The sequence below is a fragment of the Flavobacterium nitrogenifigens genome (genome assembly GCF_003254565.1).
GTDB classification, from domain to species: domain Bacteria; phylum Bacteroidota; class Bacteroidia; order Flavobacteriales; family Flavobacteriaceae; genus Flavobacterium; species Flavobacterium nitrogenifigens.
Genome location: NZ_QJRI01000166.1, coordinates 57,672 through 113,637, shown reverse-complemented (window position 1 = coordinate 113,637; position 55,966 = coordinate 57,672). Strand labels below are relative to the sequence as shown.

Annotated in this window: 51 protein-coding genes (1 of these 51 running past the window's edge); 31 read left to right on the top strand and 20 right to left on the bottom strand. The window is 33.9% G+C overall.

All coding sequences use genetic code 11. The features are described from left to right. From DM397_RS05780 to DM397_RS05770, 3 genes are all read left to right on the top strand, one after another. A partial coding sequence (locus tag DM397_RS05780) for an MBG domain-containing protein (RefSeq protein ID WP_162615466.1) occupies positions 1-1,847 on the top strand: 1,847 nt, incomplete at its 5' end. A 29-nt stretch (positions 1,848-1,876) separates the two neighbouring features. Then, complete coding sequence (locus DM397_RS05775) at positions 1,877-3,199, top strand: OmpA family protein (protein WP_162615465.1); 1,323 nt, start codon at positions 1,877-1,879, stop codon at positions 3,197-3,199. 252 nt (positions 3,200-3,451) lie between these two features. Then, the gene (locus DM397_RS05770) at positions 3,452-4,048 is read left to right on the top strand and encodes a Crp/Fnr family transcriptional regulator (RefSeq protein ID WP_111376617.1); all 597 of its coding nucleotides are present in this window, start codon (positions 3,452-3,454) and stop codon (positions 4,046-4,048) included. A gap of 138 nt (positions 4,049-4,186) precedes the next feature. Here DM397_RS05770 and DM397_RS05765 read toward each other — a convergent pair whose 3' ends face one another. The 7 genes from DM397_RS05765 to DM397_RS05735 all read right to left on the bottom strand — a co-directional run bounded on the left by DM397_RS05765 (position 4,187) and on the right by DM397_RS05735 (position 11,018). Next, positions 4,187-4,558, bottom strand: a complete 372-nt coding sequence (locus DM397_RS05765; protein ID WP_111376616.1) for a group III truncated hemoglobin — start codon at positions 4,556-4,558, stop codon at positions 4,187-4,189. Between the two features lie 30 nt (positions 4,559-4,588). Continuing rightward, a complete protein-coding gene (locus tag DM397_RS05760) occupies positions 4,589-5,356 on the bottom strand; it encodes an ABC transporter permease subunit (RefSeq protein WP_111376615.1) in 768 nt (255 codons plus the stop codon). Continuing rightward, a complete protein-coding gene (locus DM397_RS05755) occupies positions 5,340-6,062 on the bottom strand; it encodes an ABC transporter ATP-binding protein (protein ID WP_111376614.1) in 723 nt (240 codons plus the stop codon). Before DM397_RS05755 ends, DM397_RS05760 begins: the two co-directional genes overlap by 17 nt. Continuing rightward, positions 6,059-7,291 (bottom strand): nitrous oxide reductase family maturation protein NosD, encoded by a 1,233-nt coding sequence (locus tag DM397_RS05750; RefSeq protein WP_111376613.1) that lies wholly within the window; start codon positions 7,289-7,291, stop codon positions 6,059-6,061. Before DM397_RS05750 ends, DM397_RS05755 begins: the two co-directional genes overlap by 4 nt. Before the next feature lie 188 nt (positions 7,292-7,479). Next, positions 7,480-8,445 (bottom strand): nitrous oxide reductase accessory protein NosL, encoded by a 966-nt coding sequence (locus DM397_RS05745; protein ID WP_111376612.1) that lies wholly within the window; start codon positions 8,443-8,445, stop codon positions 7,480-7,482. Positions 8,446-8,535: 90 nt separating this feature from the next. Next, a complete protein-coding gene (gene nosZ / locus DM397_RS05740; protein WP_111376611.1) occupies positions 8,536-10,509 on the bottom strand; it encodes a Sec-dependent nitrous-oxide reductase in 1,974 nt (657 codons plus the stop codon). A 32-nt stretch (positions 10,510-10,541) separates the two neighbouring features. Next, the gene (locus DM397_RS05735) at positions 10,542-11,018 is read right to left on the bottom strand and encodes a c-type cytochrome (protein WP_111376610.1); all 477 of its coding nucleotides are present in this window, start codon (positions 11,016-11,018) and stop codon (positions 10,542-10,544) included. A 124-nt stretch (positions 11,019-11,142) separates the two neighbouring features. Here DM397_RS05735 and DM397_RS05730 point away from each other — a divergent pair, with 124 nt between their 5' ends. From DM397_RS05730 to DM397_RS05685, 10 genes are all read left to right on the top strand, one after another. Beyond that, on the top strand, positions 11,143-11,511 hold the full coding sequence (locus DM397_RS05730) for a hypothetical protein (RefSeq protein ID WP_111376609.1): 369 nt from the start codon (positions 11,143-11,145) through the stop codon (positions 11,509-11,511). 75 nt (positions 11,512-11,586) lie between these two features. Then, complete coding sequence (locus tag DM397_RS05725) at positions 11,587-12,435, top strand: hypothetical protein (protein ID WP_111376608.1); 849 nt, start codon at positions 11,587-11,589, stop codon at positions 12,433-12,435. A 60-nt stretch (positions 12,436-12,495) separates the two neighbouring features. Continuing rightward, positions 12,496-14,493, top strand: coding sequence for a TonB-dependent receptor (locus DM397_RS05720; protein ID WP_239457804.1), 1,998 nt, complete (start codon positions 12,496-12,498; stop codon positions 14,491-14,493). Positions 14,494-14,685: 192 nt separating this feature from the next. After that, positions 14,686-15,618 carry a quinolinate synthase NadA gene (gene nadA, locus DM397_RS05715; RefSeq protein WP_111376606.1) on the top strand — a complete coding sequence of 311 codons (933 nt, stop codon included), beginning with the start codon at positions 14,686-14,688 and terminating at the stop codon, positions 15,616-15,618. A gap of 28 nt (positions 15,619-15,646) precedes the next feature. Then, complete coding sequence (gene nadB, locus DM397_RS05710) at positions 15,647-17,161, top strand: L-aspartate oxidase (RefSeq protein ID WP_111376628.1); 1,515 nt, start codon at positions 15,647-15,649, stop codon at positions 17,159-17,161. A 32-nt stretch (positions 17,162-17,193) separates the two neighbouring features. Next, positions 17,194-17,925 carry an iron-sulfur cluster repair di-iron protein gene (ric, locus tag DM397_RS05705; RefSeq protein WP_111376627.1) on the top strand — a complete coding sequence of 244 codons (732 nt, stop codon included), beginning with the start codon at positions 17,194-17,196 and terminating at the stop codon, positions 17,923-17,925. Positions 17,926-17,939: 14 nt separating this feature from the next. Beyond that, a complete protein-coding gene (locus DM397_RS05700; RefSeq protein WP_111376605.1) occupies positions 17,940-20,063 on the top strand; it encodes a ribonucleoside triphosphate reductase in 2,124 nt (707 codons plus the stop codon). Then, positions 20,044-20,211 (top strand): anaerobic ribonucleoside-triphosphate reductase, encoded by a 168-nt coding sequence (nrdD, locus tag DM397_RS24090; RefSeq protein ID WP_185957096.1) that lies wholly within the window; start codon positions 20,044-20,046, stop codon positions 20,209-20,211. Before DM397_RS05700 ends, nrdD begins: the two co-directional genes overlap by 20 nt. After that, positions 20,165-20,881: an anaerobic ribonucleoside-triphosphate reductase activating protein gene (locus DM397_RS05690; protein WP_239457803.1), complete on the top strand. Its 717-nt coding sequence runs from the start codon at positions 20,165-20,167 to the stop codon at positions 20,879-20,881. Before nrdD ends, DM397_RS05690 begins: the two co-directional genes overlap by 47 nt. A 20-nt stretch (positions 20,882-20,901) precedes the next feature. Continuing rightward, positions 20,902-21,348: a copper resistance protein CopD gene (locus tag DM397_RS05685; RefSeq protein ID WP_111376604.1), complete on the top strand. Its 447-nt coding sequence runs from the start codon at positions 20,902-20,904 to the stop codon at positions 21,346-21,348. 80 nt (positions 21,349-21,428) lie between these two features. Here DM397_RS05685 and aspT read toward each other — a convergent pair whose 3' ends face one another. The 4 genes from aspT to DM397_RS05665 all read right to left on the bottom strand — a co-directional run bounded on the left by aspT (position 21,429) and on the right by DM397_RS05665 (position 25,452). Continuing rightward, the gene (gene aspT / locus DM397_RS05680; protein ID WP_111376603.1) at positions 21,429-23,105 is read right to left on the bottom strand and encodes an aspartate-alanine antiporter; all 1,677 of its coding nucleotides are present in this window, start codon (positions 23,103-23,105) and stop codon (positions 21,429-21,431) included. A gap of 191 nt (positions 23,106-23,296) precedes the next feature. After that, positions 23,297-23,707: a hypothetical protein gene (locus tag DM397_RS05675; protein WP_111376602.1), complete on the bottom strand. Its 411-nt coding sequence runs from the start codon at positions 23,705-23,707 to the stop codon at positions 23,297-23,299. Positions 23,708-23,734: 27 nt separating this feature from the next. Beyond that, a complete protein-coding gene (locus DM397_RS05670) occupies positions 23,735-24,433 on the bottom strand; it encodes a LytR/AlgR family response regulator transcription factor (protein WP_111376601.1) in 699 nt (232 codons plus the stop codon). Next, positions 24,430-25,452: a sensor histidine kinase gene (locus DM397_RS05665; RefSeq protein ID WP_111376624.1), complete on the bottom strand. Its 1,023-nt coding sequence runs from the start codon at positions 25,450-25,452 to the stop codon at positions 24,430-24,432. Before DM397_RS05665 ends, DM397_RS05670 begins: the two co-directional genes overlap by 4 nt. A 141-nt stretch (positions 25,453-25,593) precedes the next feature. Between DM397_RS05665 and DM397_RS05660 the strand changes: the two genes are divergently transcribed. Beyond that, complete coding sequence (locus DM397_RS05660) at positions 25,594-27,981, top strand: TonB-dependent receptor (RefSeq protein WP_111376600.1); 2,388 nt, start codon at positions 25,594-25,596, stop codon at positions 27,979-27,981. A 36-nt stretch (positions 27,982-28,017) separates the two neighbouring features. On the opposite strand, the gene DM397_RS05655 is transcribed toward DM397_RS05660, so the two are convergent. Further along, the gene (locus DM397_RS05655; RefSeq protein ID WP_111376599.1) at positions 28,018-28,257 is read right to left on the bottom strand and encodes a hypothetical protein; all 240 of its coding nucleotides are present in this window, start codon (positions 28,255-28,257) and stop codon (positions 28,018-28,020) included. Between the two features lie 441 nt (positions 28,258-28,698). On the opposite strand from DM397_RS05655, the gene DM397_RS05650 reads away from it, so the two are divergent. Then, on the top strand, positions 28,699-29,286 hold the full coding sequence (locus DM397_RS05650; RefSeq protein WP_111376598.1) for a TetR/AcrR family transcriptional regulator: 588 nt from the start codon (positions 28,699-28,701) through the stop codon (positions 29,284-29,286). 71 nt (positions 29,287-29,357) lie between these two features. Beyond that, the gene (locus DM397_RS05645) at positions 29,358-30,167 is read left to right on the top strand and encodes an SDR family NAD(P)-dependent oxidoreductase (protein ID WP_111376597.1); all 810 of its coding nucleotides are present in this window, start codon (positions 29,358-29,360) and stop codon (positions 30,165-30,167) included. A gap of 290 nt (positions 30,168-30,457) precedes the next feature. Here DM397_RS05645 and DM397_RS05640 read toward each other — a convergent pair whose 3' ends face one another. Both DM397_RS05640 and DM397_RS05635 read right to left on the bottom strand, forming a co-directional pair. Then, a complete protein-coding gene (locus DM397_RS05640; protein ID WP_239457802.1) occupies positions 30,458-31,555 on the bottom strand; it encodes a PepSY-associated TM helix domain-containing protein in 1,098 nt (365 codons plus the stop codon). A 57-nt stretch (positions 31,556-31,612) separates the two neighbouring features. Continuing rightward, a complete protein-coding gene (locus DM397_RS05635; RefSeq protein WP_111376596.1) occupies positions 31,613-33,994 on the bottom strand; it encodes a TonB-dependent receptor in 2,382 nt (793 codons plus the stop codon). A gap of 357 nt (positions 33,995-34,351) precedes the next feature. On the opposite strand from DM397_RS05635, the gene DM397_RS05630 reads away from it, so the two are divergent. The 5 genes from DM397_RS05630 to DM397_RS05610 all read left to right on the top strand — a co-directional run bounded on the left by DM397_RS05630 (position 34,352) and on the right by DM397_RS05610 (position 41,071). Further along, positions 34,352-35,251: a carbohydrate kinase family protein gene (locus DM397_RS05630; RefSeq protein WP_111376595.1), complete on the top strand. Its 900-nt coding sequence runs from the start codon at positions 34,352-34,354 to the stop codon at positions 35,249-35,251. 266 nt (positions 35,252-35,517) lie between these two features. Continuing rightward, entirely contained in the window at positions 35,518-37,695 is a 2,178-nt protein-coding gene (locus DM397_RS05625; protein WP_111376594.1) for an HAD-IIB family hydrolase, read from the top strand. Between the two features lie 260 nt (positions 37,696-37,955). Beyond that, positions 37,956-39,467, top strand: coding sequence for a glycoside hydrolase family protein (locus DM397_RS05620; RefSeq protein ID WP_111376593.1), 1,512 nt, complete (start codon positions 37,956-37,958; stop codon positions 39,465-39,467). A 247-nt stretch (positions 39,468-39,714) separates the two neighbouring features. After that, positions 39,715-40,305: a Crp/Fnr family transcriptional regulator gene (locus tag DM397_RS05615; RefSeq protein ID WP_111376592.1), complete on the top strand. Its 591-nt coding sequence runs from the start codon at positions 39,715-39,717 to the stop codon at positions 40,303-40,305. 76 nt (positions 40,306-40,381) lie between these two features. Further along, positions 40,382-41,071: a CPBP family intramembrane glutamic endopeptidase gene (locus DM397_RS05610; protein ID WP_111376591.1), complete on the top strand. Its 690-nt coding sequence runs from the start codon at positions 40,382-40,384 to the stop codon at positions 41,069-41,071. Between the two features lie 239 nt (positions 41,072-41,310). Here DM397_RS05610 and DM397_RS05605 read toward each other — a convergent pair whose 3' ends face one another. Further along, on the bottom strand, positions 41,311-41,667 hold the full coding sequence (locus DM397_RS05605) for a hypothetical protein (RefSeq protein ID WP_111376590.1): 357 nt from the start codon (positions 41,665-41,667) through the stop codon (positions 41,311-41,313). Positions 41,668-41,837: 170 nt separating this feature from the next. On the opposite strand from DM397_RS05605, the gene DM397_RS05600 reads away from it, so the two are divergent. From DM397_RS05600 to DM397_RS05555, 10 genes are all read left to right on the top strand, one after another. Continuing rightward, positions 41,838-42,965, top strand: coding sequence for an NAD(P)/FAD-dependent oxidoreductase (locus DM397_RS05600; RefSeq protein ID WP_111376589.1), 1,128 nt, complete (start codon positions 41,838-41,840; stop codon positions 42,963-42,965). Next, the gene (locus DM397_RS05595; RefSeq protein WP_111376588.1) at positions 42,966-43,679 is read left to right on the top strand and encodes a methyltransferase domain-containing protein; all 714 of its coding nucleotides are present in this window, start codon (positions 42,966-42,968) and stop codon (positions 43,677-43,679) included. Then, on the top strand, positions 43,676-44,728 hold the full coding sequence (locus tag DM397_RS05590; RefSeq protein ID WP_111376622.1) for a type III polyketide synthase: 1,053 nt from the start codon (positions 43,676-43,678) through the stop codon (positions 44,726-44,728). The genes DM397_RS05595 and DM397_RS05590 overlap by 4 nt, the downstream gene beginning before the upstream one ends. 11 nt (positions 44,729-44,739) lie before the next feature. Beyond that, positions 44,740-45,177: a 3-hydroxyacyl-ACP dehydratase FabZ family protein gene (locus tag DM397_RS05585; protein WP_111376587.1), complete on the top strand. Its 438-nt coding sequence runs from the start codon at positions 44,740-44,742 to the stop codon at positions 45,175-45,177. Then, positions 45,174-46,442 carry a beta-ketoacyl-[acyl-carrier-protein] synthase family protein gene (locus DM397_RS05580; RefSeq protein ID WP_111376586.1) on the top strand — a complete coding sequence of 423 codons (1,269 nt, stop codon included), beginning with the start codon at positions 45,174-45,176 and terminating at the stop codon, positions 46,440-46,442. The genes DM397_RS05585 and DM397_RS05580 overlap by 4 nt, the downstream gene beginning before the upstream one ends. Before the next feature lies 1 nt (position 46,443). After that, complete coding sequence (locus DM397_RS05575; RefSeq protein WP_111376621.1) at positions 46,444-46,698, top strand: acyl carrier protein; 255 nt, start codon at positions 46,444-46,446, stop codon at positions 46,696-46,698. Next, positions 46,695-47,192: a 4'-phosphopantetheinyl transferase family protein gene (locus DM397_RS05570; RefSeq protein ID WP_111376585.1), complete on the top strand. Its 498-nt coding sequence runs from the start codon at positions 46,695-46,697 to the stop codon at positions 47,190-47,192. The genes DM397_RS05575 and DM397_RS05570 overlap by 4 nt, the downstream gene beginning before the upstream one ends. Positions 47,193-47,329: 137 nt before the next feature. Then, positions 47,330-48,115, top strand: a complete 786-nt coding sequence (locus tag DM397_RS05565; protein WP_111376584.1) for a polysaccharide deacetylase family protein — start codon at positions 47,330-47,332, stop codon at positions 48,113-48,115. A 79-nt stretch (positions 48,116-48,194) separates the two neighbouring features. Further along, the gene (locus tag DM397_RS24085; RefSeq protein ID WP_276508817.1) at positions 48,195-49,268 is read left to right on the top strand and encodes a response regulator transcription factor; all 1,074 of its coding nucleotides are present in this window, start codon (positions 48,195-48,197) and stop codon (positions 49,266-49,268) included. Between the two features lie 80 nt (positions 49,269-49,348). Beyond that, entirely contained in the window at positions 49,349-50,704 is a 1,356-nt protein-coding gene (locus tag DM397_RS05555; protein WP_111376583.1) for a hypothetical protein, read from the top strand. Positions 50,705-50,983: 279 nt separating this feature from the next. On the opposite strand, the gene DM397_RS05550 is transcribed toward DM397_RS05555, so the two are convergent. The 5 genes from DM397_RS05550 to DM397_RS05530 all read right to left on the bottom strand — a co-directional run. Beyond that, positions 50,984-52,765, bottom strand: a complete 1,782-nt coding sequence (locus DM397_RS05550) for a mechanosensitive ion channel family protein (protein ID WP_111376582.1) — start codon at positions 52,763-52,765, stop codon at positions 50,984-50,986. A gap of 93 nt (positions 52,766-52,858) precedes the next feature. Continuing rightward, the gene (locus tag DM397_RS05545; RefSeq protein WP_111376581.1) at positions 52,859-53,365 is read right to left on the bottom strand and encodes an acetolactate synthase small subunit; all 507 of its coding nucleotides are present in this window, start codon (positions 53,363-53,365) and stop codon (positions 52,859-52,861) included. A gap of 368 nt (positions 53,366-53,733) precedes the next feature. Beyond that, positions 53,734-54,759, bottom strand: coding sequence for an NAD(P)-dependent alcohol dehydrogenase (locus tag DM397_RS05540; protein ID WP_111376580.1), 1,026 nt, complete (start codon positions 54,757-54,759; stop codon positions 53,734-53,736). Between the two features lie 217 nt (positions 54,760-54,976). Beyond that, a complete protein-coding gene (locus DM397_RS05535; RefSeq protein WP_239457801.1) occupies positions 54,977-55,579 on the bottom strand; it encodes a murein L,D-transpeptidase catalytic domain-containing protein in 603 nt (200 codons plus the stop codon). A gap of 337 nt (positions 55,580-55,916) precedes the next feature. Then, positions 55,917-55,966, bottom strand: the final stretch of a protein-coding gene (locus tag DM397_RS05530) for a S28 family serine protease (RefSeq protein WP_111376578.1). It continues 1,231 nt past the right edge of the window; 50 of the gene's 1,281 nt are visible here — the last part of the coding sequence; its start codon lies off the right edge, out of view; its stop codon occupies positions 55,917-55,919.

Here is a 55,966-nt window from a genome sequence, read left to right as displayed (position 1 = left end):
CTGGAGGAAATGCAGCAACAGCTACAGGATTAAGTCCAAACACTTACACGGTAACTGTAACCGATGAAAATGGCTGCTTTATAACAGAGTCTGTGCAAATTACAGAACCTACAGCACTTTCTGCAACTGATTCGCATACCAATGTTTCTTGCAACGGAGGCAATAACGGTACTGCAACTGTAATTGCAACTGGAGGAACTGGAGCATATACTTACTCTTGGTCTCCGTCTGGCGGAAATGCAGCAACAGCAACTGGCCTTACTGCAGGAATATATACTGTAACGGTTACAGATGAAAACTTGTGTTCTACTTCAAATACCATAACTGTTACAGAACCTGATGTTTTAACTTTAACTGCAACTCCTACAGCTGTATCTTGCTATAATGGAAATAACGGATCTGCCACAGTAAGCGCAACAGGTGGTACAGGAACTTACTCTTACTCTTGGGCTCCATCTGGTGGAAATGCTGCAACTGCAACGGGTCTAACAGCTGGAACTTACACTGTAACTGTTACAGATAGTAATTCTTGTACAGCTTCTGTAACTGTTGAAGTAATTCAGCCTACTAATCCAGTTAACTTAAATACTGCCACTATATCAGGAATAACCACAACTGGCGCATCTTTATCAGGTACAGCATCTTCTGACGGAATAAATACCGATAGCGGATCTTGCTTAACAGAAGTTGGTTTTGTATATGCACAACATGCTAACCCTACAACAGCCGATACTAAAATCAATGTTACTGCTGCATTAGGAACATTTACAAATTCTTTATCTGGTCTTAGAGGAAATAGAACTTACTACGTTAGAACTTATGCTGTAAATAGCAATGGTTTTATTAATTATGGAAACGAAGTAAGTTTTACAACTCAAAAATATACTCTTACTGTAACTGCAGCAACAGGACATACAAAAGTATATGGCACGACAGATCCTGTATTCAATTACACGGCTCTAGGTTTTGCTAATGGAGATACAAACTCAATACTTACTGGTCTGCTTACAAGAGATGCCGGAGAAAATGTTGGAAAATACAACATTAAACTAGGAACAATTAATGCAGGTGCAGATTACATAATCAACTTTACTGGTGCAGAATTTGAAATTACTAAAGCTAACCAAACCATTACTTGGAATCAGACTTTAGAATTTGGCTGCGCAGATTCAAACAATGTAGCTTTAACTGCAACAACAGACAGTGGGCTGCCAGTTTCATATACAATTGCAAATGCAGCATTGGGTACAATTTCTGGATCAACTTTAAATATTACAAGTTCAGGAAACTCAACCATTACTGCTACGCAAATTGGAGATCAGAATCATAACGCAGCGACAGCAATTGTCAAACCAATTGAAATAAGCCAATCTGGACTTGTTATTCAGCAATGGGCTAATGTTCTGTTCTTTGATAATAAATCGAACAATTTTGTGGCATGGCAATGGTATAAAAACGGAGCTGCTATTTCTGGAGCAACTAAGCAATATTATAGTGAAATTCAGCCTTTAAATGGTACTTATCATGTAATTGCAAAAGACAAAAATGGAAATTCAATTAAATCTTGTCCAATTGAAACTACTGGAACAGTTTTTAGTAAAAAAATCAAAATCTATCCAAACCCAGTTAAACCAGGAGGTGAATTTACTTTAGAATGTGATTTTAGTGATTCTCAACTAAGCGGATCTGAGGTGGTTATTTATGACATTACAGGAAAATTAGTGCAGACTATTTCAAATGTAAAAGCTAAAAATCAAATTATCGCTCCATCACAGACAGCCTTATACATTGTTGTTCTTAAACTGGCTGACGGTCAATTAAAAACAATCAACTTATTGGTTAAATAAAAATGAGATTTAATTTAAAATTACACGCAATGAAAATTAAAGCCACCATAGCTATACTAACACTGTTTAGCGTCACGATAAAAGCACAGGAAATTAATTTTAAAATTAACGGCGGTCCGTCTGGAATTCTATACGATAGCAATATCGGAGACGGTAAGTTAAAATTTGGCGGAGGAATAGGTGTAGGATACACCTATTTCTTCAGCGACCACTGGGGAATCTCAACTGGAGTTGATGTTACTTACAATCAAAATAGTTTTGAATTGGATAACGGAACCACAATCACAACTTACGAAGTCGATGACCAGACTTCTGCGTTTGAGTATCAGGTCACTCCTACTAACTACAAAGAAGAGCAGCATTTTATTGGTTTTGCTATTCCATTAATGATGCAATACAGAACTTCAATTGCCTCTCAAACGCAATTGTACTTTGGATTTGGAGGAAAAATTATGTTTCCTGGAAAACAAACTGTAAAAGCTTCAGCTTCAGAACTACAGTTAAGTGGTTATTATCCAGATATGAATCTTTTGGTTGATGATCTCCCATCTCACGGATTTGGAAAAGTAACCAACTGGCAGGATAAAACAACAGTAAGCTTAGATCCTGCTTTTATGTTAAGTTTTGAAACTGGACTTACATTCAAACTTGCAGAAAAAACAAAGCTTTACACAGGTTTGTACGTTGATTACGGTTTAACTGATTTGGCAAAAGAAACTGCAAATACCAATATCGTGGCTTACAACCCGAACGGACTTGACAATATTCAGGCAAACGGTACAATTGGAAACGGCAAAATAGTTCAGGAAAGCCGTTATTTATCTGCTGGAATTCAACTGAAATTAGGTTTTTCATTAGCTAAAGACAAGCCAGAACCTGTTCAGCAAACAGCAGAACCTGTACAACCGCAAGCAGAAACAGCTCCAGTTCAGAAAGAGGCTCCTGTACAGCAAAAAGTTGTAGAAACTCCTCCTGCTAAAAAAGAACTGACTACAGAGGAACGCAATTATATCGAAAAACAGCCTCTTGCATTTCAAGAAATTGGAAATACAAGCGTAACTCCAGAGCTTGCTTCAAGATTGGATGAAATTGCTAAAATTCTAAAATCGAATAAAGATACAGACTTGAATATCACAGGATATACTTGTGATATAGGAACGGAAAAGCGCAATCTTGAAATTGGAATGAAAAGAGCACAAGCCGTTTCAGATTATTTACAGAATAAAGGAATAGAATCTAGCCGTATGCATTTATTCTCAAAAGGAGAAAGCGAACCTTTAGTTCCAAATACTCCTGCAGAAAATAAACCACTAAACAGAAGAGTTACTCTTGTATTAGTTGACGGAAAATAGTTTTTTTAATCTACAATCGTAAAAAGCATGATAAAAGAGTTTACTTCTCTTTTTCATGCTTTTTCTTTTTTATTTCTTATCGTAAATCATATCATTCGTTTCTAAATTGCATTAGAGTATATTTTAATTAAAAAAACAATTCAAAAGCTAACAAATATCATGTTTTCTTTTTTGTCTAATACCTTTCTTTGCTCTAATTAAAACTATTCCAAACACTTAACCAATTCTTTACAACGTATTAATTGTTTTACCATGCATATTGATACTGACTTACTTTACACTTGGGGAGCTGTAGCTAAAAAGATTCCCAAAAACTCTATTATTTTCTTTGAAAATGACGCAGCTGTTTCTTATTATCAAATTTTAGAAGGAACAGTAAAAATGAGTTATACCAACGAAGATGGTAAAGATTTGACAGTAGGTATTTTTAATGAAGGAAATAGTTTTGGCGAACCACCACTTTTTATCGGACAACCCTACCCTGCTTCTGCAATTGCTCAAACAGATTGTATTATTTTAAAATTATCCAAAAACAGTTTTTTTTCTTTTCTTGAAGAAAATCCAGAAATGCAATTTAAAATACTCAAACTATTTGCATGGAAAATCTATAACAAAATTGTTTTTTCTAAAAACATAGTCAATCATAAGCCCGAATATCGTATTCAGTATTTTTTAGATAATCTAAAAAAACAAAATAACGTAGCCACATCAATAAAAATGAAAATTCCATATACGAGACAAGAAATTGCCGATTTTACAGGACTACGGGTAGAAACCGTAATACGCACATTATCAATTATGAGCAAAAACAAAAAAATTGAAATTATAGATCACAAATTGTTTTACTAATTTTATGTCTTATGATTTGAATCATACCAAAACAGCACGATTTTTTCTTCTTTTGTACAAGGTTAAAAGAAATTATTAATTCAGTTCTAATATCTTTAAAAACTAAAAACGGGAACTTTTTGAGTTCCCGTTTTTATATTAAGAAATGACTTTATTCATCATCCATTTAGAAATATTTTCTGCCCTTACTTTTATTTCATCGGCTTTTTCACCTTCAAACAAATCATCTACTGTTTTTTTCCAAAGTTTGGTCCAATGCTTAAAATGAGCTTCTGTAAGTGTACTTTTCTGATCCAACATTCGATGTTTCAACATAGGATTTCCGTCAAAATTTCCGGTATGAAAAATAATATTATCCCAAAAATCATACATAATCGGAAGGTGTTTCTGCCAATTGACCATAGCAACCTCAGTAAACAAATACCCTATCGTGGAGTCTGTTTTTACTTTTAAATAAAAAGCATCGACCAATACGGTTATATCATCTTTATTTCTAATATCTGTTTTCATATTTTTTGATTCTGAGTGAATAATAAAATATTAAAGATCCTTGCGGTCAAATTTTCTAATCGAAATTAAAAACGGAACCGCAATCCACAAAACAAGTAACACAAAAGAAACTAACAAACCAATAGCTGTTCCAAAAAAGTCTTTAAAAATAGCTCCTGTATATCCCATCATGGCAGACTGATCTAAATGCAACAATATCTGTATTCTGGCCAAATCAATCGGACTCGAAGCTGTAATACCAACCATGGCTTCTTCTATTGGATATTCTGCAAATTGAAACAAAAGAAACAACACCAATGCATCAAACAATATAGCAAAATACATCCAAAATAAAATGGCCAAACCTATTCCTTTTGCTTTATCTCGAGTTAGAATACAGCTCAAAAAAGCCAATGAAACAAAAACAATCGAAATTAAACTTCCCGACAAAAGCATCATTAATCCTGCCATGCCTGGAGCATTTAGCAAAAGCGGAATTCCTGCACCAAGAAAAAAAGCCAAAAACATTGCTATGGAAAGACCAGCAAACAAACTAATCCAGATTTTTTTTCTTTTAATGGGCTGGCTTAGCAAAAGCTCTATAAATTCTGAACTATTGTAAATATAAATAGTCGAAAAAAGAATAGATACCAACGGAACTGTAAATAAAATTACATTCAAAATCGTCAATAAACCTTTTGCCGTATTGTCTTCAAGCATAAAAGATCCCCATGAAAGCAACGCTAGAATTAGCGCATAACTCACAACAATCTTATTTTTAAGAATATCCAGTAAGACAATTTTAATTATTCTGTTCATGCTGTTTTTCTTTTAATATTGTGGCAATAGATTTTGAAATTTTAGTTTCTCCTGTTGATTCCAAAAGATCTTTAATCGTTTTATGAAAATGTACTTTTCCGTCCTGCATAAAAATGATTTGAGTAATCATTTCGTCTAGTTCACTAAGCAGATGCGAAGTAATCAAGATTAGTTTTCCTTTGTTTTTTTCCTTAATGATTTTCTCTTTCAGAATTTCAGCTGCCAACGGATCAAGTCCTGCAGTCGGTTCGTCTAGAATTAAAACATCAGGATTAAAAAGGAAAGCCAATGTTGCACTTACTTTCTGTGTTGTTCCTCCAGAAAGTGTCCTCATTTGTTTGTCACTCATTTTATCCAATTTGAAAGCTTTTATCAAATCTTCATCCAATTCTTTTTTCGAATTCCGAATCTGCTTGATCATTTCTATAATCTGAGAAATGGTCATATTATCTGGATAACGGCCAATTTGCGGCATATAACCAATAGTATTTCGATATTCAAATTTCTTTAAAACAGATTCATCATGCAGTAAAATATCACCGCTATCAGGCAATACCATTCCTAAAATCGATTTTATCAAAGTAGTTTTTCCGCAACCGTTTGGACCAATAAGTGCAATGCATTCTCCTGCTTTAAACTCAAGGTTTACATCTTGTAAAACCTGCAGTCTTCCAAATTTTTTATTTATATTTTTTAAAGTAATCATAATACAAGAGATTTCATTTCGGGAGATTCATCTACAAAATTGTCGGGTGTTATGCTCGGAAGGATTTTCTCTGATTTATCTAAAAGCGTAATCATAAAACTTCTGAACAATAGCATCGCCGACGGATTGTTTTCGGTAATAACAGCAAAAAGACTCAGCGGATGAAAAGGCACATCGCCAATTCCGTCCCGATTTAAATCGTAGCCTTCATATTTGTCCCAATAGTTATTATTGAAATGATTTAGAACCAGACTTCCGTTAGTACTGATATCGAAAGTATTGGAAAGAAAATTATTAGACGAAATCACATTCTCCATACAACTTGCCTGCACTTTCATTCCCCAGCCATTGTCTTTAAAAATGTTCCTTTCCAATTTTACACGGCTTGTTCCTTCCATGTAAATTCCAGAAGTATTGCGGATAAATTTATTCCCAACAATATAGCTATCCGAAATTTCTTTGAGCAGTAAACCATAAGCAGCGTCGCCCCAGTTCTCTTCAAAATAATTGTTGAACATTTTTACGTTTCGAGTAAACATAACGGCTACTCCTGCTCCATTATTCTTAAAAACATTACCGATATAGGCATCGTCATTAGAAAACATAAAATGAAGTCCATAACGGATATTGGCTTTAGATACATTTCGCCAAATGACAGAATTAGAAACAAACTCAAAATAAATTCCGTCCCGATGTCCCGAAATTCTATTTCCTACAATCTGCATACTATCGCTTTTCCAGCAATGAATACCATTCCCGATACGCTGTTCTTCTTTCTGATAGGCTTTTATTGTATTGTTTTTTACGATACAGTTTGATCCTTTCTGAACATAAATTCCAAAAAAGTTATTCTCCAAAAAATTGTCTTTTACGACCACTCCAATTCTATCGTATATTTTAATTCCACAGGGATCATTCAGAGAAGCATATCCCGAATTGATCACTTTAAATCCAGAAAAAATTACGCTGTCGGCTTTTATGGAAACTACTTCATATTTTTGCTGTCCATCCAGAACTGGCAAATCTTTTCCCTGTAGAATTATTCTTTTATCTATAATAATATTACCTTCTCGATAAACACCTTTATTGACAATAATAGTATCACCAGATTTGGCAAGTTCTATTGCCTTTTTAATTGTTTTAACTGACTTATCTGAACCTACTTCAATCTTTTGAGACCAGAGACAATTAAAAAACAATAGGAATGAAAGGCAAATATGAAATTTCATGATTTAAGATTTTAATTAAGACATCACTTTAGGAATCATTATTTTCAACACATAGAAACATAGTTGTTTGACACTTAAAAAAGGCGTTTCACTAATTTTAACGAACATAGTCCAACTATGTGGAGAAACTTGTTCCTTCTACTCTCTTTTTTAGGAATAAAAAACTATGTTTCTATGTGTTGATTTTTTTATTCATTCAAAATTGCTGTCCATTCAGTTTCAAGTCCTTTTGTTTGTGCCTCAAAAGCTTTTGCCTCACTTTTATTTGGAAAAGCTGCAATATTTCCGTTCATCGGACTTTTTATTGTTCCTCCTGAAACGAAAAAGGCATTTTCAACTGGAATCAATTCATTATTTTTAGTGTAGTCGTGTACATAATATTTCTTGATTTTAGTGTCATTGTGATCTTTGCAATAATGTGCCATGCAGGCAATATCATCAAATTTATATACTCGGCCTTTCTCCGTAATGATTTCAGCTCCATGTCTGCCATCGCTAATTCCCATCATACAAAAATCGCAATTGTCTACATTTAGTTTAATAGGAACAGCTTTGTCACTGGAACATGAAAAAAGAAAAGCAGGAACCAGCAGAATGCCCAAGAGCCGACCAGATGGTTTTGCAAATTTTTCTTTAGCAATAGCTGCAAAAAGTAAAACTCCAACTGCGATCAGCATCCAACCTCCAATATCAGGAATGGAATAGGCTCCAAAATTTAATAATTGTTTGTATCCAAGCATTGGTGGCTGATACGCCATTCCAGGAACTCTAATAGCAGCATTCGGATCTAGATTATGTCCATATTCGTAATTCCATCTGTAGAAATCGCAAGCAGATAATATTCCAAACAATACAAAAGAAAAAAAGAATACAAAGAGTCCTTTTCTATTTGATTTCCACGCACAAGCAATTGAAATAATACCTAATGTTGCAAGAATAAACGGTAAGACTTTAAACTCGATAAAATCATTGGTATGCAGTGTTTTCATTCCAATATAATGATTCAATCCGTTGATGATATCTACATCACCAGCAATCTTAGAGGCATGAAGTTTTAGAACCAAACCTTCGGGATATTGTGGCGCTGTAAGCTCAATTTTCCAGATTGGAAAAAAAACAGCACCAATCAATAAAAGTCCTGATAAAAAGAGCATTATTTTGGAAAAGGGGGATAGTTTTTTATTTCTCATAATAATTCAAAATAAAAGGGAACAAAGAATACTTTGTTCCCTTAAGGTTACTGGCTATTCTTTTGGTAAATTAGTACCTACGCTGTACGTAATCGGAACATTGCTTCCTGCTGGCGAAACTCGCACATATCCTTGCATTTCTTGGTGCAATGCGCTACAGAAATCTGTACAATAGAATGGGAAAATTCCTTTTTTCTCAGGAACCCATTTTAAGGTTAAGGTTTCTCCTGGCATAATTAGCAATTCGGCATTGTTTGCTCCTTTTATAGCAAATCCGTGAGGAACATCCCAGTCTTGTTCAAGGTTGGTAACATGGAAATACACTTCGTCTCCCACGCGAATTCCTTCGATATTATCTGGTGCAAAGTGCGAACGGATACAAGTCATATAAATATGTACTTTATTGCCTTCTCGAACCACTTTAGATTCTTTTTCCCCTTTAGTTGCAAAAGGATGTTTATTGGCCGCAATATCATAATATTTCAGCTGTCCATTATTTCTAACTTTTTCTGCTGGAATACCTTGCGCGTAGTGTGGTTCTCCAATAGTTGGAAAATCCAGAAGCAATTTCATTTTATCTCCGCTGATGTCAAACAACTGAGCACTTTGAGCTAATTCTGGACCAGTTGGCAAGTAACGGTCTTTGGTAATTTTGTTGTAAACCACCATGTATTTTCCAAATGGTTTTTCTGTATTTCCACCAGGAACCATTAAGTGTCCAGGAGAATAATAAGTTGCTTTTCTGTCTAAAACTTTTAAGTCCTTGATGTTCCATTTCACTACTTCAGACGAAACAAACATCGTGGTATAAGCATTTCCTTTTCCATCAAATTCTGTATGAAGAGGCCCTAAACCTGGTTTTTGAACTTCTCCATGAAGAGCCGCTTCATATTTCACCACTGGAATTCCAGCATAATTGCCGTCAAACTGTTTTTTAGCAATAGCATCTTTCAATTTTGTAAAACTGAATACAGGAATTAAAGCTGCCAATTTTCCACTACCTACAATATATTCTCCCGTTGGATCAATATCACAGCCATGAGGCGATTTCGGACATGGAATCATATAGCAGATATCTTTCAATTCAGAAGCATCAAGAGTAAGAACTTCGTTTTTAATTTCAGATTTAGCGCTTTGAGTTTTTTCATCCCAAGTATTATGGGCGTATTTTGCAGGGATTCGTTTTCCTTTTCCAGCTTTAATATATTCTTCTGCTTTTTTCCAGTTTACCGCCATGATAAAATCTTTATCATTTTTAGAAGCATTAACTTCCAACAAAGTATTGGCTTGTTCTGTATTATAGCATGAGAAGAAAAACCATCCGTGAGATTCTTTTTTACCAGGGTGGCTAAGGTCAAAATTCACTCCAGGAGCTACAATTTGAAAAGCAAGATCCAATTCTCCTTCTTTTCCAACTTTCACAAAACTTAAATATCCTTTAAAGTTTTTCTTGTATGTATTAATTGGAACATCTCCATTATCATTATCCGGAGGAACACTAAAACGGCTTGCTCCTACCACATATTCTGTATTTTGGGTAATGAATGGCGAAGAGTGATTTCCTCCACAATTTGGAAGCTCGATAATTTCTGCTGTTTTGAACGTTTTCAGGTCAATACGCGCAATACGTGGCGTATTATTCGCATTAGCAAAAATCCATCGTCCGTCTACTTCTCCATTGGTTTGTGATAAATCTAAGTGATGCTGGTCGTCCCAAGGCACATAACCGTGCGAAGTATTCAGCATTGGTTTTGTTTCTTCACTGTAACCATAACCGCTTTGCGGGTCTTCTGAAAATACTGGCATTACTCTTAACAGTCTTCCACTTGGAAGCCCATAAACACTGACCTGACCGCTAAAACCGCCCGATACAAAGTTGTAGAATTCATCATATTTTCCGGGTGCCACATACACTTTTTGGGCCGCATCGCCTTCAACAGCATCTGTAGAGTCTTTCGGTTTGCACGAAACAAACAAAGCACACCCTAACGTAACAACGAAAATCGATTTTAAAAATTTATTTTTCATAAGGCTATTATTTTGATTTTGATTCCTTTCAATTATTTCACCCCATCATTCTGGCGCATATACTCCAGAATAGATCTTGCTTCATCTTCCGTTAAACCTTGATTAGGCATACGAATCATGCAAAGCTCTAATTGCGCCTGCAATTCTGGATCTTTATCAATCATTGGGTCTGGATTGGTAATAAAATTCATGATCCATTGAGGGGTTCTTCTTTCTGTTACCCCTTTCCATCCTGGGCCAACTAATTTTTCATCTGTTGGCTTATGGCATGAGGTACATTTTACCTCGGCAGTTTTAAGCCCTTTTTCAGCTAATGCTTTGTCTAAAGAAGCTCCCAATTCAACGGTTTCATATTTCCCGATACCTCGTTTAGGATCATAAGATTCTGCATCAGCTGTTTTCTCAGCTGGGGCTGGAGTAGAAAAATCCTGATCAGTATTTGACTTTTCTTTCCCGCATGATGTGAGCAGGATAAAGCCAAACATTGTTAATAAGAATAGTTTGTTCATTACTTTGTTTTTTACGTGTTAAACTTTTGATCAAAATTCTAAAACTTGTTTTTCGTAAAGTATGATTACAATCATATCCTCAAAAAAAAGTTCATAATACCTTCGTATTCTCAAAAAACAAGTAATGAAGCTTTGTGTTTACATATTTTTATTTGCAGTCGTGTTTAGACCCGCTTTTCCATTTCTGGATTATGTGGTCAACTTCCATTACATTGCAACTGAATTATGCGAAAACAAAAATGCTCCTGAACTTCATTGTAACGGAAAATGTCATTTGAAAAAAGAATTAGCAAAAAGCTATAAAAATGACACGCCAGCTTCTAACGAAAAGAAAAGTGAAACAACAGAAACTGTGGTTTTGTTTATGGTAAAAATCCCAGTATTCTCTTTTGAAAAAAATAGAACTACTACTTTTATAGTAAATGCCTTTTACAACAACTTATATTCTCATTTAGAGGCCGTCAATATCTTCCGCCCTCCAATTTTCATTTGATTTTTATCTCATTTTTTTTCTTCTATCGAATTCATTCGACAGACCTTTTATTATCATCATTTAAATTAAAATCTCATGAAAATTTTAAAATACACAGCCATTTTATTTTTAGCAATCACCTTTTTCTCTTGCTCTTCTAACGACGATTCTTCTTCAATTCCAGTTGACGAAACAAGCGGACTTCATAAAATACAGGAAATCTCAAATGACACTCATACAATAGAATTATTCTCGTCAACAGGTTCTCTGGTGCAGGGATACAATCATATTTCACTTCGAATAAAAGACAAGAAAACTAACAATTATATTACCGATGCTAAACTTGAATGGACACCGCTTATGCACATGAGCATGATGCAGCATTCTTGCCCAAAATCAGTTATCACTAAAGTATCAGACAAAAAGACTTTGTACGAAGGCGATATCATTTTTCAAATGGCGCAAAACGAAACGGAATATTGGGAACTGAGCATTTCATATATAATTGATGGTGCAAGCTACACCGCAACTGACAAAATAAATGTTCCTGCATCTTCAAAACGAACTGTAAGCTCTTTTAAAGGAAGCGACGGAAGCAATTATGTAATTGCCTATATCGCACCATCTTCTCCAAAAGTGGCACTGAATGATATGACAGTAGGTATTTATAAAATGAAGGATATGATGACTTTTCCACTTGCTACTAATTTAAAAATCAAAATCGATCCAAGAATGCCAAGTATGGGAAATCATGGTTCTCCTAATAACACTGATTTGCTTCAATCTGAAACCAACGGCTTTTATAAAGGGAAACTCTCTCTAACCATGACAGGATACTGGAAAATAAACCTTCAGGTATATAATGAAAAAGATGAAGTTCTAAAAGGTGAAGCTGTTACAACAGATAATACATCAAGCAGTCTTTATTTTGAGATTGAATTTTAAATCTAAACAACAATCAGAAAGAGACATAACACAATTTGTCTCTTTCTATTAAAGTAAGAAATGATGAAAAATCTAGCAGCAACCTTCTTGGCTGTATTTTCAACAATATGCTGGGCGCAGGAAAAACCAAATGATAGTCTTGAAACCGTAAAACTTAACGAAATAATTGTCATTGGAAGTAAACCTTCTTTACATCTAAAACAATCAAAATCATTAACCTCTGTAGAAGAATATCTCTCAAAATCATCAAAAGTTAATATGATTAAAAGAGGAGCCTATGCTTGGGAACCAGTTATAAACAACATGGCGACAGAACGTACCGTGATTACTATTGACGGAATGCGCATATTTGGCGCGTGTACCGACAAAATGGATCCGATTACGTCTTATGTTGAGGTTTCAAATTTGGCTGAAGCCAGCGTAGCATCTGGACAGCAAGCAAGCTGTCACGGTGCTGGAATTGGCGGATCTGTCGATTTAAAACGCAATCAGTTTAGTGAGAAAAATACAGGCTGGAACGGCAGTTTAAATTCTGGTTTTGAAAGTAATAATCTTCAAAAAATTATTGGTGCGTCTTTAGGGTATAATGATTCTCGATTTTATACTCATATCGATTTTATGCATCGTGATGCCGATAATTATAAAGCAGGCAATAATAAAGAAGTCAGCTTTTCTCAATTTACCAAATACAATATTTCTGCCAGTGCAGGATATTTTATAAACAAACAAAACCTCTTGGAAGCTTCTGCAATTTATGACAAAGCGACAAATGTGGGCTACCCTGCCCTTCCTATGGATGTTTCTTTAGCCGAAGCTAAAATTGTATCTCTAAGTTATAAATATGTGCCAAAATCTAACCTTATAACAAACTGGGAAACAAAAGGCTATTTTAATTCCATCACCCACCAAATGGACGATACCAAAAGACCAAATGTACCGATACACATGGATATGCCGGGATGGTCTGATACGTATGGTTATTATTCGAGAATTAAGGGAAATATGAAAAACCATAATTTTCTAGCTGACTTGAACGGTTTTTACAATAAGTCAATTGCCGAGATGACAATGTATCCTTCTGATCCAAATGAAAATTTGATGTTTATGTATACTTGGCCAGATGTTAGAACTTTGTACAACGGATTGTCTTTAGAAGATAATATCAAAATTTCTGAAATTGAAAATATTCGAATTGGCGTTAATCTCGGATTTCAAAATAATACCGTAGCAAATGATTTTGGATTAGCAAGTCTTCGTATTTTTTATCCTGATATGGATGCTTCAAAAAACCGCTTCCTGAAAAGTTTTGCAGCAAATTATGCCCAAAATAGGAAGCAATTTGAGTTCGGATTTGGTTTGGCTTACGCCGAAAGAGCCCCGTCGGTTTCTGAAGGCTATGGTTTTTACTTGTATAACAGCAGTGATTTTTACGATTATATTGGAAACCCCAATCTAAAAAATGAAAATGCCATTGAAGGAAACTTTTCTGTTGGATATAAAACATCACAATTAACCGCAAAAATTACAGGCTCTTACTTCTACTTTTCAAATTATATAATAGGTAAAACTGATCCAAATACACTTCCGATGACTATTGGCGCTTCTGGAGTAAAAAGATATGAGGCTATAGACAATGCCAAAATTTTCAATACTGATTTTAATCTGACTTATGATTTTCTTGAAAATTGGCAATTCAAATCTCAGCTTACTTATAGTTCGGGAAAAGATAATGAAGGAAATAATTTGCCATTTATAAGTCCGATAAAATACAGCGCTGGAATCGATTTTAAGAAAGAAAAATTTAACGCAGGAATTAACGCTTTAGGAAATCTAACTCAAAATGAATTTGCAAAAACGTACGGACAAACCAAAACTTCAGATTATCTCATTTTTGGACTTAATGCAGGCTATGCTTTCAATTGGAATCAAAACATTTTAAAATTTCAAACCGGTGTTGAGAATATTTTTGATAAATATTACACCACTTATGCCGACTGGAACAAAATTCCGCGAATGGGCCGAAATGTCTTTGTAAATCTCACTTTCACTTTAGATTAAGATGCTATTATTAAGGTTAACATATACAAACAAATATAAAACAGTATGATTAGAATCATGTTTTGAAAAAAATGATGATAATATATTTACCCTATTAAAATTATGTATTAAAATATATTTTGATATAAGCTTAAAACATAAATACCCAACAGTTTTATAGGTTAACGAAGCCGAAAATTCAAAGAAGAAAAAATGAACAAGAACTTTTTAGTACAAGAAATACTCCGATTGAAAAAGGAAAAAAATGCTGTTATCCTGGCTCATTATTATCAAGATGAGGATATACAGGAAATAGCAGATTTTATAGGAGATAGTCTTGAACTGGCAAAAAAAGCTCAAAATACAAATGCTGATATTATCGTTTTTGCGGGAGTTCACTTTATGGCAGAAACAGCAAAAATTCTAAATCCAAACAAAAAAGTAGTACTACCCGATTGGAACGCTGGCTGTTCGCTTGCTGATGGCTGTCCTCCAGAAGATTTTAGATTATTCAAAGAACAGCATCCCGATCATATTGTGGTTACTTACATCAATTGTTCTGCCCAAATAAAAGCTATGAGCGATTTAGTCTGCACATCGGCAAATGCCAAAAAGATAATCGAATCTATACCAGCAGAACAAAAAATCATATTTGCTCCAGATGAAAATTTAGGCAAATATCTAGAGAAAGAAACCAAACGTGAACTGGTCTTATGGAAAGGCTCTTGTGTAGTGCATGAAGCCTTTTCATTAGACAAACTAATTGAAATATACAGCAACAACCCAACTGCAAAAATTGCAGCACACCCTGAATCTGAAGACCATATTTTAAAAGCAGCACATTACATCGGCTCAACTTCAGGAATTATTAATTTCATTAAAACGGATCCTGCTGCCGTTTTCATTGTGGCCACAGAAGCCGGTATCCTGCATGAGCTTACAAAAGCTGTACCTGATAAAACGCTGATTCCGGCTCCTACCACAGAAGACAACAGCTGTGCCTGCAGTGAATGTGCCTATATGAAAATGAATACACTAGAAAAATTGTATTTGTGTCTTAAAAATGAAAGGCCAGAAATGCTGATTACAGAAGAATTGAGAACAGAAGCGCTAAAGCCTATTAGAAGAATGCTTGAATTATCATAAAAACGCAATAAACTTAAATCAAAATAACATGCTTAAAACAGATATATTGATCATCGGTTCTGGTATTTCAGGATTATTTTTTGCTATGAAAACGGCAAAAAAACGTCCAGACTTATCTATTGTTATAATGACGAAAGAAACAGCCAAAAATACCAATACGCAGCTTGCTCAAGGTGGTATTGCTGTAGTGACAGACCTTATAAAAGACAGTTTTAACAAACACATACATGATACCCTTCGTTCTGGAGGTGGCCTGTGCGATAAAGAAGTCGTTAATATGGTCATTAAACAAGCTCCCGAAAGACTTCAGGAATTAATCGAAATTGGAGCTTCTTTTGATAAAAATGAAAAAGGCCAATGGGACTTAGGATTAGAAGGCGGGCATTCTCAACATAGAATATTACATCATAAAGATAGCTCCGGACAGGAAATCGAGCAGAAACTGCTCAAAATAATCAAGAAAATGCCCAATATTGAGCTTTTAGAAAATCATATGGTCATTGACTTAAATACCGAAACAAAAAAAGCTAAAACTACTTGTACCGGAGCATTTTTCTTTGAAAAAAAACATAACCGAATTAAATACATTAGAGCAAGAACAATTGTTTTATGCACAGGCGGATGCGGTCAGCTTTTTGAAAACACAACAAATCCGAAAATAGCAACAGGAGACGGATTGGCGATTGCAGCACGCGCAGGTGCAGAAATTGTCGATATGCAATACATTCAATTTCATCCAACAGCATTATTTACAGGAAAAGAGAATCCGTTGTTTTTAATTTCTGAAGCTGTTAGGGGTTTTGGTGCTCATATTGTAAATGATGAAGGAAAAAGATTTTTATTTAAATATGATATTCGAGGCGAATTGGCGACAAGAGATATGGTTTCAAGTGCCATTAGTAAAGAACTTCAATTGAGCGGAAAAAATCATGTTTATTTAGACTGTAGACATCTAGACCAGAAAGCTTTTGCAAATCAATTTCCAGTCATCACAGCACATTGCAACGAATTAGGAATCTACCCTGAAAAAGATTTAATTCCTGTTGTACCTGCAGCACATTATCAATGTGGCGGAATTAAAGTGGATCAAAACGGTGTCACTACTATTAAAAATCTCTACGCTATTGGCGAATGTGCTAGAACAGGTCTACATGGAAAAAACCGTTTGGCATCTAACTCGCTTCTTGAAGGTCTGGTCTTTGCACATCAGGCTTCAGAGAATGTAGACAAAACCATTGCCGAATTTATTTTTTCATCACAAATACTAATTCCGAAGTTTCCAAAAGCTCATAATGCTGATGATTACCTTGCTTTTGAAGTACTTAAAAAAGAATTGCAAAAACTGGTTACCACATTCTACACAAGTGAAGAACGTGATGCTGAGTTAGCTTTTCAAAAAATAAAAGACCTTCATAATTATGCTGTTTCGCTTACAGAAGCACACGAAATTACGATTCCGTTTATCGAATTTTCGAACATGATTGCGGCTTCTTTGTTGATCATTAAACAATGTAAAGCTGCAGCAGATCAAAAAATATGCTGAAACCAAAATTAATCTATACCCCAAAAACCATTATGAAACTAACAAGCAAAACAACCATTGGTGAAATCGTCACAGATGATTTCAAAACAGCGGCCATTTTTACAAAATTCAATATTGACTTTTGCTGCAAAGGATATCGAACTATCGAAGAAGTCTGCAAAAAAAGAGATATAGAAGAAAGTGTTCTTATTGAACATATTGAAAAAGCAAGAAGCAGTTCTGCCAATCAGTCTTTTGATTATAAAAGCTGGTCTGCAGATATGATTGCAGATTATATAACTAAAACCCACCATCGATATGTTACAGAAAAGTCTCCTGTTATTTTGGAGTATTTAAATAAATTATGCGGTGTTCACGGTGCGATTCATCCTGAGCTTCATGAAATTCATACTATTTTTTCAAAAACGTATTTGGATCTCACGGCTCATATGAAAAGAGAAGAGTTGGTTGTTTTTCCTTTTATTAAAAAAATGAAAGCCGCACACAGTAAAGGTACAGAGCTGGAAACACCGCCTTTTTTATCTATTGAAGCGCCAATTGCAACCTTAAAAGATGATCATATTACAGAAGGACAACGCTTTAAGAGAATTGCAGCATTAACCAATAATTATACACCGCCTGCTGACTCATGCAACACTTATAAAGTGGCATTTCTGATGCTAGAAGAATTTGACAAAGATTTAAAAAAGCATATGCACTTGGAAAACAACATTCTGTTTCCAAAAGCAATTGAACTTGAAAAAACATTTGAAAAAGTGTCCTAAATAAAAACGAAACCATGGAGAAATATGTAATCAAACGCAACGGAGATTATAAGCCATTTGAAGCTTATAAAATTCAGGATGCCATTCAAAAAGCCTTTCAGAGCGTCAGTCAACCTGTAGACAAGAGAATATTTAAAACTGTTCTTTCTGGTCTTGAGGCAAAATATTCGTGGCCTGTAGAAGAAATTCAAGACATCATAGAAAGAGTGCTTTTTGAAAACGGGTATTTCCAGACGATGCGTTCGTTTATAATTTATCGCCATACGAGAAAATTACAGCGAGAACATATTAATGGTTTAAACGATGACACCACTTACATAGACAGTACGCAAACTGTCGAAGAATACATTAACCAATCAGATTGGCGAATTAATGCTAATGCGAATATTTCGTATTCAAATGCGGGACTAGTCAGTAATACCGCTGGAAAAGTAATTGCCAATTATTGGCTTGACAAAATATATAATAAAGAAGAAGGTTCTGCTCATAGGAATGGCGACATACACATCCATGATTTGGATTGTCTTACCGGATACTGCGCTGGTTGGAGCTTGCGTGTGCTGTTAAATGAAGGTTTTAACGGCGTGCGTGGCCGTGTCGAGAGCAGACCTCCTTCTCATTTTAGAGAAGCATTGGGCCAAATGGCTAATTTCTTAGGAATTTTGCAAAGCGAATGGGCAGGCGCTCAAGCTTTCAGTTCTTTTGATACTTATTTGGCACCTTATGTTTTTAAAGATCAACTTTCTTATGATGAAGTTCTAAAAGGTATCAGAAGTTTTGTTTACAATCTAAATGTACCGGCACGCTGGGGACAATCGCCTTTTACAAATATTACTCTGGATTGGAATGTGCCAGAAGATCTAAAAGAACAGATTCCGACTAGAAATGACGAACATTTATTTTTAAAGGTCACTGATGAAAATCTGATTTTGGAAGCTAAAAACAGAGGCGTTTCAAAACTGATAGATCTGAAATATGCTGATTTTCAAAAAGAAATGAATCTTATTAATAAAGCCTATTACACCATTATGACCGAAGGCGATGCAAACGGACAGCCGTTTACATTCCCTATTCCAACGGTAAACATCACTGAGGATTTTGATTGGAATGGCGAAAATGTCGATTTGCTTTTTGAAAACACAGCCAAAATTGGTTCGTCCTATTTCCAGAATTTTATTGGAAGCCAATATCTATTGGATGATAACGGGAATCGAATCGAAAATCCAGATGCTTATAAACCAAATGCGGTACGCAGTATGTGCTGCCGTTTACAGCTCGATTTAAGAGAATTGCTAAAACGTGGAAATGGTCTTTTTGGAAGTGCCGAAATGACGGGTAGCATTGGCGTAGTAACTATCAATATGGCGCGTTTAGGCTATCTTCATAAAGGAAACATAATTAGTTTGTTCGAACATTTGGACGAATTGCTTCAAATCGCAAAATCAACTTTAGAAAAGAAAAGAATCTTTATCCAGCAAATGTACGACCGCGGACTTTATCCGTATACACAGCGTTATTTGAAGCATTTTAGAAATCACTTTTCTACCATTGGCGTAAACGGAATGAATGAAATGGTTGTGAATTTTTCTGAAGGAAAACAAAATATAACCGACACTTCAGGAATTCATTTTGCAACAGAAATTCTCGATCATATTAGACTGCGAATGAAAGAATTTCAGGAAGAAACTGGAAATCTTTACAATCTAGAAGCAACTCCAGCAGAAGGAACAACGTATCGTTTTGCAAAAGAAGATAAAAAACGCTTTCCAGAGATTTTACAAGCAGGACAAAACGAGAATATTTACTATACCAATAGTTCACAAATCCCGGTCGATCATACCGATGATCCTTTTGAAGCTTTATTGCTTCAAGATGAATTGCAATGCAAATATACTGGCGGTACAGTTTTGCATCTTTATATGAGAGAAAAAATCAGCAGTCCAGAAGCCTGTAAAAACTTCGTGAAAAAAGTTTTAACCAATTTTAAACTGCCTTATATAACCGTAACACCAATTTTCAGCATTTGCCCTATTCATGGCTACTTAAACGGTGAACATGAATATTGCCCAAAATGCGACGAAATTTTACTCAATAAAAACAATCAAAAACACTTGGCTTATGAAAACGAAAACGCATAAAATTCTAGAAGAGAACAAATCCCAAAGAAGCAAATGTTTGGTTTACACACGTGTAATGGGATATCACAGACCTGTAGAAAGTTTTAATATTGGAAAAAAAGGTGAACACCAACAGCGTACACATTTCGAAGAAACCATTATCTATTAAAGGAATATTTAGCCTCACGCCTTTTACTTTATTAGATTATCCGCATAAAACGGCCTGCATTGTGTGGTTTGCAGGCTGTAACATGCGGTGTTTATACTGCTACAATCCTGATATTGTTTTAGGAAAAGGAAAAATAGATTTTGATTCTGTTCTTTCGTTCCTTAGAACCCGAAAAGGATTATTAGATGGGGTAGTATTAAGCGGTGGCGAATGTACTCTACACAAAAAAATAATTGATTTTATAAAAGAAATCAAAACAATGGGATTTGCGGTTAAAATAGATACCAACGGTTCCAACCCTAAAATATTGAATAGCCTGATTCATGATCAATTAATTGATTATGTCGCGTTAGATTATAAAAGTCTTCCTCATACCTTTACAAAACTAACGCAATCAGGCTTATTTTCTGAATTTGAAGAAAGCCTTTCTCTTTTAATTCAATCTAATATTCCGTTTGAAGTTCGCACTACTTTTCATTCTTCTTTAATTACAGAGAATGAATTTGTGAGTATGATAAAATATCTTGAATCTAAGCATTTTGAAGGAAATTATTATGTGCAACACTTTATGAATAATGTGCCAACACTTTCAAAACTAGACAATTCGAACAAAGAAATACAACTTAAAAACTTCTCTACTCCAAAAATAAAAGTTATTTTTAGAGATTGATAACTCAAAATGAACACGTTATGACTTTGCATCATTTTGTACTAATACTTCATCTTTTGGCAGCCACAATCTGGGTTGGGGGTCATTTGCTTTTAGCTATTTGTTACCTTCCGACAGCGTTGAAGAAAAAAGATCCGCAGATCATTCTAAACTTTGAAAAGAAGTATGAAAAACTTGGCATGTCTTCTCTCGCTTTACTCATTATAACCGGAATCTGGATGGCTTATGATTTTGGCGTAACAGCAGAAACCTGGTTTCATTTTTCGAGCGGATTTGAAAAAGTAGTTTCCATAAAACTGATTTTACTTTTCTGTACATTCTTTTGTGCAGTTTGTGCACAATTTTTTATTATTCCAAATCTTAAACCTAATAATATCAATAAAATGGCTGTCATTATATTAACGGTTACTTCAATTGGTGTTACAATGCTAATTTTGGGATCAACGTTGCGTTATGGCGGAATTTAATTAACTCAAACTAACTGATTTTTAATGCAAACGCAATCTCGATTTTTTTGAGATTGCGTTTTAACTTTACAGCTTATTAATTAAGACATCATACCTACAAGAATTGGCCCAAAAGCAGTCAATAATATATTAGCCAATGCGTACGGAATAGTGTAGCCTAAAACAGGAAACTTGCTCCCTGATGCATCTTGAACAGCTTTTAATCCGATTGTTGAGGTACCTGCACCTGTTTGCGCGCCAAGTAATATTAGGGGGTTTATTTTTAATATATATCTTCCAAAATACATTCCGATGATATGAGGAATTAAGGCAACAGCTACACCAGCAAGCAAAATACCAAAACCGGTTTCTTTAAGACCTGAGATAAAACTTGGGCCAGCAGCTAGACCGACAAGTCCGATAAAAGCTGCAAGACCTACATTGTCAAATATCCACAAGGCGGGTTCTGGAATTCTTCCAAAAACTGGAGTTCTAGAATGCAACCACCCAAAGATTAGTCCCATTACCAACGCGCCCCCGCTTGTTGTTAATGTTACTGAAACTCCAAATAAAGTTACCGAAAGCAAACCTAAAAGTCCGCCAAGAACAATACCTAAACCGACAAAAATGATATCTGTCTCCGGAGTTAAACGATCCAAGTAACCTATCTCTTTTGCTGCTTCTTCCAATTTCGCAGGTCGGCCTGAAAGATTCAAAATATCACCCCTATTTAAAACCGTTCTCGACTCTAGCGGTATCTCGTGATTCTCTCTCGTTATTTTGTTTAGCATTAGTCCATGGTAAAAACTGCTTTTTCGAAGTGATTTTACTGTTATTCCTTCAATTGCTTTATTAGTGATTGTAACATCTAAATGTGCTAAGGGGAAATTTAACAATTCTTCATCTAAGATTTCGGGTCCAATAGAAAAGAGACTGTCTAAAATGATTCCATGCTGTCCCATAATAACTAGAACATCATCTTTATAGATAATAGTATCAGGTTTTGGGTCTAACAATTGATGCTTATGGCGTATCCTTTGGATAACAATATTCTTGTTGGAAATTAATCTCTCAAACTCGCTTATGCTGATCCCAATCCATTTCTCATTGGTTATTCTATACGCCCGAATAATCCATCTCTGATAGGCACTTTTCATTCCTGGTCCATATTCAGTTTCACCCGAAATGGTTTCTGCCAGTTTATTACTTTCTTCAACTAAATCAATGCCAAGCAATTTTGGAGCAATTCCAGTCAGAAAAAAAACAAAAGATGCTGCTCCTACGAGATATGTTACAGAATAGGCTACGGGAATATTATTGATTAATCTGGTTTTTTCTGCATCAGCAAGATTTAAGTGGCTGATAGCATCTGAAGCGGTACCAATCACAGTTGATTCAGAAAACGCACCGGCTAACAATCCTGCCGCCGTTCCTATGTCATAACCTAAAAAAGTAGAGACCGAATATGCTACTAAAAGGCATGATAAGCAAATCACCAAAGTAAGCAGTAATTGCGGAAAGGCATTCTTTTTAAAACCTTGAAAAAACTGGGGGCCAACTTTATATCCTGTAGAAAACAGAAAAAAATCAAAAAAAATAGTTTTTACAATACCAGGAATTTTAATATCCAATTGGCCAATTAGCACTCCAGCAAATAAAGTCCCTAATACTACCCCAATTTTAAATGTCCCAATTTTAATGCGCCCGATTAAGAATCCAAGAGACAAGCATAAAAAAAGTGCCAGTTCAGGATGTTCTCTAAGTATAGCTGTAACCATATTACATTCTCTTTTTTAGATAAATTTAATCAAAAAAAGAATACATTATACTTAAAACATTTATAAACAACAAATTACAAGTGTCATGCTAGAAATAAAAAGATAGTCGCGGATATTATATCAGATTTAGATATCCTTGTTTGAGTGTTACGCCCGTACTTAAATTTATGTTCACGAATTAAATTGGGAGATCAGCGCTTCGTTATAGTTGGATTTAAATTATGCTGTTTACTTTTTAGCAAATATTCATCTGCCATTCTTCTTGTTTCTTTATCTAAATATTTCTCATTAGTAGTTAAAATATCATAAACATCAAAAGAAGCCACTTTATAATTATACTTGTTTGACATTATTAAGGCGTAATACAAGAAACCTGTAAATTTGTGTTCTCCAATATAATGGATAGCTTTTAATTCATTGTAAGCCAAAGTATCTCCCTTACTCATAACAAGATAATCCAAACTATCCATAAGTTTTTTATTCTCGAGTTTTCTTCGAAAATAACTAGCTGAATTATCGTCTGAAATTACAACTTTATTATTGCTGTTCTTCTTATCACAAGAAAATAGCAAGAAAATTAAAATAATAATATGCCATTTCATAATTAATCTATCTAAGCATTACTATATTTAAACCAACCACTCACTAACCAATTTCCTATACGTTTCCCCTATTGGCAAAGCATTTCCGCTTTTCATTACAATCTGATTTCCATCAATTACTTTAATTTTATCTTTTGGAATAATATACGAACGATGAATTCTAATAAATTGATTTGATGGAAGTTTCTCCAGAATATCTTTCATATTTTCTAAAGCCATAATTTTTTCATCATTGGTATGAATGCGAATATAATCTCGTAATCCTTCAATATATAAAATATCATTTAGAGCAATTTTATAATGCTTACGGTCCGCTTTTACGAATAGATAATCATCTCCTGTTTTTTCTGGAACTTGAAAAGTTTCTTGCCAACGAATAAATTTCTCGACACTTTGATAGAATCGATTAAACGTAATGGGTTTCAACAAATAATCAATCACATGAAACTGAAAAGCTTCCAAAGCATACTGCGGATAAGCCGAAGTAATGATAAAATTATATTTCTGATTGAACATCTGCATCAATTCAATTCCTGTTAATTGCGGCATTTGAATATCAATAAAAATCAAATCGACCGATTCTGAATTTAAAACTTCAATTGCTTTAAAAACATCACTATCAGCATATAAAACATTCAATCTCGAAATTTTAGAAGCATAATCGGCAATTAGTTTTACGGCAAAAGGTTCGTCATCCAGAATAATGCAGTTTATTTTTTTATTCATTTTAAATCTATTTCAAGTTCGGCTGTAAAATGGTTTTCTTCTTTAGTAATTTTAATTTGGTGTTTTTCGGGATAATGAATCTGTAAACGCTTTTGCAAATTATCTAAACCAATTCCGCCCAAACTATCTTTTTTCTGCGTTCCGATTTTATTCTTCACTTTAAAAATCAATTTTTCAGAAGAAACTTTTAGCTGAATTTCTATTGGTTCTGAGTCTGAAACTTCTCCATGTTTTAAAGCATTTTCTACCAAAGGAGACAAAATGTATGGCGGAATTTCTTCGAACTGATTTTCAATTTCCACATTAAAATCAATTCGAACATTGTCTTGATGACGCAATTGCTCGAGTTCAATATACGCTTTTATATAATCAACTTCATCTGAAAGTTTGATCTTTTCTTTCTGCGATTCGTAAGTCGTAAAACGCATAATCTGACTCAATTTATCAATTGCAATCAATGACTTATCTGATTGAAAATAAACCATTGAGTAAATATTATTTAAAGTATTAAATACAAAATGTGGATTAATCTGCGCTTTCAAAAATTTGATTTCGGTATTCTTATTTTCTTCTAGAATAAGCTTGTTGTATTCCAAAAGGCGAATCGAATAAATCACAAACCAAAGAAAAGAACTCAAAATAATAGACATACTGCTATAATGCAAATTATCGAGCATATAACTGAAAAAATTAACGTTGGTATAATTTACTCTATCAAACAGAAATTTGGTAATAATTTGCTCAAAAAAGAATCTTAGAAAAGTAAAAACGAGATACGAAACAAAAGCTCCAACAAAAAGTCTTTTCCAGTTAAAAGCTTTGAAAACGGCTTTCATTACGATCAAATAATGGAAATAAAATGTAATAATGAAAACAATAAAATAAGTACAAAGAAATAGATCGGGTACAGAAAATCGTGCTCCAATCGGATTTTTCACGAAAGTGAAATATGAAATTAAAAGCCAATAAATAATATGAATTAGACATTCGAGCCTTTTGGTTATAGTTCCTTTATACATTCGATATATTTTTAAAACAAAGATATACATTCAGTAAAAAGCATTTTAACGGGTTTGCAGATTAATCGAAGGGGTTTGTCGATAAAAGTGGCTTTTGGGTTTTAATTCTAACAGTTTTGTCCTGTAATTAAAATCAAAACCATGAACAGAATCATTTTAGTATCTATCCTATTTCTATTTCAAATCAACATATTCGGACAACAATTCTCAATAAAAGGAAAAATCATCAATCAGAATAAAACACCGCTAGAATTTGCAACAGCAACTTTATTAAAAACCGACAAAACATTATATCAACAAGCTTCAACTGATAGTTTAGGTAATTTTACTTTAAATCCTGAAAAAGGGAACTATAAGTTAATTATAGAACAATTTGGAACTGAATTCTGTGCCAAAGAAATAATCGTACATCAAGATCTTGATTTAGGAATAATTGAGGTGAAAGAATTCCTGCAATTAGACGGCGTAACCATTAATTCAAGAAAAAAACTGGTAGAGCAAAAAGTCGATCGACTGGTTTTTAATGTCGAAAATTCTGTTGTTGCAACTGGCGGAACTGCTTTGGATGCTTTAAAATCTACACCAACGGTTAGAGTTCAAAACGAAACAATCTCTATTGTTGGAAAAGGAGAAGTTTTGGTTATGATTGATGATCGTTTGAACAAAATGACTCAGGAAGATCTCGTTGCATTTCTTAGATCAATTCCTGCTGATAACATAAAAAGCATCGAAGTAATTACAACGCCTCCAGCAAAATACGAAGCGGAAGGAAACAGCGGTTTAATTAACATTAAATTGAAAACAGCTAAGGCGAATTCTTGGAATGCAAATCTCGGAACTACGTATGTGCAAAGAAGTTATGCAAGCGGAAACATAAACGGATTATTTATCTACAATTACAATAAATTATCACTTCAAGCTTCTATTAATAAAGGAATAGATCAGTTTCGTACCACTTCTGATGCTAGAATTTATTATCCAAATGAACTTTGGAAACAAGATATTGCAACTAAGTCAAAAACAAATTTATTGAGCATTGGTTTTGGTGCCGACTATAAATTAACGGAGAAATGGACTTCTGGAATAAAATATTTAGGGAGCTTTAATGACAGAACTTCAGCAAATAATCCGTTGACTACTCGTTATAATACTTCTGGCGAAATTAATTCTTATATTTTGTCTCATGTAAATGCACAGAACAGCCCTCAAATGAATTCTATAAATTGGAATAATGTTTTTACATTAAATAATGAAGGCAAAAACATTACTGTAGATTTAGATTATTTCAACTATCAAAAAGACGATTCTCGTGTGTTTTCGGGCAATGAAATGGATAATGAAAAAGAGAATATTCCAGAAACTAATTTCGCAGCAATCAATTCTAACTTAAACCAATTGAAAAATTATTCAGCAAAAATTGATGTTTCTATTCCTTATTCTTGGGCGAATATCAGCTTTGGCGGAAAAGGATTTTACACCAATACCAAAAACAATCTGACCGTTTTTGATAACGAAACTGGAACTCCAATCTTGAACACTGAGTCTTCAAATATTTTCAATTACAAAGAATACAATGAAGCAATCTATTTTTCTGCAAACAAAAAATTGAACGAGAAATGGGAAACGCAAATTGGCTTAAGAGCCGAAGCCACACAAACTGAAGGTTATTCTGAAAATCTGAATCAAACTAATAAAAACAATTATATTAAATTGTTTCCAACAGCTTATTTGACTTACAATGCAAATGACAATAATACCTATTCGCTAAACTACAGCCGAAGAATCCGCAGACCCGATTTTGATTATTTGAATCCGTTTGTCATTAGAACCAGTCCATTTTATTATTCTGAAGGAAATCCGTTTTTGAAACCTTCAATTATAGACAATTTTGAGTTTTCTTATATCAGAAATCAAAAATGGGTAAATACAATCTATTTTTCTCAGGTTTCAAATTTCGGGCAACAATTAGCCATTATTGATCCTGAAACGAATATTACGAAAAGTACGCCAATCAACTATGCTGACACTTACCAAATAGGTCTTTCAACATACTACAATTTCAATAAATATGCTTGGTGGAACAGCTTTATGGGATTTAATCTAAATTATCAAAATGTAAAATCTAGAACCAATTTAATTGCTTCTGTAGATGGTTACAACGGTTATATTTACAGCAATAACGATTTTACCGTAAATCAATCTAAAACTCTTTTTCTTGGTTTAAATTATGGTTTGCAATTGCCAGGACGCTATCAGGTTTTTAATATTTCTACTTTGAATATTTTAGATATATCTGTCAAATTTCTAGCCTTAAAAAAGAATCTTTCGATTACTTTAACTGGAGAGGATTTATTGAATGCGCAAAAACCTTTAATTTCTTATTATTCAAACGGCATTAAAAACACGATGAAAAACTACAATGATTCTAGAGCTTTTAGAATTGCTCTGAGTTATAAATTCGGGAATCAAAATGTAAAATCTAAAGAAAGAAATTTTGGAAATGAAGAGGAAAGAAATAGAGCGAATTAATATACAATTTATCTATCATAAATGAAAAAGCTATTTCTATTTCCAACCAGGAAAAGACGTTTCTAAAGTATCTATTGGATTAGAACATGGGAAATATTTAGCATAGCTTACTTGAATAAATTCGTTTTTTTCAAAATTCAAAGCAATATCTTCAGTTACCTTCGTAACGTTTCCTCTTTTCCTAATTATAACCAAAATAACTAAATTTTCATCATTGCATGTAATCTTACTTAATTTGTTACTATAGATTTTGTAACCTTCGTCTGAACTATTCATATCTAATTCTGAAGATCCTTTTGACTTATTTATTAACGCAGTCGAAAAGTAGGTATCCTCAAATTTTCTTATGCAGATAGAATCAATTACGAAAGTTGAATCCCGTAGTGAAATAATCTTCTTTTCATTATTATTAATAATTTATTGCTCTTTAAAGTTTGAGCAAGAACAAATAACGAATAAAATTAAGATTACAATATATTTATTTATCATGTCTAATTTTCATATCATTATTTTCCTTTGATTTTTAAACCAAATATAATTTAAAATCAAAAAGTTTAAAAAAAAACTTGAGTCTTTAAATAGTTGCAATCCGTTAAATTTAAAACGTTCAAAGATGTTTTATCTCTTTCAAAAACAATCAAATACATAAAAAAATCATTATTTATTTGTTTTTATGACCAATCGGTCATATATTTGCATCGTTAAATACAATCTATCATGACAAAAGGTGAAGAAACCAGACAATTTATTATAGAAAAAGCCGCTCCTATTTTTAACACAAAAGGAATTGCAGCCACTTCTATGAGCGATATTATGGAGGCAACCAAATTGTCAAAAGGAAGTATGTACGTTCATTTTGAAAACAAAGATGTTTTGGCCTGCGCTGCTGTAGATCATAACATGAAAATACTAAGCTCTAAACTTGAAAATGCACTTAGAGAAGGTAAAAGTGCCAAAGAACAGCTTTTTGCTTATATAGAATTTTTTAGTAATCCGATAAATCCACCAGTAATTGGCGGATGTCCTCTGCTAAATTTTGGAACCGAAGCAGACGATACAAATCCGATTGTGAAAGAAAAAGTAAACGCTGCCATCAAACGAGGACAGGTACTTTTAAATTCGATTATAGAAAAAGGAATTGCTAATAAAGAATTTACTCCTGACTGGAATGCTTCGGAATTTGCCATTACACTTTTTGCTATGCTTGAAGGCGGACATTTAATGTCTCGAGTGTCCGGCAATAACGAAAACATGAAAACAATAGAAAAAACGCTTAAAAAAATTATATCTGAAAAATTGATATAATTTTTTTTATCCTAAAAATGACCGATTGGTCATTTTAAAAAATTAATTAATTAATTATAAAAACAATTACCATGTCAAAAACAATTTTAATTACAGGAGCTTCAAAAGGATTTGGAAGAGCTTGGACAGAAGCCTTTTTAGCTAAAGGATACAATGTAGCTGCAACAGCTAGAAATCTAGAAACATTAAACGATTTAAAAGAGAAATATGGAAGTACAATCTTACCATTAAAACTTGATGTTAATGATCGTGAGGAATCTTTACAAGTGGTTCAAACAGTAAAAGAACATTTTGGAACAATTGATGTTTTGATCAACAATGCCGGTTATGCTCTTACAGGTGCAGTTGAGGAAGCTAGCGAAAAAGAAGCGAGAGAACAGTTTGAAACCAATTTCTTCGGGACATTATGGTTAACACAAGCTGTTCTACCAATTATGAGAGAACAAAAAAGTGGTCATATTATTCAAGTTTCTTCCATTTTAGGATTGGCAACTTTACCAACAGAAATGGGACTTTACAGCGCTTCTAAATTTGCTGTTGAGGGTTTAAGCGAAACATTGGCATCTGAGGTAAAACAATTTGGAATCAACGTTACTTTATTGGAACCAAACGGATATGAATCTAACATCTGGCATACCGGAATTAGTAGTGAAAGTATTCCTGCCTATGATAACATCAAAAAAGCTCTGGCTGAAAGGGAAAACATTTTTGGAAAAGTTGAAGCAACTGCTCCAATAGTGGTAAAATTGGTTGAAAATGAAAATCCGCCTTTACGTTTATTACTTGGAAAAGTGGCATTTCCGTTTGTAAAACAAAGCTATGATCAAAGATTAGAAAGCTGGGAAAAATGGAACGATGTTTCTGTTGAAGCACATGGTTAATTAATTGGTGATTTAACAAAAAAGATAATTTCAAAACAAAGTTATCATTCCGTAGGAATGTTTGGTTGGTAGAAAAAAAATCAACAGCCATATTGACGTTCCGTAGGAACGTTTGATATGCGTCACCATAAAAAATGATAAAAACCAAACGTTCCTACGGAACGTAAAACTAATGACAAAATCATCGGTTTCTACCAACGAAATGTTCCTACGGAACACGGCAATATATATCCAAAAACAAAAAGCGCAAATATAATTTTGCGCTTTTTACATTTTACATAAAATGTTTTTTATGCTTTAACTTTTTTCTTCTTAGACTTCTTCCCTTTCTTCCACCAAATAATAAATCCAGTTATAGGCAAAGAAGCGCCAATCAAACTGACCAAGCTCCAGATTATTTTTCCTGTAAGTCCAAAGAAAACTCCTGTATGCAGATCGTGATTACTTGCTTCATAAACATCTGCCGCGTTATTGTCTTTGTATAATTTAGTTCGTAGTATCTGCCCTGTTTTTCCGTCAAAGAAAAGCGTGTTTTGATTTCTAGCCCAATCATTCGGATAGGTCATTCTTAAACGAAGTTCGCCTGTTTTTCTAATTGAAAATGAAACCGAAGTTGCACCTGGATATTTTGCATTTGCATTTTCGTAGATATTATTATAACGAACAGGAATTGTAGTCGAATCTATTTTAGCGTTAGAAACCACTTCGTCACCTTTTCTAAGTTTGCTTCCCGTTACTAAACTAACTCCTTTTTTAACCGCATCATATTTAAAATACGTTCCCGAAAAAGCAATTAAAAGCAGAAAAATTGAAGCATAAAATCCTAAAACCTGATGCAGATCAAAATTGATTCTTTTAGACGAACCGCTCCATTTTATCTTTAAGGATTGCTTAAGCTGACGTCTCTGTTTTGGAAACCATAAAATTAATCCTGTTATCAGCATAACAATAAAAATCACAACCGACCAGCCTTGAATAAATTCGCCAACTTCTCCTAACAACAAAGTGCGATGTATTTCTAGTACAGTATTTAGCCAGTCTGCTCCTTGCTGATTGATTAAAGTTCCGTCGTACGGATTAAAATAATAAACCTTTTTCTTTTTGGTAGAAATTTGAACTGTCGCATTGGGTTCTTCTTTTTCTATTTTTAAAGCCGTTATTTTCTGTTTAGGCTCAAGACGTTCATAGTTTTCAATTATAGTTTTTAACCCTATAAATGGCTTTTCCTGAACGGGAACATGCAGATATTCTTTGTTGCTAAAATCACGAATTTCTTCTTCAAAAACATAAAGAAAACCCGTAATACTCACTATAAAAACAATGAGGCCCGATGCTAAACCGAGCCACAAATGTATTTGTCTGATAGTCTTTTTAAAACCTTTGCTCATAATTTGCAGTAAAATCCAAATGTAGATAATATCATCGTAATTGACGAATCGTAACTGTTAGAATTTAAAGGTAATATTTCCTGTAACTCTCGTTGGGTTTTGAGCCGCTAAACGATATGACCAATATTTTTCGTTGGTAAGATTATCTACTTTTAAACCTAACCTAAATTTTGGCCTGTCATAAAAAACAGAAGCGTCTAAAACCGTGTAAGAAGGAATCGTAAATTTAAACGTTGAAGTATTCGTTTGATAATACTCACTTCCATAAATTCCTCCAAAACCAAATCCAAGACCAGAAGCCGCTCCTTCGGTTAATCTGTAACTTGCCCAAAGATTGGCAGTTGTTGGCGAACCTGCAGTTGTAGGTCTTAAACCATTAATACTCGGATTTGCTTTTGTGTATTCACTATCATTATACGTATAACCCGCCACAATATTCAAACCTTTAATTGGATTTGCAATCAATTCTGCTTCAAAACCTTTACTCAATTGCGTTCCGTCTTGAATCTGGAAGTTTACGTGGTCTGGATCGTCACGCGTTACATTGGTTACTTTTATATCATAATAACTGAAAGTCGCACTGATTTTATTAAAGTCAAATTTAACTCCACCTTCTAACTGATTCGCCTGATTGGGTTTGAAAGTATTTCCGTAAAAATCAGATCCTCCCACATTGTTGAATCCGTTCATGTAGTTTCCGAAAACTGAAACTTTATCTTTAACCACTTGATAAACTGCTCCAAATCTAGGAGAAAATGCCGTTTGATTGTAATTTCCAGCAATAGAATCTCGGCTCGGGTAATATACTCCTTTATTGATATAACGATCGGCTCTAACACCTCCCATTACCAATAATCTATCGGTAACATTTAACACATCAGAAACATAAGCGCTATATGTTCTTTCGTTATTTGATACCATATTAGTGTATGTAGCATTTGCAAATAAAGGTTCAATTTTATTTAGAGTAAAATTGTTGTAAGCATCTCCAGGCTTTCTAAAATTAAGTGCCGGCATGTTTACTATTGCATCATTACGTGTGGCACGAAGGCTGTAAAAATCTAATCCTGCTACTACTCTATTGCGTAATTTTCCAATTTTAAAATCTCCGTTAAAGTTTTGCTGAATATCAGTTCCATAATAAGGATAATCCTGATTGGTAACTTGCTGTCTCAATGTTTCATTACTTAACATTGTCAAAGCCACAACATATCCTTCAGATGAAGATCTTGTACGTGAAACGATAGTTTGTGAAGTCCATTGGTCTGAAATTTTATATTTCAATTGCGCAAAAATATTATATTGCTGACCTGTGTAGTTTACAGTATTATTAGCAAATGAAAGATTATAAGGAATTCCTAATTCTTCAATACTATGTGCTGTAGCGTCTGCTTTTGTGTAAGGCGTCAATCGTGTTGGCGAAGTTGCTTTTGAAGCGCTAAATTCAGCATCAATCAATAACGTCAATCTTTCGTTTACTTCATAAGAGAAACTTGGCGCAATAAAAAAGCTTTTGTTGAATCCCGCATCCTGAAAACTTCTTTCGCTATGCAAAGCCGTGTTGATTCTGAAAAGAGCTGTTTTATCTTCGTTAAGTGGCGTGTTAATATCAGCCGTTAAACGATTCAAATCCCAATCGCCTGCCGAAAAAGAAACTTCGCCTTTAAAGAAATTAAATGGCTTTTTGGTTACTCTGTTAAACAACCCTCCGAAAGAAGAAATCGTGCTTCCAAACAAAGTTGCCGATGGTCCTTTAATTACCTCAATACGCTCTAAATTTGACGGATCAATTGAGTTATAAGTAAAACTTCCAACACCGTTTCTAACCAATTGTGGCGTAGCAAAACCTCTAGAAATATTGGTTGTTCTTCCTTGATTTCTCACTTCAGCAATACCAGCTCCTGGAACGTTTTTAAAAGCGCTGTTATAATCTGTAATAACTTGCTCTTTCATTAATTCCTTGCTCACAATAGTATAAACTTGCGGATTTTCCATGTTTTTCAGTTTCATTTTAGAAACCTCTTCACTTTCTTTTCTCGCAAATCTATTTCCTCCAGAACTTACAATTACCTCTTCTAATTTTTGCGAAGTATAAGTCAGTTCAAAATCAAGTTTAACTTCAGTATTATTCTGATCGATAATAACTGAAGCTGGAGAAGACTCATAACCGTTTGATTTTATTTCAACCAAATAAGTTCCAAAAGGAATATTTTTTAATTGATACGTACCATCAGAATCGGTTACGGTAGTTTTATTTAATTCTGAAATTTTAACGGTTGCCCCTTGTAAATAATTTCCGTCTTTAACAACAGCCTTACCTGAAATTGTACCAACAGTTGATTGAGAAAAAGCCGTTTCTGAACATAAAAAAAGAATCAAAAAGGCAGTAAACACTCGACATAAAATATTGTTTTTAAGTGTTTTGAAAATTGTTTTCATATAAAATCTGTAATTTATCCTTATTTAGACTGGTTACAAATATATAAACGAGAACTGACTTCTTAGCAAAAGATTAAAACTTTCTTAAAAAATAATTAAAAACCTTAAACCTAAACTTCCATTAAATGCTCAAGGCAGAAAATAGAAGAGAATTCCTTTTATAATTTTCCATAAAGTGATAGTTAAAAATGAGTTTGGGTTTGCTTTTTTAAACGTTAATTTTCAGTTATTTATAAGTTAATCAATACATTTCAAATAAAAAACAGGTTGCACAAGCCGTTATTGTTTTTTATTTTTATAGAATCTGATGAAACACTAATCATCTAATATAATGTTTCAAAAACAAGAAAAATTAAAATGAGCAACGACAAAAAACTAAAAGCGGTCGCTTTCGGAGAAGTACTTTGGGATATTTTTGGCAACGACAAAAAAATTGGAGGAGCACCTTTGAATGTTGCGCTTCGCATGAAAGCCCTTGGCGTTGATTCAAATATGATTAGCTGTGTAGGAAATGATGCAGATGGAGAAGCTATTATAAATGAAGTCAACAAATTAGGCTTAAATACCAATACTATTCTAAAATCTGATTATTTCCCTACTGGTTTAGTACATGTTACGCTAGACAAAAGCAAATCGGCTAGCTATGAAATTCTTTATCCTTCGGCTTGGGACAAGATTATTCTTAATGAAGAAGCGAGAGAATTAGTAGTAAATTCAGATGTTTTGATTTATGGAAGCTTGGTTTGTAGAGACCAAGTTTCTCGAGAAGCTTTAGACGAATTGCTTCATACCCATACTTATAAAGTTTTTGATGTTAATCTTCGAAAACCGCATTATGATTATGAAACTCTGCAACACTTGATGCAGTCTGCAAATTTCATCAAATTTAATGATGAAGAGATTATGGAAATCAGTGCTGCTTTAGATTCCCCATACCACACTTTAGAGGAAAACATGAACTTCATTTGCTCTTTAACCAATGCCACAGCAATTTGTGTTACAAGAGGAAAAGATGGCGCTTTATTATTGTGGGATAAACATCTTTATGAAAATGAAGGCTATACCATAAAAGTTGAAGATACTGTTGGAGCTGGAGATTCTTTCTTAGGTGCGTTGGTCACTTCGCTTTTAAACGGAAAAGAACCACAAGCTGCTCTAAATTTTGCCTGTGCAACTGGAGCTCTGGTCGCAGGATCGGCTGGTGGAAATCCTAAAATTTCAATATTTGATATTGAGAATTTAATTAATAAAAATTAATATTCCTTTAAATAGGATAGTCAAACCCGACAGGTTTTTAAAACCTGTCGGGTTTTGTTATAAAATATAGAAAGTTAGTGTTTATGAATTGCCTTCCGCTAAAGCTGGAGGCAATTCATAAACACTTTGCTTAAAAACAATCTTTTTATAGTTAAAACATCAAAATCACTCCTCAAACATGGGAACTATGTAAATTTAAAATGTAATTATTTCTTCCTAATCAATATAGGCGCAGTAACTTGTGAATTCAAATAATTTAAGGAAGAATGATGAAAAAACTACGAATTTCTCTTATCAATATTCACGGACTTTTGAAAGGTTCAGGTTTAGAAATAGGACGAGATGCCGACAACGGAGGCCAGACCAAATACATATACGAATTAGCCGAATTTTTATCGCAGCATGAAGATGTAGAACACGTTCATCTTTTTACCAGATTAATAGACGATCCTGCCCTTTCGCCCGAATACGCAGTGCCTGTGGAAATTATTAATGATAAATTGGATATAAGACGAATTCCGTTTCTGGGAAAAAAGTACAAAGCCAAAGAACAGCTTTGGGAAGGTCTTGATCTTTTTGTAAATGGTACGATGCAGCACATCAAACAACATAATATTTTTCCCGATTGGATTCATTCCCATTATGCAGATGCCGGTTATGCCGCAGCCGAATTATCTGCCGTATTAAATATTCCTTTTGCTCATACTGGACATTCATTAGGATTTTATAAAAAGAAAAAACTAATTGAAAGCGGAGAAACCGAAGAAGAACTTGAGAAAAAATTCAAGTTTAAAACCAGAATTTCTGCTGAAGAGCGAACCTTAGAACTCGCTGAATTTATTGTCACCTCGACCGAACAGGAAATTGAAACCTACAAAGCCTACAAAAACTTCGAACTAGGTAAATACCACGCCATCTCTCCCGGAATTGACACTCGAAAATTTGTTCCTTATTATTATCAAGAAAACGATTCTGAGAAGAACATGGAAGAAATACAACGAAAATATTGGGTTCAAGAAAGTATTTCTAAATTTCTTACCAATCCCCACAAGCCTATTATTCTGGCGCTTTCGAGACCTGATCGCCATAAAAACTTGAACACTTTAATTGACGTTTACGGAAAAGACAAAGAACTCCAAAGCATTGCTAATCTGGTCATTTTTGCTGGAATTCGAAAAGACATTGCCAAAATGCCCGAATCTGAAAAGAACGTTTTAACCGATTTGCTTCTTTTAATGGACAAATATGATTTGTACGGAAAAATGGCCATTCCGAAAAAGCATGATGTAGAAAATGAAGTTTCGATCATTTATCGTTATGCAGCAGAAAAAAGAGGCGTTTTTGTGAATCTAGCATTGCATGAAAATTTCGGCTTGACCGTTATCGAATCGGCTAGTTCTGGGCTTCCTGTTGTAGTGACGAAAAACGGCGGACCTTCAGAGATTATTCCTGTTTGCCAAAACGGAGAATTGGTAAATCCGCAAGAAGAAAGTCAGATCAAAAAAGCACTTCGAAATATTTTAACCGATGAAAATCAATGGAAATATTACTCAAATAATGGTGCCATTAATATCCAGAAATATTATAGTTGGGTCAGTCACGTCAATCAATACGTCGATTTAATCAATGAAAATTTATCAGTTTCCTCAACTGGAATCAAAAAACAGCATTATCCCAATATCAATATCAGCCGATTGAAACGAAAAATTGATCACTTATTGGTTTCTGATATTGACGGAACATTAATTGAACCCAAATTGGCCAATCCAGGTCTGAAAGAATTAAAAGCGCATTTGACCAACCGAACCGAAAAAATGGCTTTTGCAATGGCTTCTGGGCGAAATTTGGATTTAGTAAAAAAAGTAATTGACGAAGAAGAATTTCCCCTACCCGACTTTATTATTTGTTCTGTTGGAACCGAAATTTATTACACCAACGGAAAGGATTATATTTTGGACAAAGGCTGGGCAAAATTCCTTGCTGGACGATGGAAAAGAGAGGATATCGTAAACAGATTAAAAGCCATTAAATGGATAAAAATTCAGGAAGAAGAAGCTCAAAACCCTTTTAAAATCTCATATTATTATGATAAAGAACACTACAATCATGATGAACTAATTACCGCTTTAGAAACAGGCTGGTATAAAGTCAATATTATTCCGAGTCATGGGCAGTTTTTAGACTTTATTCCGAAAAGAGCTTCTAAAGGAAATGCAATAAAGTTTTTATGCCGAAAATGGTCAATTCCGTTAAGCAATGTAATTGCTGCAGGAGATTCAGGAAATGACGTAGATATGTTTAGAGGTCCTATAAAAGGAATTATCGTTGGAAACCGAAGCGCAGAACTGGCAGATTACGAAACAACGAAAAGTATTTATGTAGCCAAAGCTTCGGCTTCAGAAGGAATTTTGGAAGGTTTGAAATATTATAAAGTCATTAAATAAAAAGCTTTGAGCATAAAAAAAAATTAAACACATAGAAACATAGTTTTTTATTTCTTGGAAAAGATAATTGAAAGAAACTAATTTCTAACACATAGCTCATGTCTGCTTTGTCAAAGTTCAAAACACTTTGACAAAGTTTGACACTCATAAAACTATGTTTGTTAATGCAAGTGAAACGCTTTTTTTTCTCAAACAAAAGCTATGTTTCTATGTGTTTAAAAAAATAAAAAATATACTAACAGTTTAAAATAAATAATAAAATGTATTCAGGTTCAGGATTTAGCAATTGGGAAATTGGAGATGTTGATGTATTTATAGATGAAAAAGGAATTCATCATTTATTTCATTTAATTATTCCCAATCACGATTATATTGCGCATGCAGTATCAAAAGACGGTCTTTCGTGGAAACGAGTAAAAAACGCCTTATTTGTTGGCGATCCAGGAGAATGGGACGATGATATGTTATGGACAATGCACATTAGCAAAAAATCGGATGGCGAAGGTTATGAAATGTATTACACAGGACTTAAACGTCAGGATAAAGGAATTGAACAAAAAGTAGGACGAGCAGTTTCTGCCGATTTACTCAATTGGAAAAAAGAGAATCTATATGGACTTCCTTTTAAAAGTGAAGCGCCACATTATGAAGGTCCAAACAACAATCCGCGACAATGGATTAGTTTTCGCGACCCTTTTAAATACCAATACAAAGGAGAAGATTATCTTTTAATCTGCGCCCGAAGCGCCTCTGGACCAACATACCGCAGAGGCTGTATTGGTGTTGCTAAAAGAGAAAAAGAAGGTTATGTGCTGCAAAAACCGCTTCACATTCCGTATGTCTACGACGATGTAGAATGCCCGTGCGTATTTGAAATTAAAGGAACACATTATCTTTTAGGATCGATAAGAGAAGATATTAAAATCCGTTATTGGTCTTCGCCAGAATTTAGAGGAGAATATTCTGCATTTCATAATAATGTACTGATGCCCCAAGGAAACTATGCTGCAAGAGTGGTTAAAGATGGAAAACATTTCTTGGTTTACAATTTCTATTTCGCAGACGGAAACGTTAATACGCATCGTGTGATTCCACCACCAAAAGAACTCGATGTCGATAAAAGCGGACGGCTTTTATTAAAAAGTTATTATTATTGGCAGAAACTCTATCAGAAAACAATTCTTCAAAAAGATTTGCCTCTACCCTTGCCGATTCTAGGAAATCCAACAGCAGAATTTGTTTTAGAAAACGAAAATAAATGGCGATTTGGATGCCGAAGCGGTTATGAAATATACGGTTTCGAAAAACCTTCTAACGATTTTGTCTGGGAAGGAACATTGTCTGTTGAAGGAATGGGAAAAACAGGTTTTGTAATTGAATGTGACAAAGAAGGAACGGGATATTACATTTCGATTGATTTTATGAATGGTTTTGTGCAGTTTAGAGCTTGGGGATTTAATGAAAAGGATGTCAAGAATAATTTTATTTTTGAAAACATTCAGACCAATCAATTTGAAATCAGCGAAGAAAAACAGATTTCTTTTAAGATTATCCGTTATGGAAATTACTACGAGCTTTCGATTAACGACATTGTCAAACTGACTTTATTGGATTTTAAATACAACGAAGGAAAAATCGGGATTTATGTCTGTTCGGCTGTAATTTCAATTAGTGATTCGAAAATTCACGTTATTCCAGAACCTGAAAATGAATATGCAGCTTCAGATCCTGAAAAATATGATAATGAATTACAGCCAAATTCTTTAATTTAATAATCTATTCAATTAAAACTAAACACATAGAAATATAGAATTTCTTACGCTAAAAAAGGCGTTTCACTTGTTTCAATTCGCATAGCGACTATGTGTGGAGAAACGAGTTTCTCTTTTACTTTCTTTATTAATAATTTAAAATCTACGTTTCTATGTGTTAAAAAAATATATACGGCGAGTTAACACAGCTGTTTTTATTTTGAAAGATTAAACTTAAATTGGCATTCCAAACTCATAATTTTAAAAAATGCCACAAAATCCGTCGCCAGAAGATGTAAAAAGAATTTTCGAAAAGTATTTTTCTGCCGATATGAATATCTGGAAAGGGTTTTCGGAGAAAATTAAAGTACGTGAATTTGAGAAATCAGAAATTATAAAAGATTATCATGGTGTCGAAAAATATCTCAATATCATCATTAAAGGATCGGCAGGATTGTTTGTTTGGGACGGCAAAAGAGATATCTGCATTAATTTATTGTATGAAAATAGTTTTATAAGCGATTATATGTCTTTTTTAAATCAGCAGCCATCGGTTATTAAAACTGAAGCTTTAGAAGATATAACGCTTTGGTCTATTTCACATCAAGATTTGAATGAATTATACCAAAGATCAGAAACAGGTTTGCGAATCGGAAAAGCTATTTCTGAAATGCTTTATGTGCGTAAACAGCAGGAACAGATTAATCTTTTAACACTTTCGCCACAAGAACGTTATTTAAAACTAATCGAAGGCCGTCCAGAAATTTTCCAGAGAACGCCTTTAAAAATCATCGCTTCTTATCTGGGATTAACAGCAGAAAGTCTAAGCCGAATTCGAAAAAGAGTTATGGAAAAATGATTTCTTACCCAAAGTCAATTTTATTCTCGTTTATGCGTCATAAGTTTGCTTCACTAAACCAAACAAATTTAAAACGATGAAAAATAAAATCAACTTTGGATCCATTATAGTTTTTTACGTAGTCGCAGTAATCTGCAGATATGCAGCAGTAAAAACCAATTTATTATCTGGAATAGAAAATCCGTATTTAGTGATTTTACTGCGCGGCGCTGGTCCTGCTTTAGGAGCTTTCGCAGCAATAAAAATATTCTCACTTCATAATCCAATGTCTTTAAAAGGAATATACAAAAATGCAATTGTTCCATTTGCGGTTTATTGGATTCTTCCAGCAGTTTTAATCGCTGGAGTTTATTACCTTACAATTGGCAAATTCCCAATTTTATTAATGTTTACCGTTCTAGCTTACGGACTTTTGGAAGAAATTGGATGGCGCGGATTTTTACAAGAACAATTAAAATCGCTTCCTAAATTTACTTCTATCTTGATTATTACAGTTCTTTGGTTTGCTTGGCATTTAAATTTAGAAATAACGCCAAACAATATGATTTTCCTTGGAATCATTTTCTTCGGAACTTGGGGAATCGGAAAAGTATATTCTTCTACTGGATCATTGTTGGCTGTTGCAGGAGTACATTCACTAAACAACTTCTTCAGAGATGGATTACACTCGACAGAATTAACTTTAATTGCAATTTTACTATTAATATGGGTTGGTTTTATTATTCTTTACAACAAAAAATTTAAAACTGTTGCAAATCCAGCTTAACCAATAAGTTTTAAATAGTTTATATAAAAAACTGCGTAAGTCTTAAGTGATTTACGCAGTTTTATTTTTTTTAACACATAGAAACATAGTTTTAGATTGTGTATAAAGGCGTTCACTTGCATTAATACACATAGCTGAACGACTTGAATCTATGTGTTAGAAACTAGTTTCTTTTTGTATTCTTTATTTTAGAAATTAATTACTAAGTTTCTATATGTTAAAATTAAATATTCTGTATCTTAATTTAATCGTTCTGTAGTTTCCATTCTTAAACAATGCTCACTCCCAAGATACAGTGGATTTCCATGTTTCTCAGACCAGAATCCATCTAAAACATCTTTTGTAATGCATCTGTAAACCGCAACTCCTTTATAGGTTTTATTGTCGTCGCCTCTATAATTAAAATTAATTACCAAAATATTATCCTTAAAGAAACCCGTTCCTTTTTGCTGATGCGAATTAATAAGCCAATTTGCTTTAATTCGGTTATTTTTATCCAAAGTTAGGGTCAAAACACCTTTGTATGTTATTTCATTGCTTTCGTCCTGATTGCTTCCCGAAACCGAAAAAGTGCCTACTAGATCTTCTATTGTCATTTATGAATGCTGCTATTTTTGGCAAAAGTAAAAATTATCTTTTAAATGAATCTTCGTCAATACTACTCTAGAAAAATACTTTTTATTCTTTTAAGATAAAAGTTGAAATTTTGTTAATTTCTTATCAAATTAAGTAAGGTTCGTGTAAGATTTATGACTAAATTGGTAGTATGAGAACAAATCCTGATGTGCTTATTATTGGTGGCGGTCTTGCTGGTCTTGCTGGCGCTATACACTTATCCAAAAAAGGATTAAAGGTGGTTCTTATCGAAAAAAATACGTATCCAAAACATAAAGTTTGCGGCGAATATATTTCAAATGAAATACTTCCCTATTTATTTTGGCTTGATATTGATGTTATAAAATTGCATCCCACTTCTATTTCAAATTTCGAATTTACAGCACAAAATGGTAAAACGGCAAAAACTAAACTTCCTTTGGGAGGTTTTGGAGTAAGCCGATATGAGTTAGATCATTTTCTATCTCAAAAAGCCACAGAAAATGGCTGTACTATTATAACAGAAACGGTTACCAATATTTATTTTGAAAACGACATTTTTACCGTAACCACTTCTGAAGAAATTCTTTCTGCTAAAATCGTTTTGGGCGCTTATGGCAAAAGATCCAATATAGATCAGGTTTTGTCAAGAGATTTTATTTCTAAGAAATCGCCATGGCTGGCCGTAAAAGGACATTACTCAGGAAATTTTGACGAAAGTCTTGTTGCTTTGTACAACTTTCAAGGTGGTTATTGTGGTGTTTCAAAAGTTGAAAACGACGTTATAAACATTTGCTATCTGGCCGATTTCGAAACGTTCAAAAAGTATAAAAACATTGAAGAGTATCAAAAAACGGTACTTTATAAAAACAAGAAACTAAAGGGTATTTTGGAAAATAGCACTTCCCTATTTGAAAAACCTTTAACGATAAGCCAGATTTCATTTGACAAAAAAGAGCCTGTAGAAAACCATATTTTAATGATTGGCGATACTGCAGGATTAATTCACCCCATGTGTGGCAACGGTATGGCAATGGCAATTCACAGCGCCAAAATTGCTTCAGAATTGGTATTGGATTTTTATTTTGGAAAGATCGAATCAAGAAGCGAATTGGAGAAAAAGTACATTCAGGAATGGAAAAAGCATTTTAGCAAAAGATTATTCTTTGGACGAATATTAGCCAAAGCGCTGACATATAAAAATTTCACACATGTAATGACCACTATTGCAGCTTCGGTTCCGTCATTACTTTCAGTTATTATAAAACAAACGCATGGCCGTCCGATAACAGTTGAATAAATGAGTGTAAACACCAAATATAGAACAGAAGAAATTGAAATCATGGATGATTTTTCGCTAGAAGGCGAAGAATTAATTGGCGCTTTAGATCAGATTGCTTCTATCAATCAATTGCTTGGAGGTAATAAACTGACGCTTCATGGCATAAAAGAGCTTTTTAAAAAGACTGATATTTCTAAAACAATAATAATAGCAGACATAGGCTGCGGGAATGGAGATATGCTCAGAATGCTTGCCAAATATGGAAAAAAAAACAATCTCAACTTTAAACTAATAGGCATTGATGCCAACGCTTTTACGATCGATTATGCTAAAAGACTTTCTAAAGATTTTCCAAATATAGAATACCTCTGTATAGATATTTTTAGCGAAGAATTTCATCAGTTAAAATATGATATTGTATTGTGTACGCTTACATTACATCATTTTACCACAAATCAGATCGCAGATGTAATGAATACTTTGAACAAAAATGCTTCGATAGGAATTGTAGTAAACGATCTTCATAGAAGCAAACTAGCTTATCGACTATTTGAACTTATTGGCGTCGTTTTCAATCTCAACAATATGTCTCGCAATGACGGATTGATTTCTATTCTTAAAGGATTCAAGAAAAATGAATTAGAAAGCTTATCGCAAAAATTAAATTTAAAAAACTACTCCATAAACTGGAAATGGGCTTTTCGCTACCAATGGATAATTACAAAAATATGAGTGTCAAGATAATCACAGCTGTTAAACAGCTTCCGCAATATTCACGTACCACAGAAGAAATTCTTCCGTATGTCGATGTATGGCTTGAAGGACAGGAAGAACGTTTTGTTAAGAAAGTGAAAAAAATATTTGAAGGTGCTTCAGTAGACAAACGCTATTCTATTATGCAACCTTCTGAAGTTTTCACCGCTACTTCATTCGAAGAAAAAAATGATATTTACAGCCGTGAAATGATTGTTTTAGGACATCAGGTTCTCGAGAAAGCATTAGAAAAAACAGGCTGGGATCCGCAGAGTTTAGATTATATTATTACAGTAAGCTGCACCGGAATTATGATTCCTTCGCTTGACGCTTATCTGATCAATAAAATGAAATTAAGACAAGATATTGTTCGTCTTCCTGTAACCGAAATGGGCTGTGCGGCTGGAATCTCTGGAATTATTTATGCAAAGAATTTTTTAAAATCAAATCCAGGCAAACGTGCGGCTGTAATTGCGGTTGAATCTCCAACAGCAACTTTTCAGCTCGATGATTTCTCAATGCCCAATATTGTCAGCGCAGCCATTTTTGGAGATGGTGCTGCCTGCTGTTTATTATCTTCCAAAGAAGAAGATTCGGGTCCTGAAATTCTAGACGAACAGATGTATCATTTTTATGATGCCGAGCACATGATGGGCTTCAAACTCACTAACGGCGGATTGCAAATGGTTCTCGACATTGAAGTTCCAGACACGATTGCTTCTCATTTTGAAAATATTATACATCCGTTTCTAAAGCAGAATAATCTAGAAATTAAAGATATTGACCACATGATATTTCATCCGGGAGGAAAAAAAATCGTGACAACTGTAGAATCGCTTTTTGCTGGACTGGAAAAGAATATTGATGATACAAAGGAAGTTCTCAGGGAATACGGCAATATGTCGAGCGCTACCGTTTTGTATGTTTTAGAAAATATTATGAACCGAAATCCGAAAAAAGGAGAAAAAGGTTTAATGCTGAGTTTTGGTCCAGGATTTTCGGCACAAAGAGTTTTATTGCAATGGTAATTTGAAAGCTTATGGAATTAAATAAGATAATAGCACAACTTCCCTACAGCGAACCTTTTTTGTTTGTTGATGAATTGCTTCATGCTGATGAAAACGGTGTGACAGGAACATATACTTTTCAAGAGAATCTTGACTTTTACAGAGGACATTTTAAAAATAATCCTGTAACTCCGGGAGTTATCTTAACTGAAACAATGGCTCAGATCGGAATAGTTTGTTTAGGAATATTTCTTTTAGGAAATGATTTGGGAGAAAATACCGTAATTGCTTTTACTTCTGCCGATATGGAGTTTTTGAAACCTGTTTATCCAAATGAAAAAGTAACGGTTACTTCTGAGAAATTGTTTTTTCGTTTTGGAAAATTAAAGTGTAATGCCGTAATGAAAAATGAAGCTGGACAAGAAGTCTGTCGAGGCGTTCTGGCTGGAATGATAACAAAAAGATTATGAAAAAGCGAGTGGTTATAACTGGTCTTGGGGTTGCTGCACCAAATGGTGTTGGAATTCCAGCGTTTACTCATGCACTGCAAAACGGCATTTCGGGTATTCGGCATGATGCACAGCTCGAAGAATTGCAGTTTTCTTGTCAGATTGCAGGTCAGCCTCAAATCTCTGAAGAGTTGAAAGCGCAGTATTTTACAGAACTCGAACTTCGCGGGCTCAATAGTACAGGGATTTTATATGGCGTTATCGCGGGTATGGAAGCATGGAATAATGCAGGATTACCAATAAATGAAAATCCAGATTGGGACAGCGGAGCTATTTTTGGAGCTGGAACTTCTGGAATTGACAAATTTCGCGAAAGCATTTATAAAATTGACGAACTACAAATCCGTAAACTCGGAAGCACTGTTGTGGCACAAACTATGAATAGCGGTGTCAGCGCCTATCTTGGCGGTAAAATCGGATTAGGAAATCAGGTTACCACTAATTCTTCGGCGTGCACAACTGGTGCTGAAGCTATATTAATGGCGTATGACCGAATACAATCTGGACAAGCAAAACGAATTCTAGCAGGGAGCACATCTGACAGCGGCCCTTACATTTGGGGAGGTTTTGATGCGCTTCGTGTCTGCTCATCCAAATTTAATGACAAACCCGAAGAAGGTTCAAGACCAATGAGCGCTTCTGCAGCAGGATTTGTTCCTGGAAGCGGAGCCGGAGCTTTTGTTATTGAAGATTTGGAAGCCGCTCAAGAACGTGGAGCGGTAATTTATGCTGAAATATTAGGAGGAAATATCAATTCTGGCGGACAAAGAGATGGCGGAACTATGACGGCTCCCAATAGCATAGCCGTACAAAGATGCATTAAAACAGCCATCGAAAATGCAGGAATCAGCGCAGATGAAATTGATGCTATAAATGGTCATTTGACAGCCACAACAAAAGATAGTCTTGAAATTGAAAACTGGACAAAAGCATTGGGTCGAAACGGTGCTGATTTTCCATATATTAATTCTCTAAAAAGTCTTACGGGGCATTGCTTAAGCGCTTCTGGAAGTGTCGAAAGTGTTGCTGCAGTATTACAGCTTCATGAAGAATTTTTATTTGGAAATATAAACTGTTCTGACCTTCACCCTGAAATCGCAGCATTAATTGATCCTTCAAAAGTGCTTTTAAAAACTATTAAATTCAACCCAAAAATAATTGCAAAGGCCAGTTTTGGTTTTGGCGATGTAAATGCATGTATATTATTTAAAAAATTTGAAAACTAAGATGGATAGAACCGAACTTATCAAGGAATTAAAAGTAATTATCAAGCCTTTTGCAACTAACACAGAAGCATTTGACAATCTAACAGAAGAAACCGATTTTATTAAAGATCTAAATATCAATTCGGCTAATCTGGTTGATATTGTATTGGATATTGAAGAAAACTTTGATGTCGTGATTGACAATGCCGATATGGAACGCATGCTTAACGTAAAAGCTGCTGTTGAAATTATCGAAACCAAACTCGCTGAAAAATGATCGGCAACGACGTTATAGATCTTGCGCAGTCACGCATAGAAAGCCGTTGGCAGCGCAAAGGTTTTATAGAAAAGCTTTTTACCAAAGAAGAACAGCAATATATAAAAGACTCTGAAAAACCTGAAATTATGGTCTGGCTTTTATGGAGCATGAAAGAAGCTGCTTATAAAATTTATAACCGACGGACCAAAATACGGCAATTTAGTCCCAAAAAACTGTGCTGTTCCATAGATTTTTTAAGCTCTAATCTTTCTTTAGGAAAAGTGATCTGCAATGAAAACACGTATTATACCAAAAGTATATTTTCTTTAGAAAGCATTCATACGATTGCCGTAAATAATTTAGAAAACATAAATAATGTAGTCGAAGTTGAAGATCCAGAAATTATAAAAGATAAAAACGGAATTCCATATTTAAAAATAGACAATATACTTCAGGATATTTCGATCAGCCATCATGGAAGGTTTGAAAAACGAGTAGCATTTAGAAAATGATTTTATATTCCCAATATGGTATCTTTGCTCCACTTTTTCGGTGATTGACAGATTCAAAAAGAATCAATAACTAAGAAAATTCTTTATATTTGAATTATAATATTCTGCATTCTATTTTTTTTAGCAATCTGAAATCTATGAGAATACTTTTTACTAAAACAGTATTATTTTTATTGTTCTTATCTTTATTTTCATGTGAAAATAAAAAACCGAAACCTATAGCAAAACCAACATATAAAGCGGGTGTAATTTTATCTTTTGACGATGCCTATGTCGACGAATGGTCTGAAGCAGATCGAGCATTGCGAAAATACTCTTGGAAAGCCACTTTTAATGTCTGCCGAATAGATTCTATTGGAGCTCCAGAAATTAAAACATTGTTAGAAATGCAAAAATATGGTCATGAGATAGCTGGACATGGTTATCATCATTACAATGCGGTCAAGTTTACCAAACAATTTAGCGTCAAAGAATATTTAAAACAAGAAATAGATCCTATGATTGTTTCTATGAAGAAAAAGGGATTCAACGTTACTTCTTTTGCGTATCCTTACGGAGAAAGATCAGATTCTCTGGATCAAGCTTTATCTCCTTTATTCAAAATTATAAGAGGACGAGCATTTGGAGGCGAAATTCCAGAGAAACAAGACAGTTATTTTGATAATTCTAAAATTGTATTTGCTTTTGATATTGATAATAGCCATATCCATTTTAGTATTCCGTATTTGCTTGAATTATTAGATTATGCCAAAAAGAACAATAAAATTCTAATTCTATGCGGTCATAAACCTGTCAAGGAAATAACCGAAAACTATCAGGTAAAAATTGAAACTTTAGAATTTATCTGCAAATACATGAAATTGAATGATCTTAAATTCTATCGTCTTTCAGATTTAGATAATCTGCTTCCGCCTCAGCTTTAATTAAAAATAGCCTGTATTCTGTCTAAAACTGTATTGAAGTTTTTTGTATTTTTAATCCTTCCTAAGTCTTTTATGTAAAATGCTAAAAGAAAAAATATCACGGATTTTATTCTTAACATGTGTTGCATGTAGCTTCATTCCAACTTGTTACGCACAATACAAGATTTCGGGATATGTTGATGCTGAACAGAAAAATAAAACCGTCTATTTGAGCCTTCTGAAATATGATGAGGAAACCATGATTACCGAAAATCAGATTCTTTTTTCAACTCAGACAGATAATTCTGGTTACTTTGAATTTAAAGGACAATTGTTATCTGAAAAAGATAAGCTTTACCGTATTCATTCTAATATCAACTCGATTAAAGGATTACAATTGGTTGCGGATAATAAGAAAAGTAATTTTTACAATTTTATTTTTTCTAACAGAGATACAATCTATTTTCCAAAATCTGGCAACAATTGGTTTAGCCAATCCAAAAACAGCAATTTTGCAGACAAAGAATGGAGAAAACTGAAATATTTTGAAGAACAATTAGAGAAAAATAATGCTCAAATAAAAAACAAAGAAGCGCAGCAGCAGGCAATACATGATTTTGCAGAGAAAGTGAAAACATACAGCGAAAAAAGCATTAAACATCCTCTGCTTAAACTTCTGGCTTTTTCGGATATCAAAAAAAATGATTTCAACATAAAAGCCGATTTCGAAAAAGATGAAACGTTTTATGATACTATTTCTACTTCATTAAAAAACTACTATGGCGAAACGTCATATTATCTCCAGTATCAAGATGAAATTTCAAAAATTTCAAATGTTATATTACAGCAAAAATATGCGTTTCAGAAAAAGCTAAATTATACTTTAGGTATACTAGTTTTAATTTTGGCTTCTATTTCAATTTTTCAATTCAGAAAATTGAAAGTTCTTAAACCTCGAAAAGCAATACAAGAAATCTCAAACCTGACCTTGACCAATCAGGAAGAGAAAATCACCAAACTGATTTTAGAAGATAAATCAAATAAAGAAATTGCCGATGAGCTTTTTATTTCACTAAGTACAGTAAAAACCCATATTCGAAATCTTTACACGAAATTGGATGTTGCAAACCGTCATGAATTGTCTGCAAAACTAAAAAATCATCCTTGGGATTAGTTCCAATTTCAGCCTCTTCTTAACTCATTTTCAAAACTACTCAATCTAATTTTGTTTCCGAAATTTTAAATCAATCGGAAATGAAAAGTTTTTTTTTACTATTAATCTTCATAACAACCATGCAATTTGCTACAGCGCAAGAAGCAGACAAAGCTTTTAAAAACAGGCAAAATATTCAAGAAAAGCTATTGGAAGCAAAAGTGCTTTTAGAAAACGACAACGGAAAACTTTGGGGAAAGCCAATCTGGAACGACAGTATTATTGTAATCGATTTTGACAATTCAATCTATAGTTTGGTGAAATTACCGAATAGCAAAACGGATAATGGCGTTTTATATTCTAAAACTTTGGAACCTAATTCTCTAGTTTTTGTCAATACCACACAAAAGTATGAAGGGAAAGAATATGCCACGGTTCTGAATAATTATCTGGACGATAAAAGTGCAACGATTATTCATGAGTTGTTTCATTTGCTTCAAATGAAGTATCGAAAGTTTAATGGAAACCCGATTGAATATCTTGACGAAACCAATGCACGCATTTTATTGAGATTGGAATATCAGGCATTAAAAAATACTTTGAAAGCTGTTATCGAAAAAAGAAATATCAATGAGGTTAAAAATTATTTAAAAGATGCTGTTCTTTTTCGAAAAGAAAGACAGCATCAATATTCAAAATATCTGAATGATGAACTGGAAATAGAAACGTTGGAAGGCTTGGCAAATTATACTGGTTTAGTTCTCTCTTCTTATGACAATAAATATGAAAAAGCTATAGAAGAAATTAACCAGCGAGAAGAAGCAAAAACCTACACCAGACCTTTTCCCTATGCCACAGGACCAGCCTATGGATTGATTTTTGACTATTTGAATATTACTTGGAGAAAAAGTTTAGATAAAATTTATAATTTCGCTGATATTTATGAAGTTATGATTTTAAAATCAAAATTAACTATCACTAAAAAGCAACTACAATTAGCCAAATCCAGAAATAATTTTATCGAAATAAACAAACAAGAAATTGCTCGGAAAGAAGAACAAAAAAAGCTGATTTCTTATTACTCCAAATTGCTAATCAATAAACCAATCCTAAAAGTCGCTCTTACCGATATTGACCATTACGGACGCACTTTTAATATGAATGGAACGCTAACTTTAAATGATAAAGGAATTGTGTATTCTAGTATTAAAGGGCGTGATAAATCGGGAAATAACTTTGGAAATTTTGCTACTATCGAAGGGAAAAATCAATTGGGAAAAGCTGGTATTTTAAGTTATGATAAAGATGGCAAAACTTATTTTGTTTTTCCGCTTCCTTCTAAAATTGAAGGAACAAGAGTTACAAACGAATTTTACGAAATAGAGTTAAATCCTGATTGGAAAATTGTAAAACAAAATGACGGAAATATGGAAATTGTAAAAGAATCTAAAAGCTAAATTAAAACTGTTACAAAACAAAAATATGTTGTTCAAAAGGACCGCTTTTTTTTAAGCTTCGGAGAAGCTAAATATTTATAGCAAAAGATAAATCTTTATAACACAAAGCTCCGGAGGAGCGACATATTTCAAGGCTGTAGAAAAAATATGTCGCTCCTCCGGAGCTTTTTTTATTTGTCTTATTGTAATTCTATAAATATTTTACCCCGCTGGGGTTTTACATATAAAGAATATTTCGTTCCAATTAAAAATCTATCTTTTTGAAACAGTCTATTCTTTTTACAACAAAGTTTCCTCATCGTCAGGATTAAAACTGCCTTCGTCAGGATATTTTATGCTTCCTTTTAATTCTTCTACACGTTTTGGATCAAACTTAGGCAGCTGTAATTCACCATTCTTCTTCCATTTTTTAACAGTTTTAGCAACTGCTTCCGCTTTTTCATTAGAAACCGGAGTATCCCTAGTCATATAAAGTGTTTGTGAAGGATAAGCCAAAGACGTGCCACTGCTTTCAATAATATCAAGCATTCGCAGTAAAAGATCCTCTTGAACCTCTTGTGATGTTTCAAAATTTATTGCTTCAATATAAGCGGTAATCTCAACTTTTAATGCATCGGCAGTAATCCCCGTAAAACGCACTATTGGCGGAGTATTTATAACCGAAGGATGCGCAAGCAGTAAAGATTTTAATTCCACTAAAAGATAACGCATCTGATCTGGAGTTGTTTCCATTCTAAAACCAAAAATCGGATTGAATATAAAACGGTCGCGATGTGCATAATTTTCTATTTTACTAGCTGAAAGCTGACCATTCGGAATTGTTACAATAGTACGGGCTGGTGTACGAAGTGTGGTAGAGCGCATTCCGATTGCTTCTACGGTTCCTTTTATATCATCAACTCGACAATAATCTCCAACACGCAATGGCTGATCTGCAATAAGACTTACACTTCCCACAAAATTTTCTATCGTTTTTTGCGCTCCTAGAGCCAAGGCAATCCCCCCAATTCCCAGTGCGGCAAGTCCCGCAGTAACATCAACTCCAATAATTCCCAAGAGTGCGATAATCCCAATAACGACAATTGCGGCTTTCATCGTACGGCTTAAAAACAAAACCGCAGACACTGCAGAAGCACGTCCTCTATTGTTCATTCTGCTTCGAGTATACATACTCACAAAATCGGTCATTCTCCAAAGCAGGATCAAAAAAGCTACAATTCCGATCGTGATTATGATTATGCTAAATCGCTGACGAACTATTATTGAAATTCCCATTCGCTGCGTAAAAGCTACGAATAAAATCACCGTTAGATACATCTGAACTGGCAGAGTAAAAGCGTCTATAATTGCGGTTCCTTTTTCAGTATCTGCTTTCTTCCACACTTTTTGAATTAGAAAAATGAGTACGAAAATAAGAAGTCTCGACAATAAGTATGTGACAACTGCCATTACTACCACCACTCCCCAGTGGCCAATTGGAACATTTCCTAATTTTCTATCTTTTAGAAATTTAGGCAATACCCTATCTAAAAAAGTTTTTTCTCCGCTAATATCTGCTCCACGAATTGCTTCTACTGTTTCTGCAGAAAAAAGCCATAATGCCGGCTCGCTGTCATCTGATTGATTTTCTAAATAAAGCTGTATGTCTATTTTATCTGTAGATACATTTCCAACCAAATCAATACCCGTTGTCAGATTATCATCTAAACGTCCTAGTTCTTTATTACTTAAAATAGATGATGGCGAAAAATTACCTCCCTGATCCAAAAGTTTCTGAAAAGTCTTTGCTATTTCAATTCTTTCGGCTGTTTTACGATAGGAACGTTTGCTCAAAACAAGATACTGACTGGCACGCAGATAATTCTGATCGCCCAGTGCTTTGATGAATCCGTTGACTGTTCCTTGAGGTGTTCTTCTTCCTAGCGAATCATCTGGAACTTTAACTGGCTCTTCGGTTGTCTTTGCTGCGCCTAAAAGCTGTGCTTCGGCTGTATTGGTGTTGACTAGAAAAGTCAAACTCAACAAGAAAAAAAACAATATCCGTTTTGTACCTGAAACCATACTCTATCTGCTTTAGTAATGACTATTAAAAATACTAAATATTGAAGAAAAACAGCAAGATTTCCGTAAGAAAAAACAGAATCACATCATTCTTTAAATTTCTATGCAAAAACCCTTATTAGATTTCTCAAGAGCAATTCTTGAACTTGTAACAAACTCAATCAATCCTAATGAATTTAATTCTTTGGTTAAAACCTCAATTTCATTGTCTGTTCCTGTAGCTTGCAATATCGTATACTCTTTGTGAATTTCTGAAATTTTAAGTTCATTTTCCCTAAGCATTAATTCCATATTGATGTTTTCCATCAATAAAGCGGTCGGAATTTTAAATAAAGCAGTTTGTCTAAAAACAATCTCTTCATTCAGATGAAAATAGCATTTATAAACCTCAATAATTTTCTCTATCTGTGCTGCTATATTTATGACAGTATCTAAAGTTTCATTTACTACGATCGTGTGTCTGTACATTTTATCTATTTCGCAAATAGACATATTAAGACTCAAAACGACTATCTGTTTTCTTATAAACATTGAGCTCAGTCTCGTGATTAATCTTAATTGATCTACAGAATAAATGGTAAGAGTAAATTCGTTTTTCATTTCTTGATTTTTATTTGTGCTTCTTTTTTGAATGGGTTAATTGGAAATAAAAAAGCCTTTCACATTTGATTGAGAAAGGCTTTTATGCATAGACAATAGAATCCTGACTCGTCATGTGATACGAATAATGATAATTGAAATAATAATGCTATTCTGAATTGAATTTTTCATACTTGCTGTAAACAAAAAAACCTCCCTTAAAAGGGAGGTTTTTCTAAACTGTATATTTTACTTATTTATATAACACCCCTTCACTACTATCGAATGATAATTGTGATAATAATTGAAGCGATGTTAATACTATTTTTCATTTGCTTGATTTGATGTCGCAAATATAGAGCTATTTTTTAATCTATAAATATTAATTTTTAAGGTATTAAAACTGCTCTTCCTTTTATTTTTCCTTGACGCATCCTATCGTACACTTCATTAGCTTCGTCAAGTTTATGTTTTTCAATTTCGATATGAATTTTCTTTTGTCTTGCCAAACCAACCACTTCCATAAGTTCTGTTCTTGATCCCCAATACGGATTGGTCATGCTCACCCCAAAAGGCAATCCATTCATGCTATATTGATAATGTCCTCCACCAAGACCAACAATAGTAAGATCTCCATCAAGGCTCACTACTTTTGTTCCTAAATCTATCGTAGAAGTTGCTCCAACAAAATCTAGAACTACTTTTGCTTTTTTGATTCCAGTAATTTTCTGAATTTGTTCTGCAGCATCGGCGTCTTTAGAATTAATTACATAAGCCGCACCCAATTCTTTTGCAAAAGCCAATTTATCTTCTGTCACATCGCAGGCAATGATTTCTGCTCCGCTTATTTCTCTTAATATCTGTAACGCAACATGGCCTAATCCCCCGACACCAATTACTACAACATATTCGTCAGCCATTAATTTAGGAAGCGAACGTTTTATAGCAGAATAAGGCGTAAGCGCAGCATCTGTCAATGGAGCTGCAATAACAGGATCTAAGTCATATATTGGCACTAAAAGTCTAGAAGACGGCACCAGCATATAATCGGCCATACCTCCGTCTAAACCTAAACCGCCACCATAAGCTTGTTCAGATTGATGATCACAATAATTTTCTTTTGACTGCTGGCAAGGTTTGCAATGCCCACAGCCCCACGGACCATATACCAGAACTGCATCTCCTTTTTTATACCCTTCGACATTCTCTCCTATTTCTTCGATCCATCCAGCATTTTCGTGTCCTAACGTAAAAACGGTTCCAACCACTGTTCCTTCATCTATAATATGCAGGTCTGAGTGACAAACACCAGCTCCGCCAATTTTTAACAAAACTTCATCACCTTTAGGAACAGGTCTTTCAATATCATTAACAACGCGGACATCTTTGTGTCCAAAAAAACGTACTGCTTTCATAAAATAAACTTTTAAATTACTATTCTACTAATTTACAACTTGTATCTTTTATAAGTTTTATCACACAAGTTAAGTTTATCCTAATTTATTGCTAATAAGAGCATTTATAGAAAACGGTCATGATTTTGAGATATAGCAAAAAATGAAAATCTAATTTATTAATACAAAAAAAGAGAACCTAAGTTCTCTTTTTACATTTATATTTTGGTCTTACTATTTAATAATAAACAGATAATAAGATTTTAGAGTTTGTACTTTCTATATATTTTGAAAGTCTACCTAAAAATTCTTGACTAACCATCGGACAGCCGTGGCTATTGATGATGTAGTATTCTTTTTCATCAGATGGAACCTCTTTGTAAGAATGCAATACGATAGCACGTTTCATAGCATTATTATTCGTTTCGTCCAATCCAGCAAGTCTGAAAGCTTTTCCGAATATACCTTTATATGGTTTTTCTACAGAATATCTTCCTAGTGCAGTGCAGTTAGATTCTGGAGCATTACTAAATTGTAAAATGTCGCCTTTTATTCCAGTTTCAGATCCTTTTCCATGTGCAACCAAACCTTGATCAAGAATTTGATTATTTTCTAGATCGTAAACAAAAAAACGATTTCTTCCTGATTTAATTTTCATATCAACAAGAAAAGCAATTTTGTTGCTATACTTGTGATTTGACGCCGTAAAAGCCTTAATCTCATTCACATGCTCAGTGAGTCTTGCGAATTCGACTTCGTCTAAAATTTCATCCTCGTCCCTCATACTTAATGAAGTAAATGAACTTAAGGAAAAAAGCAGTGCCAATAAAAATACTCTCATATCCGGCAAAATGTTAAGTTAATAGTTATGACTTGGGATCATTGATAATTTTCTGTTGCAAAATTATACACAAATGTTATACAATTCCCATATCATAAGTTAAAGATATTATAAATATCTGAAAACAACAATATTATCTGTTAATAATCGATTAAAATACCTGATTTAATGTTGAAATGCTACATCCTCTGTTAATATTATCCGTTTTTAGCTACGGACTTTTTTTTCTCATCAATAAATCAAAAAAATAATTTCTGCCAAGTAAAATTTCACTTGACAAAAATTATTAGAAACATAAACGCAATTAGTAATATAATATTTTATCTGTTGCTTTTTTTTAATTAAGCCACTTTTTCAATGTGTCCATAATCAATTTCTGGTCTTCCG

Coding starts and splice junctions, on each gene's coding strand:
- DM397_RS05775 (WP_162615465.1), top strand. CDS start 1,877: ATGAAAATTAAAGCCACCATAGCTATACTAACACTGTTTAGCGTCACG.
- DM397_RS05770 (WP_111376617.1), top strand. CDS start 3,452: ATGCATATTGATACTGACTTACTTTACACTTGGGGAGCTGTAGCTAAA.
- DM397_RS05765 (WP_111376616.1), bottom strand. CDS start 4,558: ATGAAAACAGATATTAGAAATAAAGATGATATAACCGTATTGGTCGAT.
- DM397_RS05760 (WP_111376615.1), bottom strand. CDS start 5,356: ATGAACAGAATAATTAAAATTGTCTTACTGGATATTCTTAAAAATAAG.
- DM397_RS05755 (WP_111376614.1), bottom strand. CDS start 6,062: ATGATTACTTTAAAAAATATAAATAAAAAATTTGGAAGACTGCAGGTT.
- DM397_RS05750 (WP_111376613.1), bottom strand. CDS start 7,291: ATGAAATTTCATATTTGCCTTTCATTCCTATTGTTTTTTAATTGTCTC.
- DM397_RS05745 (WP_111376612.1), bottom strand. CDS start 8,445: ATGCTCTTTTTATCAGGACTTTTATTGATTGGTGCTGTTTTTTTTCCA.
- nosZ (WP_111376611.1), bottom strand. CDS start 10,509: ATGAAAAATAAATTTTTAAAATCGATTTTCGTTGTTACGTTAGGGTGT.
- DM397_RS05735 (WP_111376610.1), bottom strand. CDS start 11,018: ATGAACAAACTATTCTTATTAACAATGTTTGGCTTTATCCTGCTCACA.
- DM397_RS05730 (WP_111376609.1), top strand. CDS start 11,143: ATGAAGCTTTGTGTTTACATATTTTTATTTGCAGTCGTGTTTAGACCC.
- DM397_RS05725 (WP_111376608.1), top strand. CDS start 11,587: ATGAAAATTTTAAAATACACAGCCATTTTATTTTTAGCAATCACCTTT.
- DM397_RS05720 (WP_239457804.1), top strand. CDS start 12,496: ATGATGAAAAATCTAGCAGCAACCTTCTTGGCTGTATTTTCAACAATA.
- nadA (WP_111376606.1), top strand. CDS start 14,686: ATGAACAAGAACTTTTTAGTACAAGAAATACTCCGATTGAAAAAGGAA.
- nadB (WP_111376628.1), top strand. CDS start 15,647: ATGCTTAAAACAGATATATTGATCATCGGTTCTGGTATTTCAGGATTA.
- ric (WP_111376627.1), top strand. CDS start 17,194: ATGAAACTAACAAGCAAAACAACCATTGGTGAAATCGTCACAGATGAT.
- DM397_RS05700 (WP_111376605.1), top strand. CDS start 17,940: ATGGAGAAATATGTAATCAAACGCAACGGAGATTATAAGCCATTTGAA.
- nrdD (WP_185957096.1), top strand. CDS start 20,044: ATGAAAACGAAAACGCATAAAATTCTAGAAGAGAACAAATCCCAAAGA.
- DM397_RS05685 (WP_111376604.1), top strand. CDS start 20,902: ATGACTTTGCATCATTTTGTACTAATACTTCATCTTTTGGCAGCCACA.
- aspT (WP_111376603.1), bottom strand. CDS start 23,105: ATGGTTACAGCTATACTTAGAGAACATCCTGAACTGGCACTTTTTTTA.
- DM397_RS05675 (WP_111376602.1), bottom strand. CDS start 23,707: ATGAAATGGCATATTATTATTTTAATTTTCTTGCTATTTTCTTGTGAT.
- DM397_RS05670 (WP_111376601.1), bottom strand. CDS start 24,433: ATGAATAAAAAAATAAACTGCATTATTCTGGATGACGAACCTTTTGCC.
- DM397_RS05665 (WP_111376624.1), bottom strand. CDS start 25,452: ATGTATAAAGGAACTATAACCAAAAGGCTCGAATGTCTAATTCATATT.
- DM397_RS05660 (WP_111376600.1), top strand. CDS start 25,594: ATGAACAGAATCATTTTAGTATCTATCCTATTTCTATTTCAAATCAAC.
- DM397_RS05655 (WP_111376599.1), bottom strand. CDS start 28,257: ATGAATAGTTCAGACGAAGGTTACAAAATCTATAGTAACAAATTAAGT.
- DM397_RS05650 (WP_111376598.1), top strand. CDS start 28,699: ATGACAAAAGGTGAAGAAACCAGACAATTTATTATAGAAAAAGCCGCT.
- DM397_RS05645 (WP_111376597.1), top strand. CDS start 29,358: ATGTCAAAAACAATTTTAATTACAGGAGCTTCAAAAGGATTTGGAAGA.
- DM397_RS05640 (WP_239457802.1), bottom strand. CDS start 31,555: ATGAGCAAAGGTTTTAAAAAGACTATCAGACAAATACATTTGTGGCTC.
- DM397_RS05635 (WP_111376596.1), bottom strand. CDS start 33,994: ATGAAAACAATTTTCAAAACACTTAAAAACAATATTTTATGTCGAGTG.
- DM397_RS05630 (WP_111376595.1), top strand. CDS start 34,352: ATGAGCAACGACAAAAAACTAAAAGCGGTCGCTTTCGGAGAAGTACTT.
- DM397_RS05625 (WP_111376594.1), top strand. CDS start 35,518: ATGATGAAAAAACTACGAATTTCTCTTATCAATATTCACGGACTTTTG.
- DM397_RS05620 (WP_111376593.1), top strand. CDS start 37,956: ATGTATTCAGGTTCAGGATTTAGCAATTGGGAAATTGGAGATGTTGAT.
- DM397_RS05615 (WP_111376592.1), top strand. CDS start 39,715: ATGCCACAAAATCCGTCGCCAGAAGATGTAAAAAGAATTTTCGAAAAG.
- DM397_RS05610 (WP_111376591.1), top strand. CDS start 40,382: ATGAAAAATAAAATCAACTTTGGATCCATTATAGTTTTTTACGTAGTC.
- DM397_RS05605 (WP_111376590.1), bottom strand. CDS start 41,667: ATGACAATAGAAGATCTAGTAGGCACTTTTTCGGTTTCGGGAAGCAAT.
- DM397_RS05600 (WP_111376589.1), top strand. CDS start 41,838: ATGAGAACAAATCCTGATGTGCTTATTATTGGTGGCGGTCTTGCTGGT.
- DM397_RS05595 (WP_111376588.1), top strand. CDS start 42,966: ATGAGTGTAAACACCAAATATAGAACAGAAGAAATTGAAATCATGGAT.
- DM397_RS05590 (WP_111376622.1), top strand. CDS start 43,676: ATGAGTGTCAAGATAATCACAGCTGTTAAACAGCTTCCGCAATATTCA.
- DM397_RS05585 (WP_111376587.1), top strand. CDS start 44,740: ATGGAATTAAATAAGATAATAGCACAACTTCCCTACAGCGAACCTTTT.
- DM397_RS05580 (WP_111376586.1), top strand. CDS start 45,174: ATGAAAAAGCGAGTGGTTATAACTGGTCTTGGGGTTGCTGCACCAAAT.
- DM397_RS05575 (WP_111376621.1), top strand. CDS start 46,444: ATGGATAGAACCGAACTTATCAAGGAATTAAAAGTAATTATCAAGCCT.
- DM397_RS05570 (WP_111376585.1), top strand. CDS start 46,695: ATGATCGGCAACGACGTTATAGATCTTGCGCAGTCACGCATAGAAAGC.
- DM397_RS05565 (WP_111376584.1), top strand. CDS start 47,330: ATGAGAATACTTTTTACTAAAACAGTATTATTTTTATTGTTCTTATCT.
- DM397_RS24085 (WP_276508817.1), top strand. CDS start 48,195: ATGCTAAAAGAAAAAATATCACGGATTTTATTCTTAACATGTGTTGCA.
- DM397_RS05555 (WP_111376583.1), top strand. CDS start 49,349: ATGAAAAGTTTTTTTTTACTATTAATCTTCATAACAACCATGCAATTT.
- DM397_RS05550 (WP_111376582.1), bottom strand. CDS start 52,765: ATGGTTTCAGGTACAAAACGGATATTGTTTTTTTTCTTGTTGAGTTTG.
- DM397_RS05545 (WP_111376581.1), bottom strand. CDS start 53,365: ATGAAAAACGAATTTACTCTTACCATTTATTCTGTAGATCAATTAAGA.
- DM397_RS05540 (WP_111376580.1), bottom strand. CDS start 54,759: ATGAAAGCAGTACGTTTTTTTGGACACAAAGATGTCCGCGTTGTTAAT.
- DM397_RS05535 (WP_239457801.1), bottom strand. CDS start 55,579: ATGAGAGTATTTTTATTGGCACTGCTTTTTTCCTTAAGTTCATTTACT.